The 57213-nt window shown below is 63.6% G+C and carries 51 protein-coding genes and 1 pseudogene (2 of these 52 running past the window's edge); 33 read left to right on the forward strand and 19 right to left on the reverse strand.

The window, feature by feature from the left end; translation table 11 throughout:
- Positions 1 to 170 carry the 5' portion of a L,D-transpeptidase family protein gene (locus QZ497_RS11280; protein ID WP_295474499.1) on the reverse strand. 1450 nt of this gene lie to the left of the window's left edge, so the window shows 170 of its 1620 coding nt (coding positions 1–170); it begins with the start codon at positions 168 to 170; its stop codon lies beyond the left edge, outside the window.
- Positions 171 to 335: 165 nt separating this feature from the next.
- Between QZ497_RS11280 and QZ497_RS11285 the strand changes: the two genes are divergently transcribed.
- Together QZ497_RS11285 and chrA are read left to right on the forward strand one after the other, a co-directional pair.
- Complete coding sequence (locus QZ497_RS11285; RefSeq protein WP_295474502.1) at positions 336 to 1049, forward strand: murein L,D-transpeptidase catalytic domain family protein; 714 nt, start codon at positions 336 to 338, stop codon at positions 1047 to 1049.
- 120 nt (positions 1050 to 1169) lie between these two features.
- On the forward strand, positions 1170 to 2363 hold the full coding sequence (chrA, locus tag QZ497_RS11290) for a chromate efflux transporter (RefSeq protein ID WP_295474504.1): 1194 nt from the start codon (positions 1170 to 1172) through the stop codon (positions 2361 to 2363).
- Here chrA and pap read toward each other — a convergent pair whose 3' ends face one another.
- Positions 2364 to 3863, reverse strand: a complete 1500-nt coding sequence (gene pap / locus QZ497_RS11295; RefSeq protein WP_295474507.1) for a polyphosphate:AMP phosphotransferase — start codon at positions 3861 to 3863, stop codon at positions 2364 to 2366.
- Positions 3864 to 3981: 118 nt separating this feature from the next.
- On the opposite strand from pap, the gene mnmC reads away from it, so the two are divergent.
- From mnmC to QZ497_RS11330, 7 genes are all read left to right on the forward strand, one after another.
- Entirely contained in the window at positions 3982 to 5967 is a 1986-nt protein-coding gene (mnmC, locus tag QZ497_RS11300) for a bifunctional tRNA (5-methylaminomethyl-2-thiouridine)(34)-methyltransferase MnmD/FAD-dependent 5-carboxymethylaminomethyl-2-thiouridine(34) oxidoreductase MnmC (RefSeq protein ID WP_295474510.1), read from the forward strand.
- Positions 5968 to 6070: 103 nt separating this feature from the next.
- Entirely contained in the window at positions 6071 to 6763 is a 693-nt protein-coding gene (locus QZ497_RS11305) for an MBL fold metallo-hydrolase (RefSeq protein ID WP_295474512.1), read from the forward strand.
- A 24-nt stretch (positions 6764 to 6787) separates the two neighbouring features.
- On the forward strand, positions 6788 to 7456 hold the full coding sequence (locus QZ497_RS11310; RefSeq protein ID WP_295474515.1) for an ABC transporter ATP-binding protein: 669 nt from the start codon (positions 6788 to 6790) through the stop codon (positions 7454 to 7456).
- Position 7457: 1 nt separating this feature from the next.
- On the forward strand, positions 7458 to 9926 hold the full coding sequence (locus QZ497_RS11315) for an FtsX-like permease family protein (RefSeq protein WP_295474517.1): 2469 nt from the start codon (positions 7458 to 7460) through the stop codon (positions 9924 to 9926).
- Positions 9927 to 9933: 7 nt separating this feature from the next.
- Entirely contained in the window at positions 9934 to 10983 is a 1050-nt protein-coding gene (locus QZ497_RS11320) for a lipocalin-like domain-containing protein (RefSeq protein ID WP_295474660.1), read from the forward strand.
- A 205-nt stretch (positions 10984 to 11188) separates the two neighbouring features.
- Positions 11189 to 11659, forward strand: a complete 471-nt coding sequence (locus QZ497_RS11325) for a hypothetical protein (RefSeq protein WP_295474520.1) — start codon at positions 11189 to 11191, stop codon at positions 11657 to 11659.
- 509 nt (positions 11660 to 12168) lie between these two features.
- The gene (locus tag QZ497_RS11330; protein ID WP_295474663.1) at positions 12169 to 12354 is read left to right on the forward strand and encodes a hypothetical protein; all 186 of its coding nucleotides are present in this window, start codon (positions 12169 to 12171) and stop codon (positions 12352 to 12354) included.
- A gap of 1354 nt (positions 12355 to 13708) precedes the next feature.
- On the opposite strand, the pseudogene QZ497_RS21865 reads toward QZ497_RS11330, so the two are convergent.
- Positions 13709 to 13993 (reverse strand): annotated as a pseudogene (locus tag QZ497_RS21865) (hypothetical protein); the annotation flags it as partial.
- Positions 13994 to 14378: 385 nt separating this feature from the next.
- On the opposite strand from QZ497_RS21865, the gene QZ497_RS11340 reads away from it, so the two are divergent.
- The 4 genes from QZ497_RS11340 (at position 14379) to QZ497_RS11355 (ending at position 19627) form a co-directional block, all read left to right on the forward strand.
- Positions 14379 to 16151, forward strand: coding sequence for an N-acetylglutaminylglutamine amidotransferase (locus QZ497_RS11340; protein WP_295474523.1), 1773 nt, complete (start codon positions 14379 to 14381; stop codon positions 16149 to 16151).
- Positions 16152 to 16154: 3 nt separating this feature from the next.
- Positions 16155 to 17903 carry an N-acetylglutaminylglutamine synthetase gene (gene ngg / locus QZ497_RS11345; RefSeq protein WP_295474526.1) on the forward strand — a complete coding sequence of 583 codons (1749 nt, stop codon included), beginning with the start codon at positions 16155 to 16157 and terminating at the stop codon, positions 17901 to 17903.
- 98 nt (positions 17904 to 18001) lie between these two features.
- Positions 18002 to 19192, forward strand: coding sequence for an osmoprotectant NAGGN system M42 family peptidase (locus QZ497_RS11350; RefSeq protein WP_295474528.1), 1191 nt, complete (start codon positions 18002 to 18004; stop codon positions 19190 to 19192).
- 207 nt (positions 19193 to 19399) lie between these two features.
- A complete protein-coding gene (locus QZ497_RS11355; protein WP_295474531.1) occupies positions 19400 to 19627 on the forward strand; it encodes a YheU family protein in 228 nt (75 codons plus the stop codon).
- Here QZ497_RS11355 and csrA read toward each other — a convergent pair.
- Both csrA and QZ497_RS11365 read right to left on the reverse strand, forming a co-directional pair.
- Complete coding sequence (gene csrA / locus QZ497_RS11360; protein ID WP_295474534.1) at positions 19597 to 19839, reverse strand: carbon storage regulator CsrA; 243 nt, start codon at positions 19837 to 19839, stop codon at positions 19597 to 19599. The genes QZ497_RS11355 and csrA overlap by 31 nt on opposite strands.
- A gap of 155 nt (positions 19840 to 19994) precedes the next feature.
- Complete coding sequence (locus QZ497_RS11365; protein WP_295474536.1) at positions 19995 to 20360, reverse strand: DUF2784 domain-containing protein; 366 nt, start codon at positions 20358 to 20360, stop codon at positions 19995 to 19997.
- A gap of 311 nt (positions 20361 to 20671) precedes the next feature.
- Here QZ497_RS11365 and QZ497_RS11370 point away from each other — a divergent pair, with 311 nt between their 5' ends.
- The gene (locus tag QZ497_RS11370; protein ID WP_295474540.1) at positions 20672 to 20830 is read left to right on the forward strand and encodes a DUF3309 family protein; all 159 of its coding nucleotides are present in this window, start codon (positions 20672 to 20674) and stop codon (positions 20828 to 20830) included.
- A 91-nt stretch (positions 20831 to 20921) separates the two neighbouring features.
- On the opposite strand, the gene QZ497_RS11375 is transcribed toward QZ497_RS11370, so the two are convergent.
- The 3 genes from QZ497_RS11375 to QZ497_RS11385 all read right to left on the reverse strand — a co-directional run bounded on the left by QZ497_RS11375 (position 20922) and on the right by QZ497_RS11385 (position 23965).
- Positions 20922 to 22580, reverse strand: a complete 1659-nt coding sequence (locus QZ497_RS11375; RefSeq protein ID WP_295474543.1) for a cation acetate symporter — start codon at positions 22578 to 22580, stop codon at positions 20922 to 20924.
- Positions 22577 to 22888, reverse strand: a complete 312-nt coding sequence (locus QZ497_RS11380) for a DUF485 domain-containing protein (RefSeq protein WP_295474544.1) — start codon at positions 22886 to 22888, stop codon at positions 22577 to 22579. The genes QZ497_RS11375 and QZ497_RS11380 overlap by 4 nt, the downstream gene beginning before the upstream one ends.
- A gap of 222 nt (positions 22889 to 23110) precedes the next feature.
- On the reverse strand, positions 23111 to 23965 hold the full coding sequence (locus QZ497_RS11385; RefSeq protein WP_295474547.1) for a glycine betaine ABC transporter substrate-binding protein: 855 nt from the start codon (positions 23963 to 23965) through the stop codon (positions 23111 to 23113).
- 1099 nt (positions 23966 to 25064) lie between these two features.
- On the opposite strand from QZ497_RS11385, the gene QZ497_RS11390 reads away from it, so the two are divergent.
- A complete protein-coding gene (locus tag QZ497_RS11390; RefSeq protein ID WP_295474550.1) occupies positions 25065 to 26363 on the forward strand; it encodes a serine/threonine protein kinase in 1299 nt (432 codons plus the stop codon).
- Positions 26356 to 27171, forward strand: coding sequence for a VacJ family lipoprotein (locus QZ497_RS11395; RefSeq protein ID WP_295474553.1), 816 nt, complete (start codon positions 26356 to 26358; stop codon positions 27169 to 27171). The genes QZ497_RS11390 and QZ497_RS11395 overlap by 8 nt, the downstream gene beginning before the upstream one ends.
- A gap of 119 nt (positions 27172 to 27290) precedes the next feature.
- Here the strand turns inward: QZ497_RS11395 and QZ497_RS11400 are convergent, their stop codons facing one another.
- On the reverse strand, positions 27291 to 27656 hold the full coding sequence (locus QZ497_RS11400) for a DUF805 domain-containing protein (RefSeq protein ID WP_295474555.1): 366 nt from the start codon (positions 27654 to 27656) through the stop codon (positions 27291 to 27293).
- A 247-nt stretch (positions 27657 to 27903) separates the two neighbouring features.
- Here QZ497_RS11400 and QZ497_RS11405 point away from each other — a divergent pair, with 247 nt between their 5' ends.
- Entirely contained in the window at positions 27904 to 28758 is an 855-nt protein-coding gene (locus QZ497_RS11405) for a pirin family protein (RefSeq protein WP_295474558.1), read from the forward strand.
- A 206-nt stretch (positions 28759 to 28964) separates the two neighbouring features.
- On the opposite strand, the gene QZ497_RS11410 is transcribed toward QZ497_RS11405, so the two are convergent.
- Both QZ497_RS11410 and QZ497_RS11415 read right to left on the reverse strand, forming a co-directional pair.
- Positions 28965 to 30140: a patatin-like phospholipase family protein gene (locus tag QZ497_RS11410; protein WP_295474561.1), complete on the reverse strand. Its 1176-nt coding sequence runs from the start codon at positions 30138 to 30140 to the stop codon at positions 28965 to 28967.
- A 27-nt stretch (positions 30141 to 30167) separates the two neighbouring features.
- Entirely contained in the window at positions 30168 to 31100 is a 933-nt protein-coding gene (locus tag QZ497_RS11415) for a lipid A biosynthesis lauroyl acyltransferase (protein WP_295474563.1), read from the reverse strand.
- A gap of 121 nt (positions 31101 to 31221) precedes the next feature.
- On the opposite strand from QZ497_RS11415, the gene minC reads away from it, so the two are divergent.
- The 5 genes from minC (at position 31222) to QZ497_RS11440 (ending at position 35341) form a co-directional block, all read left to right on the forward strand.
- Entirely contained in the window at positions 31222 to 31965 is a 744-nt protein-coding gene (gene minC / locus QZ497_RS11420) for a septum site-determining protein MinC (RefSeq protein ID WP_295474566.1), read from the forward strand.
- Between the two features lie 216 nt (positions 31966 to 32181).
- Positions 32182 to 32991, forward strand: coding sequence for a septum site-determining protein MinD (gene minD / locus QZ497_RS11425; protein ID WP_295474568.1), 810 nt, complete (start codon positions 32182 to 32184; stop codon positions 32989 to 32991).
- A 3-nt stretch (positions 32992 to 32994) separates the two neighbouring features.
- The gene (gene minE / locus QZ497_RS11430) at positions 32995 to 33255 is read left to right on the forward strand and encodes a cell division topological specificity factor MinE (RefSeq protein ID WP_295474571.1); all 261 of its coding nucleotides are present in this window, start codon (positions 32995 to 32997) and stop codon (positions 33253 to 33255) included.
- A 98-nt stretch (positions 33256 to 33353) separates the two neighbouring features.
- Positions 33354 to 33989, forward strand: a complete 636-nt coding sequence (locus tag QZ497_RS11435) for an RluA family pseudouridine synthase (RefSeq protein WP_295474574.1) — start codon at positions 33354 to 33356, stop codon at positions 33987 to 33989.
- A gap of 62 nt (positions 33990 to 34051) precedes the next feature.
- Positions 34052 to 35341 carry a M18 family aminopeptidase gene (locus QZ497_RS11440; protein WP_295474576.1) on the forward strand — a complete coding sequence of 430 codons (1290 nt, stop codon included), beginning with the start codon at positions 34052 to 34054 and terminating at the stop codon, positions 35339 to 35341.
- A 60-nt stretch (positions 35342 to 35401) separates the two neighbouring features.
- Here QZ497_RS11440 and QZ497_RS11445 read toward each other — a convergent pair whose 3' ends face one another.
- The gene (locus tag QZ497_RS11445; protein ID WP_295474579.1) at positions 35402 to 36121 is read right to left on the reverse strand and encodes a UTRA domain-containing protein; all 720 of its coding nucleotides are present in this window, start codon (positions 36119 to 36121) and stop codon (positions 35402 to 35404) included.
- A 332-nt stretch (positions 36122 to 36453) separates the two neighbouring features.
- On the opposite strand from QZ497_RS11445, the gene QZ497_RS11450 reads away from it, so the two are divergent.
- The 5 genes from QZ497_RS11450 to QZ497_RS11470 all read left to right on the forward strand — a co-directional run bounded on the left by QZ497_RS11450 (position 36454) and on the right by QZ497_RS11470 (position 40985).
- Entirely contained in the window at positions 36454 to 37518 is a 1065-nt protein-coding gene (locus QZ497_RS11450) for an ABC transporter substrate-binding protein (RefSeq protein WP_295474582.1), read from the forward strand.
- Positions 37519 to 37587: 69 nt separating this feature from the next.
- On the forward strand, positions 37588 to 38430 hold the full coding sequence (locus QZ497_RS11455) for an ABC transporter permease subunit (RefSeq protein ID WP_295474585.1): 843 nt from the start codon (positions 37588 to 37590) through the stop codon (positions 38428 to 38430).
- The gene (locus tag QZ497_RS11460; RefSeq protein WP_295474588.1) at positions 38417 to 39214 is read left to right on the forward strand and encodes an ABC transporter permease; all 798 of its coding nucleotides are present in this window, start codon (positions 38417 to 38419) and stop codon (positions 39212 to 39214) included. Before QZ497_RS11455 ends, QZ497_RS11460 begins: the two co-directional genes overlap by 14 nt.
- 1 nt (position 39215) lies before the next feature.
- A complete protein-coding gene (locus tag QZ497_RS11465) occupies positions 39216 to 40205 on the forward strand; it encodes an ABC transporter ATP-binding protein (protein ID WP_295474591.1) in 990 nt (329 codons plus the stop codon).
- A 126-nt stretch (positions 40206 to 40331) separates the two neighbouring features.
- Positions 40332 to 40985 (forward strand): HAD family phosphatase, encoded by a 654-nt coding sequence (locus QZ497_RS11470; RefSeq protein WP_295474594.1) that lies wholly within the window; start codon positions 40332 to 40334, stop codon positions 40983 to 40985.
- Between the two features lie 51 nt (positions 40986 to 41036).
- Here QZ497_RS11470 and QZ497_RS11475 read toward each other — a convergent pair whose 3' ends face one another.
- The gene (locus QZ497_RS11475; RefSeq protein ID WP_295474597.1) at positions 41037 to 42002 is read right to left on the reverse strand and encodes an NAD(P)H-quinone oxidoreductase; all 966 of its coding nucleotides are present in this window, start codon (positions 42000 to 42002) and stop codon (positions 41037 to 41039) included.
- Between the two features lie 135 nt (positions 42003 to 42137).
- On the opposite strand from QZ497_RS11475, the gene QZ497_RS11480 reads away from it, so the two are divergent.
- Together QZ497_RS11480 and QZ497_RS11485 are read left to right on the forward strand one after the other, a co-directional pair.
- Positions 42138 to 44219, forward strand: coding sequence for a carboxy terminal-processing peptidase (locus tag QZ497_RS11480; protein ID WP_295474599.1), 2082 nt, complete (start codon positions 42138 to 42140; stop codon positions 44217 to 44219).
- A gap of 122 nt (positions 44220 to 44341) precedes the next feature.
- Positions 44342 to 46135: a bifunctional diguanylate cyclase/phosphodiesterase gene (locus QZ497_RS11485; protein ID WP_295474602.1), complete on the forward strand. Its 1794-nt coding sequence runs from the start codon at positions 44342 to 44344 to the stop codon at positions 46133 to 46135.
- Here QZ497_RS11485 and feaR read toward each other — a convergent pair.
- The 3 genes from feaR to QZ497_RS11500 form a co-directional block, all read right to left on the reverse strand.
- Complete coding sequence (feaR, locus tag QZ497_RS11490) at positions 46119 to 47078, reverse strand: transcriptional regulator FeaR (protein WP_295474605.1); 960 nt, start codon at positions 47076 to 47078, stop codon at positions 46119 to 46121. The two genes, QZ497_RS11485 and feaR, sit on opposite strands and share 17 nt — an antisense overlap.
- A gap of 113 nt (positions 47079 to 47191) precedes the next feature.
- A complete protein-coding gene (locus tag QZ497_RS11495) occupies positions 47192 to 47770 on the reverse strand; it encodes a DUF3156 family protein (protein ID WP_295474607.1) in 579 nt (192 codons plus the stop codon).
- Positions 47751 to 49250, reverse strand: coding sequence for an APC family permease (locus QZ497_RS11500; RefSeq protein WP_295474610.1), 1500 nt, complete (start codon positions 49248 to 49250; stop codon positions 47751 to 47753). The genes QZ497_RS11495 and QZ497_RS11500 overlap by 20 nt, the downstream gene beginning before the upstream one ends.
- A 282-nt stretch (positions 49251 to 49532) precedes the next feature.
- Here QZ497_RS11500 and QZ497_RS11505 point away from each other — a divergent pair, with 282 nt between their 5' ends.
- The 4 genes from QZ497_RS11505 to QZ497_RS11520 all read left to right on the forward strand — a co-directional run bounded on the left by QZ497_RS11505 (position 49533) and on the right by QZ497_RS11520 (position 54366).
- Positions 49533 to 50861 carry a hypothetical protein gene (locus QZ497_RS11505; protein WP_295474613.1) on the forward strand — a complete coding sequence of 443 codons (1329 nt, stop codon included), beginning with the start codon at positions 49533 to 49535 and terminating at the stop codon, positions 50859 to 50861.
- Positions 50862 to 51072: 211 nt separating this feature from the next.
- Positions 51073 to 51993 (forward strand): SMP-30/gluconolactonase/LRE family protein, encoded by a 921-nt coding sequence (locus QZ497_RS11510; RefSeq protein ID WP_295474616.1) that lies wholly within the window; start codon positions 51073 to 51075, stop codon positions 51991 to 51993.
- Positions 51994 to 52036: 43 nt separating this feature from the next.
- On the forward strand, positions 52037 to 53383 hold the full coding sequence (locus QZ497_RS11515; protein WP_295474618.1) for an MFS transporter: 1347 nt from the start codon (positions 52037 to 52039) through the stop codon (positions 53381 to 53383).
- A 62-nt stretch (positions 53384 to 53445) separates the two neighbouring features.
- Complete coding sequence (locus QZ497_RS11520) at positions 53446 to 54366, forward strand: amidohydrolase family protein (RefSeq protein ID WP_295474621.1); 921 nt, start codon at positions 53446 to 53448, stop codon at positions 54364 to 54366.
- 279 nt (positions 54367 to 54645) lie between these two features.
- Here the strand turns inward: QZ497_RS11520 and QZ497_RS11525 are convergent, their stop codons facing one another.
- The 3 genes from QZ497_RS11525 to QZ497_RS11535 all read right to left on the reverse strand — a co-directional run.
- Positions 54646 to 55632 (reverse strand): methyl-accepting chemotaxis protein, encoded by a 987-nt coding sequence (locus QZ497_RS11525; RefSeq protein ID WP_295474666.1) that lies wholly within the window; start codon positions 55630 to 55632, stop codon positions 54646 to 54648.
- Positions 55633 to 55770: 138 nt separating this feature from the next.
- Positions 55771 to 56727 (reverse strand): p-hydroxyphenylacetate 3-hydroxylase reductase component, encoded by a 957-nt coding sequence (locus tag QZ497_RS11530; protein ID WP_295474624.1) that lies wholly within the window; start codon positions 56725 to 56727, stop codon positions 55771 to 55773.
- 91 nt (positions 56728 to 56818) lie between these two features.
- Positions 56819 to 57213, reverse strand: the 3' portion of a protein-coding gene (locus QZ497_RS11535; RefSeq protein WP_295474628.1) for a p-hydroxyphenylacetate 3-hydroxylase oxygenase component. 775 nt of this gene lie beyond the right edge of the window; the window shows 395 of its 1170 coding nt (coding positions 776–1170); its start codon lies off the right edge, out of view — the gene reads right to left on this strand; the stop codon is at positions 56819 to 56821.

The following is a 57213-nucleotide window of genomic DNA, read 5'->3' on the forward strand; positions in this document are numbered from 1 at the left end:
AGCCACTGCCGCTCGCCCTCGCCCGTCGGGAGCGGTGGGGTCAGGCAGTCGAGTGCCGGGCCGCTGAGAATCTGTTCCACCGGCGTGGGCACGGGGAAAGCCTGCTGCGCCACGGCGCAGGGTGCCACCAGGACCAGCGCAGCGACCTTCAAAAGGTTCGAAAATTCCAACGCACCACTCCCTGTTTACGACGAACGTAGCGCAGCCCGTCGGATTGGCCCGCAGGCCCCGAAGAACGGGCTGTTAGAATCGCGAATTTTCCGCGCCTGCGAAATGGTGCCCGACACACCTGCATGCCGCTCGCAGGGGCTGGCTGCTGTCATCGAGACCTGATCATGCTCAAGACAATCCGGGGGATCTGCCTCGCCCTCGCTTGCCTGGCGCTGCCCGCCCAGGCCGCGTTCGCCGCCCGACCGACCAGCGACCCACTGCTGCAAAAGCTGGGCAACCAGGCCCCGGGCCTGGAACGCCAGGTGCTGGCTTACGCCCTGGCGGCCATGCACTGCGCCATCAACAATGGCGCCGCACCCGCCGAACGCCTGGCGATCATCGACTTCTCGCTGGCCTCCAGCGAACGCCGCCTGTGGATCTTCGACCTGAAGAGCAAACGCCTGCTGCTCAACGACCTGGTCGCCCACGGCCAGCAATCCGGCGACAACTTCGCCACGCGCTTCTCCAACCTCGAAGGCAGCCATCAGTCGAGCATCGGTCTGTTCCGAACCGAAGAAAGCTATACCGGCAAGCATGGCTACTCCCTGCGCATGGATGGCCTTGAGCCAGGCTTCAACGACCAGGCACGCCAGCGCGCCATCGTCATTCACCCGGCCGACTACGTGAACCCTGCCTGGATCCAGACCCAGGGCCGCATCGGTCGCAGCCAGGGCTGCCCGGCGGTACGCCCGGAGGTCGCCCGCATGGTGGTGGACAGCCTCAAGGGCGGGCAGTTCATGTTTTCGTTCTACCCCGACAAGCGCTGGTTGCAGTCGTCGTTGTATATCAATTGCCAGCCACGCCAGGTCGCCGGATTGCTCAGCGCCAGCGATGGCTGAACGAGTCGCCTGTGGGCGCGAGCCTGCTCGCGAAGCGGCCAGCAAAGTCTGTGCATCTGCTGTAACGTGACGCGGCCTTCGCAAGCACATCCGCTCGCCCTCATCTCACAGTAGTTCGCCATGTCCCCTGCTCTCAGCCAGCTGCGTAACGGTGCCGCCATCTTCCTGGTTTTCCTGCGCCTGGGGCTGACCAGCTTCGGGGGGCCGGCGGCGCATCTGGGTTACTTTCGCGAAGCCTTCGTGGTGCGTCGGCAGTGGCTGAGCGAGCGCAGTTATGCCGACCTGGTCGCGCTGTGCCAGTTCCTGCCCGGCCCGGCCAGCAGTCAGGTGGGCATGGCCTTGGGCTTGTCACGCGGTGGTTACCTGGGCGCATTGGCGGCCTGGGCAGGTTTTACACTGCCCTCGGCCCTGTTACTGACTCTGCTGGCACTGGGCATCGCTCATTCACAGGGCTTGCCCGACAGTGCGTTGCACGGCCTGCAAGTGGTGGCGCTGGCGGTGATCGCCCAGGCGGTGTATGCCATGGCCCGCCTGCACTGTCGCAGCCCGGCGGCACTGGCGCTGATGCTCGCCGCCTGCGGCCTGACGCTGTGGCTGACCTGGCCCGGCGCGCAGGTGGCGGTCCTGCTGGTTGCCGGCCTGCTGGGTCTGCTGCTGTTTCGCCCGGCCACTGCCAGTGCCGCAGACCCACTACCCGTACCCGTGAGTCGACGTGCCGGCGTGGCCTGGTTGCTGCTGTTCGTCGCACTGCTGCTTGGCCTGCCGCTATTGCACGGGGCGTTTCCCGGGACTGGGCTGGCGGTGCTGGACGCCTTCTACCGGTCTGGCGCGTTGGTGTTTGGCGGTGGCCATGTGGTGCTGCCCTTGCTGCACAGCGAGGTAGTGGTCAACGGCTGGGTCGGCGAGCCGGTGTTCTTCGCCGGCTATGCCGCGGCGCAGGCGGTGCCCGGCCCACTGTTCAGCTTTGCTGCGTTTCTGGGCGCCTCGCTGAATACCGGGCTGGCCCCCTGGAGCGGTGCCGCCCTGGCCTTGCTGGCGATTTTCGCGCCGTCTTTTCTGCTGGTGGCCGGCGCCCTGCCGTTCTGGTCACGGCTGAGCGCATTGCCGGCGCTGCGCGCGGCCCTGACAGCGGTGAACGCCGCCGTGGTCGGCCTGTTGCTGGCGGCCCTGATTGCACCGCTGGCCGGCGGCGCAATCAGCGGTAGCCGCGACCTGCTGCTTGGCCTCGCCGCCCTGCTGGCGCTGACCTGGCCGCGCCTGCCGCCCTGGCTGGTGGTGGTGGCTGGCGCACTGGCCGGCCTGTGGGGCGGCTGATCATTTCTTCTTGCGATCGCGGGCGAAGGCCGCTTCCAGTGCCTCGTTGAGGGTGCGCAGCACCTTCACCCGCGCCCAGCGCTTGTCGTTGGCCTCCACCAGGGTCCAGGGTGCGATCGAGGTGCTGGTGCGGTCGACCATGTCGCCCACTGCGCGCCGGTACTGTGGCCACTTCTTGCGGTTGCGCCAGTCGTCCTCGGTGATCTTGTAGCGCTTGAACGGAATCTTCTCCCGGGCCTGGAAGCGTTCCAGCTGGGTCTGTTCATCGATGGCCAGCCAGAACTTGACCACCACCACACCGGCATTGGTCAGTTGCTCCTCGAAGTCGTTGATCTCGCCATAGGCACGCAGCCAGTCGGTGTCACTGCAAAAGCCCTCGACCCGCTCCACCAGCACCCGGCCATACCAGGAGCGGTCGAAAATGGTGAACTTGCCGCGCGCCGGGATCTGTCGCCAGAAGCGCCACAGGTAAGGCTGCGCCAGTTCGTCCTGGGTGGGTGCGGCGATCGGCACGATGTGGTACTGGCGCGGGTCCAGCGCGGCCGCCACGCGGCGGATCGCACCGCCCTTGCCGGCTGCGTCGTTGCCTTCGAACACCGCCACCAGGGCATGGCGTTTCATGTGCTTGTCACGCATGTTGCGCGACAGCCGTGCCTGTTCGGTGATCAGCTGGTGCTCGTAATCGTCCTTGTCCAGCTGCTGGCTGAGGTCGAGGCTGTCGAGCAGGGTCAGTTCGTCGTCATGGGTGCCGCGCGGCCCTACAGCCAGGCCCTGGGGTTCCACCGGCGGGGCCTGCAACGCCGCCTGCAGACCTTCGAGCAGCAGGCGCCCGACGGTCAGGCTGCGGTAGTTGGCGTCGGCGCCCTCGATCACGTGCCAAGGGGCATATTCACGGCTGCTACGCCGCAGCACCCGCTCACCGAAGCGCACGAACTTGTCGTAGGTCTTGGATTGCTGCCAGTCCAGCGGGCTGATCCGCCAGCTGTGCAAGGGGTCGTCGCGCAGGCTCTTGAGGCGCTGCTTCATTTGTTTGCGCGACAGGTGGAACCAGAACTTGAAGATCAGCGCGCCCTCGTCGCTGAGCATCTTCTCCAGGCGCTCGGCGGCGCTGATCGCCTGGTCCAGCTCAGCGTCCTTGAGCAGCCCGTGCACCCGGTCCTGCAGCATCTGGCTGTACCAGTTGCCGAAGAAAATGCCCATGCGCCCCTTGGCCGGCAATTGCCGCCAATAGCGCCACATCGGCGGGTGGTCGAGTTCTTCGTCGGTCTTCTGGTCGAAGGTGCGCACCTCGATCAACCGCGGGTCCATCCACTCGTTGAGCAGCTTGACGGTCTCGCCCTTGCCGGCCCCTTCGATACCATTGATCAGCACGATGACCGGTCGCCGGGCCTGCTCGTGCAGTTCGTACTGGGCATCGAGCAGCGCCTCGCGCAACGCCGGCACCTGGTCGTCGTAGGTCTGCTTGTCGATGGCATGGCCGATTTCGGCGGATTCGAACATCGGAATCTCCCTGATTGATAGCACCTTGCCCATTAAGACCATTACTTGACCGGATGGGTCAATGCGCATCACCGGCGCACAGGGTTAAAATGCCGCCCTCTTCACCGCCGAGCCTGCCATGACCAACCCGCTGCAACATGCCTCCATCACCTGGGACGAACAGGGCAACCCGCACTCCAGCGACTTTGACGACGTGTACTTCGCCACCGAACTGGGGCTGGAGGAAACCCGCCATGTATTTCTTACCCAGAATGACCTGGCCGTGCGCTTCGCCGCGCTGCCGGCAGGCGGGCGGCTGGTGATCGGCGAGACCGGCTTCGGCACCGGGATGAATTTCTTCTGCGCCTGGCAGCTGTTCGAAAAATGCGCGCCCGCCGATGCCCGGCTGCACTTCGTCAGCGTCGAAAAATACCCGCTGCAGCGCGACGACCTGGCGCGGGCGCTGCGCCTGTGGCCGGAGCTGGCCGCCTTTTCCACTGCGTTGCTCAAACAGTACGTAGCCATTCACCCCGGTTTTCAGCGCCTGGTCTTCGACGACGGTCGGGTGACCCTGACCCTGCTGATCGGCGATGCACTGGAGATGCTGCCGCAGCTGGATGCGCAGGTCGACGCCTGGTTCCTCGATGGCTTCGCGCCGGCCAAGAACCCCGACATGTGGAACGACAGACTGTTCGCCGAGCTGGCACGGCTCTCGGCCCCCGGCGCGACCCTGGGCACCTTCACCAGCACCGGCTGGGTGCGCCGCGCGCTGATCGCCGCCGGTTTCGGCATGCGCCGCATACCGGGCATCGGCAAAAAGTGGGAAGTGATGCGCGGCGTATTCAACGGCCTGCCTGCCGAGGCCCCCCAGGCCCCGCCTGCCAAGCCCTGGTTCGCCCGCCCGGCTGTGCTGTCCGCCGAGCGTCGGGCCCTGGTGATCGGCGCTGGCCTGGCCGGTAGCTGCACGGCGCGCAGCCTGGCCCAGCGCGGCTGGCAGGTCAGCTTGCTGGAACGCCACGAGGCGCTGGCCAGCGAGGCCTCCGGCAATCCCCAGGGCGTGCTGTACCTCAAGCTCTCGGCGCACGGTACGGCGCTGTCGCAAATGATCCTCAGCGGCTTCGGGCATACCCGGCGCCTGCTGGAAAACCTGCAACGCGGCAGCGCCTGGAGCGACTGTGGTGTGCTGCAACTGGCCTTCGACGCCAAGGAGCAACAGCGTCAGGCACAGCTGGCCACGGCCTTTTCCGCCGAGCTGCTGCACCCGGTGACGCGTGACGCCGCCGAGCACCTGGCCGGGGTCGGCCTGCCCTGCGGCGGGCTCTACTACCCCGAGGGCGGCTGGGTGCATCCACCGGCGCTGTGCCAGCAACAAGCCGAACACCCGAACATTCAGGTGCTTACGCACCATGAAGTGCTCGAACTGCGCCGCCACGACGACCAGTGGCAAGCCTGGGCCGGCGAGCGCCTGCTGGCCAGCGCGCCGGTGGTGGTGCTGGCCAACGCCGCCGACGTGCAGCGTTTCGCACAGAGCGCCGATTTGCCGCTCAAGCGGATTCGCGGGCAGATTACCCGCCTGCCCGCCAGCACCAGCAGCCAGGCGCTGGCCACCGTGGTCTGCGCCGAAGGCTACATGGCACCGGCGCGCGACGGCGAACATACCCTGGGGGCCAGCTTCGATTTCCATAACCTGGACATGACCCCCACCGCCGCCGAGCACCGTGGCAACCTGGACCTGCTGCAGGAAATCTCCCCGGACCTGGCCGAGCGCCTCGGCGCCGCCAAGCTCGACCCGCAACGTCTGCAGGGCCGCGCGGCGCTACGCTGTACCAGCCCGGACTACCTGCCCATCGTCGGGCCACTGGCCGACCGTGCCGCGTTCACGCAAGCGTATGCCGCGCTGGCCCGGGATGCCCGCCAGGTTCCTCAGGTGCCCTGCCCTTGGCTGGATGGCCTGTACGTCAACAGCGGGCATGGCTCGCGGGGGCTGATCACCACGCCCCTGGCCGCCGAACTGCTGGCTGCCTGGCTGGACGACGAACCCTTGCCGTTGCCACGCAGCGTCGCCGAAGCCTGCCACCCCAACCGCTTTGTGCTGCGCAGCCTGATTCGCGGGCCCAAGGGCTGATTGATGGTGATTCGGTAAAGGCGCTTTGCGGCCTGCGGCTTTGACCTCAAGCGCAATAGTCCCTAGGGTGGTGTCTGTATGTGCTGAAAAACCGGAGGTTCGCATGCTGTTTCGTCAACTGTTCGACAGCCAGACGTCCACCTACAGCTACCTGCTGGCCGACCGCGGCCAGGCGGTGCTGATCGACCCGGTGAAGGAGCACCTGGACACCTACCTGCAGCTGTTGTCGGATCTCGACCTGCAACTGGTCATGGCCCTCGACACGCACACCCACGCCGACCACATCACCGCCCTGGGCGACCTGCGCGAGGCCACCGGCTGCAACACCGGCCTGGGCCAGGAAAGCCAGACCCGCTGCGTGAGTTTCAATTTCCATGATGGGCAGAGCCTGGCCTTCGGCGGTCGGGAACTGAGAGTGCTGCACACCCCAGGCCACACCCACGACTCCTACTGCTTCCTGCTTGCCGCCCGGGGCCGCCAGCCGGCGTGGCTGTTCAGCGGCGACACGCTGCTGATTCGTGGCAGCGGGCGCACCGACTTCCAGAACGGCAGTGCCCGCCAACAGTGGAGCAGCCTGCAGCGCCTGCTCGACCTGGGCGACGACACCCTGGTGTTCCCGGCCCACGACTACAAAGGCTGGACCTGTTCGAGCATCGGTGAAGAACGTCGGCACAACCCACGCCTGCAAGTGGCCAACGCCGAGGAATACGCGGCACTGATGGACGGCCAGCACCTGCCGCCGCCACGCCTGCTGAACGTAGCCCTGGCCGCCAACCGTGCCTGCGGGCGCCTCTGACACCGCCCACCGCGAGACACGCCCATGCTGCAGGTCAGCGCACTGCGCAAACGCTACCCCACCGCCCAAGGCCCCTTGCAGGTGCTCGACGGCGTGGACCTGCACCTGCAAGCCGGGCAGAGCCTGGCACTCATGGGCGAATCCGGCAGCGGCAAGAGCACCCTGCTGCACCTGATCGCCGGCCTCGACCGCCCGGACAGCGGGCGCATCGAGGTGCAGGGCCGCCTGCTGCACACCCTCGACGAAGCAGCTCTGGCCGCCTGGCGCAGGACTGGAATCGGCCTGGTGTTCCAGCAGTTCAACCTGATCGGCAGCCTGTCGGTGGCCGACAACCTGGCGTTCCAGGCACGCCTGGCCGGGCGTCATGACCCGACCTGGCAAGCGCACCTGATACAGCGCCTGGGTCTGGGCGAGCTGTTGCAGCGCTACCCGGAGCAACTGTCAGGCGGTCAGCAACAACGCGTCGCCATCGGCCGCGCCCTGGCCTCGCGACCGGGCCTGCTGTTGGCCGACGAACCCACCGGCAACCTCGACGAAACCACCAGCGACGAGGTGCTGCAACTGCTCCTCGACCTGCTGGCCGACACCCAGACCAGCCTGCTGATGGTCACCCACAGTCCGCGCGTCGCCGCACGTCTGGACAATAGGGTGGTATTACACAAAGGACGCATTCGCAGCGCCGAGGCCGGCTGACATGGCCGTGCTGCGCTGGACCCTGTACGCCCTGCTCAGCCATTGGCGCCGCCACCCCGTGCAACTGGCCAGCGTGCTGGTCGGGCTGTGGCTGGCCACCAGTCTGCTCACCGGCGTGCAGGCCCTCAACGGCCAGGCCCGCGACAGCTACCAACGCGCCAGCCAGTGGCTGGGGGGCAGCCCGCAATACTGGCTGAGCAGCCCCTCAGGCGCGGTTCTGCCCGAGACCCTGTTCGTGCAATTGCGCCGCGCTGGCTGGCCGGTCTCGCCGCAACTGCAAGGGCGTATCAGCCTGAACGGTGAGCGCCTGCAACTGTTGGGCATCGAGCCGCTGAGCCTGCCCCGTGACCAGGCGGTGGCCGGGCAACGGCTGGACAACGCAGCGCTGCTGGATTTTCTGCGCCCGCCCTGGGTCACCTGGGTGGCGCCGGACACCCTGAGCAGCCTGGGGCTTCGCGAAGGCCAACAACCGCTCAGCGACACTGGCCAGGCGCTGCCGCCCCTGCGCGTCGTACCCAACATGCCGCCCGGCACCCTGCTCACCGACATCGGCCAGGCCCAGCGCCTGCTGGGCATGCCCGGCCAGCTCAGCCGCCTGTGGCTGGACACGGCCTTCGCCGCCCGCGCGCCGACCCTGCCCGCCGGGCTGGATGAACAACTGCGCCTGCAACACGGCGAGGCTGCCGACGATCTGGGGCGGCTCACCGAGAGCTTTCACCTCAACCTCAACGCCTTGGGCATTCTGGCCTTCGTGGTCGGCCTGTTCATCGTGCATGCCGCCATCGGCCTGGCCTTGGAGCAGCGTCGTGGCCTGTTGCGTAACCTGCGCGCCAGCGGCGTCAGCGCCCGCTCGCTGATCGTTGCCTTGGTGCTGGAGTTGCTGGGCATGGCGCTGCTGGCCGGTGGTGCCGGGGTGCTGAGCGGCTACATGCTCGCCGCACTGCTATTGCCAGACCTGACCGCCAGCCTGCGCGGCCTGTATGGCGCACAGGTGGCCAACCAGCTGCATCCGGGCGTGCTGTGGTGGCTGGGCAGCCTCGGCATGGCGTTGCTCGGCGCCCTGCTGGCCGGCGCCAGCAGCCTGCTGCGCGCCGCGCGCCTGCCGCTGTTGGCCTTGGCCCGCGCCCAGGCCTGGCGCGAGGCGCATGCCCGCTGGCTACGGCGCCAGGGGCAGGTGGCCGTGTTCGGCCTGGGGGTGGCCTTGCTGGCCAGCTGCGGTAGCGGCCTGGCCAGTGGCTTTCTAATGGTGACCGCCTTGCTGCTCGGTACTGCCCTGGGGCTGCCGGTGTTGCTCGACCGGGTGCTGAACATACTGCTGGCAGGCCGGCGCTCGGTGCTCGCGCAGTGGTTCCTGGCCGACTGTCGGCAACAGTTGCCGGCCTTGAGCCTGGCGCTGATGGCACTGCTCTTGGCCATGGCGGCAAGCGTCGGCACCGGCGGCATGACCGCCGGTTTCCGCCAGACCTTCGATGGCTGGCTGGAGCAACGCCTGAGCGCCGAGCTGTACGTCACCCCCGCCGACCCGGCCCAGGCCCGCGAGCTGCAAACCTGGCTGCAGCAGCAACCGACCGTCAGCGCAGTGCTGCCCGACTGGCAGGTCAGCCTGCGTCTGCAGGGTTGGCCTGCCGAACTGCACGGCATTCTCGACCACCCGTACTACCGCCAGCACTGGCAACTGCTGGCGGCCATGGACGGCGATCCTTGGCAGCGCCTGGCCGAGCAGCAGGGCATCATGCTCAGCGAACAACTGGCTCGTCGCCTGGGTGTGGGCCTGGGCGACCGCGTGGAGATTCCGCTGCCTGCCGGACACTGGTCGCCCCAGGTGGTGGGACTGTATGCCGACTACGGCAACGCGCGCGGCCACCTGCTCGCCAGCGCGATACAACTGGCGCGCCATTGGCCCGACCTGGCCCCGATGCGCTTCAACCTGCGCATGGCGCCCGAGGACATCCCAGCCTTGAGCCAGGCCCTGCAGCAGCGCTTCGGCCTCGACGCCAGCCGCATCATCGACCAGCACCAGCTCAAGCAATGGTCGACCCAGGTGTTCGAACGCACCTTCGCGGCCACCGCCGCCCTCAATGCCCTGACCCTTGGCGTGGCCGCCATCGCGCTGTTCATCAGCCTGCTCACCCAGAGCCAGGAACGCATCGGGCAATTGGCGCCGCTCTGGGCGCTGGGTGTCGAACGCCGCCAGCTGATGTGGCTCAACCTCGGCCAGACCTGGCTGCTGGCCGGGCTGACCTTGCTGGTCGCACTGCCACTGGGCGTGTTGCTGACCTGGTGCCTGAACGCCGTGATCCAGGTGCAGGCTTTTGGCTGGCGCCTGCCGACCCGGTTGTTTCCCTTGCAGTGGCTGAGCCTGGGTGCCCTGGCCCTCGGCGCCACGCTGCTGGCCTCGGCCTGGCCGCTGTGGCGCTTGCGGCGCAGCCAGCCGGCAGACCTGTTGAGGACCTTCGACCGTGAGCAATAGATGGCTGATGATCTGCCTGGCCCTGCTGCTCGGCGCCTGCGACGACAGTCAAACGCCCCCCGAGGGCTTCGCCGGCATGGGCAGCCGGGTCGAAGGCTATACCCCGGTCACGCCGGGGCGCCACTTCGCCTTCCCCGCCGACCACGCGCCACACCCTGGCTTTCGAATCGAGTGGTGGTACATCACCGCCAACCTGCAGGACGCCCAGAGCCAGCGCTTCGGCGTGCAGTGGACGCTGTTTCGCAACGCCCTGCAGCCCGGCGCCGAGGCCAGTGGCTGGCAGAGCAGCACCTTGTGGATGGGCCATGCGGCCGTGACCTCGGCCAACGTCCATCATGCCGCCCAGCGCCTGGCCCGCGGCGGCGTCGGCCAGGCCGGGGTGCAGCTGGCGCCCTTCGAAGCCTGGATCGACGACTGGTCGATGACCAGCCGGGCCAGCGAGCCGATGCGCGACCTGCACCTGCAAGCCAAAGACCAAGCCTTCGCCTACCAATTGCAACTGCGCAGCGAACGGCCCATGGTGCTGCAGGGCGACCAGGGCTACAGCCGCAAGTCCGAAGCCGGCCAGGCGTCCTACTACTACAGCCAGCCGTTCTTCACCGTCAGCGGTGAACTGCAGATCGACGGCCAGCGCCATACGGTCAACGGCCAGGCCTGGCTGGACCGCGAATGGAGCAGCCAGCCCCTGACCGCCGACCAGCAGGGCTGGGACTGGTTCTCCCTGCACCTGCAGGACGGCACGCGGCTGATGCTCTACCGCATCCGCCATCGCCAGGGCCCGGCCTACCTCACCGGCACTTGGATCGACCCGGACGGTACGGCGCAGCCGCTGGGTCCGGAAGCACTGCGCCTGCAGCCGCTTGAACAAAGCGAAGTCGCCGGCCGTAGCCTGCCGACCCGCTGGGCCATCGAGGTTCCCGGCAAAGGCTTGCGGGTGACAACGACGGCACTCAACGCCCAGGCCTGGATGGATCTGGACGTGCCGTATTGGGAGGGGCCGGTGCAGGTCAGTGGCAGCCAGAGTGGCGAGGGCTACCTGGAGATGACCGGGTACTGAGCGCCTGTCTTAGCATTTCATGCCACGACGCTTGCCGGCGTTGCCCGCAGTCCGGCAGCGGCCACAGCCTGCCGCCGCCCGGCAACGGCCTGCCTTGCCAAACACTCCTACCACCCGACAAGAGGCCCTGGGCTGTGGTTTGGCGGCAGCTGGTGCGTTTCTTGCTCCAGCGTTGCGCATCGACGCTGAACTCAGGAGCAAGAGCATGACAGGACTCACCTTCTCGCCGCTTTTCGGCGAATCACTGCGCAATGCACTACAGACCGGCACGGCCCAGGCGGCACGTATCAAGATCAACTCCCCCGGCGACCAGGTACGGGTCGACGGCGCCAGCACGGTCATCGACCCTAACGCCACGACGCCCGAGCTGCAGGCCCGTGAAGAACAGATCTACCAAGGCACCCAAAGCGCCTTGGCCGAAGCAACCGCTCGCTACCGCAGCAACCCCGACTGGGCGAAGTTCGACGACACCACCAATACCGTAGCGCTACCCGATGTCCAGAGCCTCAGCAAGAGTGGCGCTGCCCACGTCCAGCAGGGCCTGCAATACCTGCTGGATCTCGGCCGCCTGGACGGCAAGACCCTGATAGCCAGCAACGGCAGCGCGTCGACCAGTAACCTGGCCACTTACCGCGACTGGCTGATGGCGCATGCTGGCGTGGATGCCTACGCCTGACACCTATATAGCTCAGGTTGTGGTGGGAGCGGCTTTAGCCGCGAAAGCGCCAGGAAAATCACTACATCGGCTGCGAACATGTGGCAGCTTCGCGGCTGAAGCCGCTCCTACCCATAGCTGCCGCTCAAAAATGGCAGCAATCGACCAATATCTGCCGTTCACCAAGGCAGGTGGTGCAAGCAAAATCATGTGCACAGCGAACCATTCGCCGCGAGCTACTGGGAGACACCAAAGGGCAGGTCGTTCTAACTACGCAGCACCGACGCCGGCGAAAAAGTGTCCTCGATCGCCAAGCAGATCGGCGGCGGCCATCGCAATGTGCCAGGTTTCAACGTGCCGTATGGGCATGAGCTGACACTGTATGACGCCTCAAGCTACTAAAACAACATAACTAATGGGGGCGGCTGGAACACATTATTTCTGTTGATGACCCAGCACTAAAAGCGAGCAGTATATAGGCAGCTGACAATCAAGACGCTCAAGCGTAAAGGCTGGATGGAAAAATTGACATTCCCGTAGTTCGTCTAGGGGCGGACAGTCAGAAGGCAGCGTTTGGCATTCACGTTAAAGACCTCGCCGATAACATCGGCCGGCAGCTAGAGAAGACAGAAAAGAAGAAAAATCAATTGATGGAAATAGTTGCTTGGCTTCTCAAAAACCGCCCAGCCAGTCGGCGGTTTTTTTATTTCACTTAATTTTTTCTTGGAAATCATACTGTACGAGGCTAACTCGTCCGGCTAGCAGCATCACACACGGCAGCTCTTTATCGTAGTCGGGTCGAAGTAAACAGAGAAATGGTAAAATGGCGTCTGGGCACTCAGATCCAACACGGCCCGAAGGCGATCCCTACAAAATACATATCGCGGCCCATGTTCAGTTCTCACGGGGTGCCACCCATGCGACAACAATGCCTGCTCGTAATACGCAGCTAATTCGTCATTGGTTAAAACACGTTTATAAGAGCCCGATACGAGACCCGAACTGCCTTTAGTACTTTCGTTCTTAAATTCGGCTCCGACGCTTGCCGGTGGAGAGATTTCGCTGAAGCTGGAGCGCACTAAGGACATGGGGACATAACTGCCCCGAGGCGGGGGTTCAAGCCCTTTGACCCAGTAGATCAAACCGGTAAAGAACAACACAATGTACACAATCTTGAGGAACCATAGCGACTTCGACCACGGGTACTTCATTAGCTTACATCCTTATTATTTTGCCCCTAACTCAATTCCCTCAGCTAGGAAATATCTGAAGTGGACATCAGCTTCTGATGCCCCTTTGGCTTGAGGCTCAAAAACCTTCGTCAAAAAGTCGGGCTTGCCCCACTGTTAGCCCAGCGACTTACCTCTAAACCGAGCCGTCTCAGGCCATTCCTGCGCATTAAAGACGCACGCCTCCCATCTGTTGCCACCAGCATAGCATTGACCCAGTTACCGAGATTTGCTGACCCATACTTCTACCCTACGAACCATTATCGGTGCTGGATAATTACCGGTTGGGGCTGGCTCAACATGGCATGACACTTGCTCAGATCAGCGTCAACACCCTAGGGTAAGCCAATGCGGCGCCAACCGGATTGACCGCTTTTGGCCGTTAGGTGCCCTCAGCGAAGGCAGCTTTGGGTCGATAACGGCCATCCGCAGCGGGAGCTCTAATCCCCTGAGTTTCCCAACCTCAGCTCCCTCCTGAGCTATTACGTTGAGCCTAGTAACGCAAGCTGCGACATTTTTTTATAAGGGCATAAAGGGGTTGTGCGGGGATTAGAGCCGATTTTACTGGCCTCCTCGCTCCCAAATTCCCCAACACCCCCCTGCCCTGCCCTGCCCCATACCATTGGCCCAGTTTTTGGCCCTGCCCAATACTGGTCAGTTAGACGCTATTCGGCTTTTGTTGGAGCTTGCTCGCGAACAGGTCAGCAAAACCCATGTATTCGCTGTGAACGTGACGCAGCCATCGCGAGCAAGCTCGCCCCAACGGTCTAACCGAACAGTATTGGGCCCAGCCTCATTTGCATTTCACAGTCCATAGCTGATCAATGCACGTCGTATAGCATTGGCTTATCAGATCACGGCGCATCGCCCAGCCGGATCGGCCGGTACTGCAGCTGAACGCAGCGTCCCCCTGCCCCATCTCCCATTTATCTCGTCGAGCACGCCCATTCCCGCTGAGGTCCGCGAACGCTTCGTCGATGCTGTACACCTCGAGCGCCGGCACCAGTCTTTCAATAAGCGTCCTCACACGCTCGGACACGTCCCCATATAGCGCGTAGTTGCTGCTGAACGCCACGATGCCGTGACGCCTGAGCTTCTCCTTTATCTGGAAATAGGGTTCACCCAGGTCACCCCGGTCGGCGAGGGTGTTCAGGCCGTTTTTCTGCCAGTACCAGCCGGCGTACATCGAGTACTCCAGCAATACAGGCCTGGTCAGGTAGGAGTCGGCTGCCCAGCTCGCGCATGTAGAGCAGTTGGCGCAACACACCTCCGACTGGAGCAATTTAATGCGGAGACGCGAAGGCCCAGATCATTCGCTTAGACGTTTACCCATGGCATAAGTGAGAGCGCCCTGCTGACCGGAAAAACCCGACCAAATCCTTCAAAAACCAGCGTTATCTTCAAACTTCTTATAACCAGTTGTTCTAAAACTCTGCGCCGTCCTCCGGGTCAGTTCCTGAGTGGCTGCCTTCGGGCGCCCCTTCTCCCCAACGGAAAACCGGTAAGGAATTATGTGCGGAATAGCAGGTGAGCTTCGTTTCAACCATCAACCGGCGGATCTAGCCGCCATTGAACGTATCACCCACCACATGGCGCCGCGTGGCCCCGATGCCTGGGGCTTCCACAGCCAGGGGCCGGTCGCCCTCGGCCATCGGCGCCTGAAGATCATGGACCTGTCGGACGGGTCGGCGCAGCCGATGATCGACAACACCCTGGGCCTGTCGCTGGCCTTCAACGGTGCCATCTACAACTACCCCGAGCTGCGTGCCGAACTGGAAGCGCTGGGGTATGCCTTTCATTCCGGTGGTGACACCGAGGTGCTGCTCAAGGGCTACCACGCCTGGGGCAAGGACATGCTGCCCAAGCTTAACGGCATGTTCGCCTTCGCCGTGTGGGAACGCGACGCCAAGCGTCTGTTCATCGCTCGCGACCGTCTCGGCGTCAAGCCGCTGTACCTGTCGCGCACCGGCGAGCGGCTGCGCTTCTCATCAAGTCTGCCGGCACTGCTCAAGGGCGGTGACATCAGCCCGTTGCTCGATCCGGTGGCGTTGAATCACTACCTGAATTTCCATGCCGTAGTGCCTGCGCCACGCACGCTGCTGGCCGGTGTCGAGAAGCTGCCGCCGGCCAGCTGGATGCTGGTCGATGCCGATGGCAACACCGAACAGCAAGTGTGGTGGACCCTGCCCTACGGCCCGCATGACGACGAGCGCGAGCTGAGCTTCGAAGACTGGCGCCAGCGCGTACTGGACAGCACCCGCGAGGCGGTGGGCATTCGTCAGCGCGCGGCGGTGGACGTTGGTGTGCTGCTGTCGGGCGGCGTGGACTCCAGCCTGCTGGTCGGCCTGCTGCGTGAAGTGGGTGTCGAAGACTTGTCGACTTTCTCCATCGGCTTCCAGGACGCCGGCGGCGAGCGCGGCGACGAGTTCCAGTACTCGGACCTGATCGCCCGCCACTACGGCACGCGCCATCATCAATTGCGCATTCAGGAAAGCGAGATCATCGAGCAACTGCCGGCGGCCTTCCGCGCCATGAGCGAACCGATGGTCAGCCACGACTGCATTGCCTTCTACCTGCTGTCGCGGGAAGTCGCCAAGCACTGCAAGGTGGTGCAGAGCGGCCAGGGCGCCGACGAGCTGTTCGCCGGTTACCACTGGTACCCGCAGGTCGATGGCGCCAGCGACCCGGTCGCCGCCTATCGCCAGGCTTTCGTCGACCGTAGCTATGACGAGTATGCGCGCACCGTGCAGCCAAAATGGCTGGTGGACCACGACGCTGCGGGCGACTTCGTACGCGAGCACTTCACCCAACCCGGTGCCGAGGCGGCAGTGGACAAGGCGCTGCGCCTGGACAGCACGGTGATGCTGGTCGACGACCCGGTCAAGCGGGTCGACAACATGACCATGGCCTGGGGCCTGGAAGCCCGTACGCCGTTCCTGGATTACCGCCTGGTGGAACTATCGGCCCGGGTGCCAGCACGCTTCAAGCTGCCCAACGGCGGCAAGCACGTGCTCAAGGAAGCGGCGCGCATGGTCATCCCGGCCGAGGTGATCGACCGCAAGAAGGGCTATTTCCCGGTACCGGGTCTCAAGCACCTGGAAGGCAACACCCTGAACTGGGTGCGTGACCTGCTGCTCGACCCGAGCCAGGACCGCGGCCTGTTCAACCCGGCGGCCATCGACGGCCTGCTGACCAACCCCAAGGACCAGCTCACCCCGTTGCGCGGCTCCAAGCTGTGGCAGCTGGCAGCCCTGAACCTGTGGCTGAGCGAACAAGGACTCTGATCGATGAAACCCCACTCTACGGCCTACAGCCAGCGACTGTTGCGTCGTCAGTCCCCCTCCTACGAACGCCTGCAGGCGCGCTTCGCCGAAGACGGCGCGCAGCCTGACGGCGGCCCGCTGGCCCTGCACTGTGGCTGGGGGCGGCTGTTGATCGGCCATACCTACCCGGAACCTGCGGTGCTGGCCGAGGAACTGCTCAACGAGAAACCCGGCGAGCGTGACATTGCTCTTTACGTGGCCGCGCCCCAGCAAGTGCTGGCGCAGGCGCCGCAGCAGCTGTTCCTCGACCCGTCCGATACCCTGCGCCTGTGGTTCAGCGACTATCGTCCGGCGCACCGGGTGTTTCGCGGTTTTCGCATTCGTCGGGCGCAGAGTGAGGCCGACTGGCAGGCGATCAACAACCTGTACCTGGCGCGCGGCATGCTGCCCGTCGACCCCGAGCTGCTGACGCCACGGCATCTGGGCGGGCCGGTGTACTGGCTGGCCGAGGACGAAAGCAGCAATGCGGTGATCGGCAGCGTCATGGGCCTCAACCACCTGAAGGCCTTCAACGACCCGGAAAAAGGCAGCAGCCTGTGGTGCCTGGCGGTGGACCCGAACTGCTCGCGGCCCGGTGTCGGCGAAGTGCTGGTGCGGCATCTGATCGAGCACTTCATGAGCCGCGGCCTGAGCTACCTGGACCTGTCGGTACTGCACGACAACCATCAGGCGAAGGCGCTGTACGCCAAGCTCGGCTTTCGTACCCTGTCGACCTTCGCCATCAAGTGCAAGAACGGCATCAACGAGTCGCTGTTCCTCGGCCCCGGCCCGCAGGCGGAGTTCAACCCCTATGCGCGGATCATCGTCGAAGAGGCGCACCGCCGGGGCATCGACGTGCAGGTGGATGACGCCGACGCCGGCCTGTTCACCCTGAGCTATGGCGGGCGCCGCGTGCGCTGCCGCGAATCGCTCAGCGACCTGACCAGCGCGGTGAGCATGACCCTGTGCCAGGACAAGAGCCTCACCCACCGCACCCTCAAGGCCGCCGGCCTGTGCCTGCCGGCCCAACAACGTGCCGGCAGCGCCGATGACAACCTGGCCTTTCTCGAAGAGCACGGCCGCGTGGTGGTCAAGCCGCTGGACGGCGAACAGGGTCAGGGCGTCGCCGTGGACCTGCGCAGCCTCGACGAAGTACAGCAGGCCATCGAGCACGCTCGGCAGTTCGACAGCCGGGTCATCCTGGAAAGCTTTCACGAAGGCCTCGATCTGCGCATCGTGGTGATCGGTTTCGAGGTGGTGGCTGCGGCAATCCGCCGGCCCGCCGAGGTGATCGGCGATGGGCGACATACCATCAAGCAACTGATCGAAGCGCAGAGTCGCCGTCGCGCCGCCGCCACCGGTGGAGAAAGCCGCATTCCCATGGATCAGGAAACCGAACGCACGGTGCGCGATGCCGGCTACAGCTACGACGACGTGTTGCCCATGGACCAGCGCCTGGCCGTACGCCGCACCGCCAACCTGCACACCGGCGGCTGCCTGGAAGACGTCACCGCCATTCTTGACCCGGTGCTCAGCGATGCCGCCGTGCGTGCCGCACGGGCGCTGGACATTCCGGTGGTGGGCCTGGACCTGATGGTGCCGGCCGCCGACCAGCCTGAATACGTGTTCATCGAGGCCAACGAACGGGTAGGCCTGGCCAATCATGAACCGCAACCCACCGCAGAACGCTTTGTCGATCTACTCTTTCCACATAGCCTGCCCGCCCATAACTAGGGCAGTTGCACACCAGCCGCCACAGGCAGCAAGCCGCTTCACACCGGCTTGCTACCTGTGGCCTGACCGTTGCGGCTGCTTTGAAGGAGCCCTCCATCATGTCTGATGCGACCATCCCTGATCCGGATCTGAATTACCTGCAGAAAGTCCTGCTGGAAATGCTCGCGATACCCAGCCCTACCGGCTTCACCGACACCATCGTGCGCTACGTGGCCGAGCGCCTGGAAGAACTGGACATTCCCTTCGAACTGACCCGTCGCGGCACCATCCGCGCCACCCTGCGTGGGCGCAAGAACAGCCCGGACCGTGCGGTCTCGGCGCACCTGGACACCATCGGTGCCTGTGTGCGTGAAGTGAAAGACAACGGTCGCCTGGCCCTGGCGCCGGTGGGTTGCTGGTCGAGCCGCTTTGCCGAAGGCAGCCGGGTCAGCGTCTTCACCGATACCGGGGTCATCCGTGGCAGCGTGTTGCCGCTGATGGCTTCCGGGCACGCCTTCAATACCGCCGTCGACCAGATGCCGGTCAGTTGGGAGCACGTCGAGCTGCGCCTGGACGCCTATTGCGCCACCCGCGCCGACTGCGAGTCGCTGGGCGTGGGCATCGGCGACTACGTGGCCTTCGACCCGTTGCCGGAGTTCACCGAAAGCGGCCACATCAGTGCTCGCCACCTGGACGACAAGGCCGGCGTCGCCGCCCTGCTCGCCGCGCTCAAGGCGGTGGTGGACAGCGGCATGGAGCCGGTCATCGACTGCCACCCGCTGTTCACCATCACCGAAGAGACCGGCACCGGCGCCGCCGGGGCGCTGCCCTGGGACGTCAGCGAATTCGTCGGCATCGACATCGCCCCGGTCGCGCCAGGCCAGCACTCCAGCGAACATGCAGTGAGCGTGGCGATGCTCGACTCCGGCGGGCCTTACGACTATCACCTGTCGCGGCACCTGTTGAAACTGGGCGTGGACAACGAACTGCCGGTGCGCCGCGATGTGTTCCGCTACTACTTCAGCGATGCGCACTCGGCGATCACTTCGGGGCATGACATCCGCACTGCCCTGCTGGCTTTCGGTTGCGACGCCACCCACGGTTACGAGCGCACCCACATCGACAGCCTGGCGGCCCTGAGCAAGCTGCTCAGCGCCTACATCCTCAGCCCGCCGGTGTTCGACAGCGATGCGCAGCCGTCCAAGGCCTCGCTGGAAAGCTTCAGCCACCAGCTGGAGCACGACACCCAGATGGAGCCGGAAACCCGCGTACCGCCGGTGGACAGCCTGATCGGCCAAGGACGCGAGTAGTCACCCTCGTGGCTTTAGCGCTTTGATCGGTTAGACCGCGCAGGAGCGGCTGCGGCCGTGAAGCGACCGTATGTTCACCGCCGACGCAGTGAACTGGCTGGCGCTTTCGCGGCTGAAGCCGCTCCCACTGAGCCACGATGCCCATCCGCCTGATGCACCGCCCGGTGCCGTGCATTATGATTCCCGGCCCTGCAGTGAGAGCCGTCCATGCTGATCCCCTACGAGCAACTCGAACCCGAAACCCTCACCCGCCTGATCGAAGACTTCGTGACCCGCGACGGCACCGACAACGGTGACGAAACCCCCTTGCAGACCCGCGTGCTGCGTGTACGCCACGCGCTGACCAAAGGCCAGGCGGTGATCTTCTTCGATGTCGAGAGCCAGCAGTGCCAGTTGATGGCGCGTCACGAAGTCCCCAAGGAACTCTTCGACTGACAAGCGCCCTCACGCCGAGCCGCTTGTCCCTGCTCGGCCGGCCGGGCCAGGGTCTGGGCAATGCGCTTGAACACCTCGGCGCGGTGGATCTTCACATGTCTGGGCGCCTCGAAGCCGAAGCGCACTTGGTTGCCGCTCACGCCCAGGATCTGCACGGTGATTTCATCACCGATGGAAAAGGTTTCACCCACGTCCCGTGTTAATACCAACATGTTCTGCACTCACTCGTTCGACGGAACATGCAGGTTGCCGCGAGTGGCAAAGTGCTTCAATGCGACAACTTCAAATCAGTTGCGCCTGACAGAGTTGCCAGATACCACTGAAAGAACATTCCTACTTTCTTGTATCGAATGTCAGAAAAGTCACCTTAACTTACGCGACGACGCCATAGTACCCAGCCATACGCCAGACCATTAATGACCACGACGACTATCCCCAGCCCTGTCTGCACACTCGGCGTCAGCCCTGCCGGATAGATCAGCGCAATCAGATAATGCTCAACGAAGCCACCGCTGTACCCCTGCTGTCCGGCCTGTTGGCGAAAGTGGTTTTCCAGTGGCGTAAGGGGGCAGTAAAGGTGCAGGAACTCCACCAGCGCGCCCCAGGCCACGGCAGGCAGATGCAACAGCGCCAGCCATCGCCAACGCAGCACCAGCAGGCCGCCGAGCAACACGAAGATGATGAACAGCAGATGCACCACGACCAGCGCATCGGCGATCAGGCGCACGCCCATGATTCCTCCTGCAAGCGCTTGTAAACATGGATGCGAACAAGATTACAGCCGGTGCGCTAAAACCTGCGTAGTTTATTCAAGCGATTGCCACTGATAGAGCGCGATACCCGCGCGCAGAAAAAGTTTCAACTTTCAGACCAGTTACATCGCCATTAACCGAACACAGAAAAAGTGGCGGCAAACGCCGTATTGTTTCAGAACCTTTCATAAACGCCGAGAGTCGGATCTTTCAAGAGGCCTGAAACTTCAATCCCAGCGGTTTGAATCTTCACGGCAGTCTTGGCTTCCCCAATCGTTAGAAGGAACTCGTCATGGGCATCAGTACTATTCTCATCATCCTCCTCATCCTGCTGCTGATCGGTGGCTTGCCGGTCTTCCCACACTCGCGCAGCTGGGGTTACGGACCGTCGGGCGTGATCGGCACCATCCTGGTCATCCTGTTGGTGCTGGTGCTGCTGGGCAGGATATGACTGCACGGCCCGGCCACCACCGGGCCGACGCTGAAGTGAAAAAAAAAGAAGCAGCCCGAGGGCTGCTTCTTGCTGTGCGCCGGATGGCGGATCAGTGAGAGACCGCACCGCTGGCACCCAGGCCAGTCTGCGAGCGGACGAACTGCGGCACGAACAGTGCGCGCTCGTCTTCGGCCGCCTGAGACTTGTCGGTGATCGAGAAGAACCAGATGCCGACGAAGGCGATGGCGATGGAGAACAGCGCCGGGTACTCGTAGGGGTAGATCGGTTTCGGGTTATGCAGGATCTGCACCCAGATGGTCGGACCGAGCACCATCAGCACCACGGCGCTGATCAGGCCCATCCAGCCGCCGATCATGGCGCCACGGGTGGTGAGGTTCTTCCAGTACATCGAGAGCAGCAGCACGGGGAAGTTGCAGCTCGCGGCGATGGAGAACGCCAGGCCGACCATGAACGCGATGTTCTGGCTCTCGAAGGCGATACCCAGCAGGATGGCGACCACGGCCAGGGCAATGGTGGTCATCTTCGACACACGGATCTCGTCCTTTTCGTTGGCCTTGCCCTTCTTGATCACGCTGGCATACAGGTCATGGGACACCGCCGAAGCACCAGCCAGGGTCAGGCCGGCAACCACCGCGAGGATGGTGGCGAAGGCCACCGCCGAGATGAAGCCCAGGAACAGGCTGCCGCCCACGGCATTGGCCAAGTGTACCGCAGCCATGTTGTTGCCGCCGATCAGCGCGCCGGCTGCATCCTTGAACGAGGGGTTGGTGCTGACCAGCAGGATCGCGCCAAAACCGATGATGAAGGTCAGGATGTAGAAGTAGCCGATGAAACCGGTGGCGAAGAATACCGACTTGCGGGCTTCCTTGGCGTCACTCACGGTGAAGAAACGCATCAGGATGTGCGGCAGGCCAGCGGTACCGAACATCAGCGCCAGGCCCAGGGAGAACGCCGAGATCGGATCTTTCACCAGGCCGCCAGGGCTCATGATCGCCTCACCCTTGGGGTGAACCGCCACGGCTTGGGCAAACAGCTGGTTGAAGTCGAAGTTGACGTGCTTCATGACCATCAGCGCCATGAACGAGGCACCGGACAGCAGCATCACCGCCTTGATGATCTGCACCCAGGTGGTGGCCAGCATGCCGCCGAACAGCACGTACAGGCACATCAGGATGCCGACCAGGATCACCGCGACGGTGTAGTCCAGGCCGAACAGCAGCTGGATCAGCTTGCCGGCACCGACCATCTGGGCGATCAGGTAGAAGGCCACCACCACCAGCGAACCGCAGGCGGACAGGGTGCGGATTTCCTTCTGCTTGAGGCGGTACGAGGCTACGTCGGCGAAGGTGTACTTGCCCAGGTTACGCAGGCGCTCGGCGATCAGGAAAAGGATGATCGGCCAGCCCACCAGAAAGCCGATCGAGTAGATCAGGCCATCGTAGCCAGAGGTGTAGACCAGCGCGGAAATGCCCAGGAAGGACGCGGCAGACATGTAGTCGCCCGCGATTGCCAGGCCGTTCTGGAAGCCGGTGATCTTGCCGCCAGCGGCATAGTAGTCCGAGGCGGAGTTATTTTTCTTGGAAGCCCAGTAGGTGATGTAGAGAGTGAACAGCACGAAGGCCACGAACATGACGATCGCGGCAACGTTGAGTGGTTGTTTCTGTACCGCGCCAGTGAGGGCATCAGCTGCCATCAGGGCCGGGGCGAACGCTGCGAGGCCGAGGGCCGCGAAGAGACGACGGATCATTGCTGAATCTCCTTGAGTACGGCGTTGTTCAGCTCGTCGAATTCACTGTTGGCGCGGCGCACGTAGACACCCGTGAGGATGAATGCAGTGACGATCAGGCCGACCCCGATCGGCATGCCCCAGGTGACGGTGGAAGTGGCGCTGAGCTTGGCACCCAACAGATGGGGACCGTAGGCGATCAGCAGGATGAAAGCGACATAGAGCCCGAGCATGATCGCCGAGAGGATCCAGGCGAACCGCTCGCGCTTGGCCACCAGCTCCTTGAAGCGCGCGTTGTTCTGTATCGATTGGTAGATGCTGTCGTTCATTGTTTTTGTCCTCGCAGCATAAGAGAGATGACACAGCTTCACTTTAGTCGGCTCTTGAGACGACTCCAGACGACCTTAGTATTAGAACGACATTAATTTTCCGACGCTGCTGTACACCCTGCAGCGCAACAGACTTCAGAAACGAAAAAGCCACCCGACGCACTGCGCCGGGTGGCTTTGCCAGACGCGGCCCGCAGGCCGCGAATCAACTCAGGATGAAGCTTACTTGCCGGTCCAGGCCGCCACGCGAGCCGGGTTCTTCTCGACCCACTCCTTGGCGGCGGCTTCAGGCTTGGCGCCTTCCTGGATGGCCAGCATCACGGTGCCGATCTCGTCTTTGGATTCCCACTGGAATTTCTTCAGGAACGCGACCACATCCGGGGCTTTCTTCTCCAGGCTCAGGCTGCCGACGTTGTCGACGGTTTCGGCGGCGCCGTAGACGCCTTTAGGGTCTTCCAGGAAGCGCAGTTTCCACTTGGCGAACATCCAGTGCGGCACCCAACCGGTAACGGCGATGGATTCATTGCGTTTTTCCGCACGGGTCAGCTCGGCGATCATGCCGGCACCGGAACTGGCCTGCAGCTTGTAGCCGTCCAGGCCGTAGTCCTTGATGGCCTGCTCGGTCTTGAGCATCACACCGGCGCCAGCGTCGATACCGGTGATCTTGTTCTTGAAGGACTCGTCGGTCTTGAGGTCTTCGATGCTCTTGGCCTTGACGTATTCAGGCACGATCAGGCCGATCTTGGCGTCTTTGAAGTTCGGGCCGTAGTCCACGACCTGCTCCTTGTACTTGGCCATGTACTCACCATGAGTGCCCGGCAGCCAGGCCGAGAGCATCATGTCGAGTTTGTCGGAAGCCACGGCCTGCCACATGATCCCGGCCGCAACGGACTGCAGCTTGACGTCGTAACCGAGCTTCTGCTTGAGCACTTCGGCTGCCACGAAGGTGGTGGCGACGCTGTCGGACCAGCCTTCGACGTAGCCAATGGTCAGGGTCTTGGTTTCAGCACTGGCCAGTGTGGAGCTGGCAGCCAGTACCAGAGCGGCACCGGCCGCCAGGAGTTTGCGCATCTTCATCGTTACTTCCCCGGTCGAGTTCTTGCGCCGACGAGCGTCGGGCATCGTTACGTTGTTTTTCTCAGGCTGACCCATCCCGCCCACAAGGGGCAATGCGCGCCCTCCACGTTTCGTTAACGCTTGCGACTGCGACCGACCGCGCCATGCACAGCCGGCCCATTGATAATCGGCTTCACGGGTGAAGCGGCATGATCTGCCAACGACCCCCAGGCAGCGTTAAACGACATCACACGGCCATCAACGACAGCATAGAAGTAAATGCGACATGAGCATGAGCCGTTTCACTTCACACGCCCCCTTCCTGGTACGGCAGCCGCCCCAGCCGCCGACGTTCCCACCCTCAGGATAGAAACAAAATGTGTTACCCGACGCGGACCCGACAGCTCCGCAGGCGGGTAACACGGGAACACATCGACGCGCAAAACGCCTTCGACGGCGCCCCACAAAACCATAAGTCATTGATATTCAATGCTTTTTAAAAGTTGGCACGACAACTGCTCTATCTCTGGCACAACAAGAACAAAAACAAGCGACAAACCAATAAAAACAAGACGTAACGGCTCTGACATAACAAGAACAACACGGACAGAGGCGCAGCCAACTGATTTTTTTGGAGTCGATTCAGCTCCACCGGGCCTTTTGCGGAAGGCCACGCAACCAGGCAAGAACAATAAAACTACCTTGAGGTAGCACGGCACTGGTTGGATCGTACTGTTGTGCAGGCAGGCGATTGAAGCGAGTCAGCGCTCAAAAAAATACGTTTGCTCTTGACCCCGTATGGGGGTCGCACATGAAGCGGTGAAGGGCGGTTGACAAAAACAACAACAGACCGCCCTATAAAAACAAAAAGAGCATGCAAAGCCATTCAAAAGGGAGCCTCAGGGCTCCCTTTATGCTATCCGCCTACACCTTCCTGCCCTCCCCCGCCGCTGATCCGCCTTCACACGCAAAAGCGCACATTCCTACAGGTCATTCCCTTGGAAAGGTGTATCGTTTCACCCTTTTAACAAGGCTCGCTTGCAGGTACGGCACTTTGGCACCATACCGATGGTCATAGCCTGCGACTCTCATCTGTACCTCTTTCCCAAGGGATCTAGTCATGCTCCGTCTCCTGCGCCTCGCTGCAGTCCTGGGTGGCCTCTGCCTGAGTGCAGCCGCCCTGGCGAAAAACGTCGACCCCGCCACTTATGGCTACCCGCTGACTAACCCTTTCGAAGCGACCATCGCCACGACGCCACCCGACCTGCGCCCCGACCTGCCGTCCGATGACGACATCGACCAGGACGACTACTACCTCAATCTGCACCCGGAGCGCGAGTTCACCCTGCCAGACAACTTCTGGGCCGTGAAGAAACTGCGTTATCGCCTGGCCCGCCAGGACCATGCGGCGCCGCTGATCTTCCTCATCGCCGGCACCGGCGCGGCGTACAACAGCACGCTCAACGAATACCTGAAGAAGCTTTACTACGGCGCCGGTTACCACGTGGTACAGCTGTCGTCGCCAACCAGCTACGACTTCATGAGTTCCGCCTCGCGCTATGCCACCCCCGGCATTTCCGAAGAAGATGCCGAAGACCTGTACCGGGTGATGCAGGCCGTGCGCGCGCAGCACACCGACCTGCCGATCACCGACTTCTACCTCACCGGCTACAGCCTGGGCGCGCTGAACGCCGCGTTCGTCAGCCACCTGGACGAAACCCGGCGCAGCTTCAACTTCAAGAAAGTGCTGCTGCTCAACCCGCCGGTCAACCTGTACACCTCGGTGAGCAACCTCGACAAGCTGGTACAGACCCAGGTCAAGGGCATCAACAACACCACCACCTTCTATGAGCTGGTGCTGGCCAAGCTGACCCGCTACTTCCAGCAGAAAGGCTACATCGACCTCAACGATGCGCTGCTCTACGACTTCCAGATGTCCAAGGAGCACCTGTCCAACGAACAGATGGCCATGCTCATCGGCACCTCGTTCCGCTTCTCGTCGGCCGATATCGCCTTCACTTCGGACCTGATCAACCGCCGCGGTCTGATCACCCCACCGAAGTTCCCGATCACCGAAGGCACCAGCCTCACGCCGTTCCTCAAGCGGGCCATGCAGTGCGACTTCGACTGCTACATGACCGAACAGCTGATTCCCATGTGGCGTGCCCGCACCGACGGTGGCAGCCTGCTGCAGCTGGTCGACCAGGTGAGCCTGTATTCGCTCAAAGACTACCTGCACAACAGCAGCAAGATCGCTGTCATGCACAACGCCGACGACCTGATCCTCGGCTCGGGCGACCTGGGTTTCCTGCGCCAGACCTTCGGCGATCGCCTGACCGTGTACCCATACGGCGGTCATTGCGGCAACCTCAACTACCGCGTCAACAGCGACGCCATGCTGGAGTTCTTCCGTGGCTAAACGTCCTTTAGTGCTGGCCGCCTTGCTGGCCGCCGGTACCGCCCACGCGGCGGATACCACCGAAATTTCCCACGCCACCAAAGACCAGGCCACGGTGGTACGCAACTACGACGCTGACGGCTTCACCCAGCCGCTCAAGTCGCTGAAGTTCAACCCAGGCCTGGACCAGCGCGAGTTCGAACGCGCCTCGACCAACGCCCTGGAGGTCTACGACCCCTTCGAGTCGTGGAACCGCCGCGTCTATCACTTCAACTATCGCTTCGACGAGTGGGTGTTCCTGCCGGTGGTCAACGGCTACCGCTACATCACCCCCGGCTTCGTACGCAGCGGGGTGAGCAACTTCTTCAGCAACCTGGGCGACGTGCCCAACCTGCTCAATAGCCTGTTGCAGCTCAAGGGTCAGCGTTCGTTGCAGACCACCGGGCGCCTGCTGCTCAACACCACCATCGGCGTTGCCGGTCTGTGGGACCCGGCGACGCTCATGGGCCTGCCCAAGCAGAGCGAAGACTTCGGCCAGACCCTGGGCTTCTACGGCGTACCAGCCGGCCCTTATGTGGTACTGCCACTGTTCGGCCCGTCCAATCTGCGTGACACCGGCGGACTGGTGTTCGACATCGCGGCCGAGTCGCAGATCAACTTCCTCAACGTCGCGCAGGTCAGCAGCGACCACCCGGAAATCCTCATTCTGCGGGGTATCGACAAGCGCTACGTGACCAGCTTCCGCTACGGGCAGATGGACTCGCCATTCGAGTACGAGAAGGTGCGCTATGTGTACACCGAATCGCGCAAGCTGATGATTTCCGAGTAAGGCTCGGGCTGACGAAAAACGGCCAGTCCGGAGCACCGGATTGGCCGTTTTTCGTTTCATATACCGTTGGAATCCAGGGCCTAACCTTGGTAAAGGCACCCCACCGGCAGCGACATTGCTCAGATGCGTGCAGGGGGCGGACCGAAGCGGTTGTCGCCAGGTGTGCCAGCCTGCAGCATCAGCCAAAGGGATATGAAAGGCCCCACCAGGGGTACGTAATTGATCAGAAACCACCAGCCACTGAGGTCTGTGTCATGCAAGCGGCGTATGGTGAAACTCAGATTGGTCAGGAAGATCAGCATCGAGAAGATGCCTGTACAGGGGCCAATCCCCCAGTCGGGATCAATAAGATTGAAATGGAAGTCCATCCACACCAGCACGCCAACGATCAGCAGCATATGGATAAGGTAATACACCGCCTCTCGGCGACTGGCGCGCCCCTCAAAGTTCAAAGTGTTCTTGTAGATATGCAGCAGGACCTTCATCAACGCTCCCGGCGGGTAGACCCCGTCAATTTCAGAAGCACGCCACTATAAAGTCCTGTTCCGAGCTGACTGCCAGCCACCGCAGCCAGCGCGGTGGGAAACGTCCTTTCTCTTCGTACTCCTGCATTCTCATGGTCGTAAGCCATCCAAATCATCGAACCAGTCGATTCTTTGCATGGGTAATTCGGGACCATTGATCGATTTAAAGCATTTATCATGGCGCCATCTGATATTCGAGGAGCCGCCCATGAGCGCGTACCGCAAAGTCCATTCGATCCATGTCGGCCAGCCCGCCTCCGATGGTGCTGGCGTCAAGCTGACCCGCGTATTCGGCGGGCCGGGCGTCGAGCAGTTCGATCCTTTCCTGATGCTCGACGAGTTCGGCTCCGACCGTCCCGACGACTACATCGCCGGCTTTCCACCCCACCCGCATCGCGGCTTCGAAACCGTGACCTACATGCTCGAAGGACGCATGCGCCATGAAGACCACATGGGTAACGTCGGCCTGCTGCAGGGCGGCGGCGTGCAGTGGATGACCGCAGCGCGGGGCATCATCCACAGCGAAATGCCGGAACAGGAAGAAGGCGTGATGCGCGGCTTCCAGCTGTGGTTGAACCTGCCGGGCAAGAACAAGCTGATGGATGCCAGCTACCGCGACATTCAGCCCGAGGACATTCCTCGTCTGACCACACCGGACGGCATCGAGGTGGTGACCATCGCCGGGCACTTCGACGATGGCCAGGTCCAGCAGAACGGCGCCGTGCAACGGCCCGACACCGAACCGCACTACTTCGACCTGCACCTGCCGGCCGGCACCGGCATCAGCCCGAAACTGCCCCAGGGGCATCGGGTGCTGCTGTATGTCTACGAAGGCAGCATCGCAGTCGCGGGCTGCGCGCAGACCGTGGCCGCCAACCGCCTGGTGCGCCTGGGTGAAGCAGGCGAGCTGCGCATCGACAGCGCCGAGGGTGCGCGGGTGCTGGTGATCGCCGGTAAACCGCTGGGCGAGCCGATCGTGCAGTACGGCCCGTTCGTGATGAACAGCCGCGAGGAAATCGAACAGGCCCTGCAGGACTTTCGCAACGATCGCCTGACCGCCTGAGGCACTGCGCGGCTGAAGCCGCGCCTACCCGGTGGGACCGGCTTGATCCGCAATACTGTTCGATCAAGCGCTTTGCGGCTTTGTGGGAGCGAGCTTGCTCGCGAAAAGCTGGCAGTGTCGCTGAGCTTGCGGTGAACGTGACGCCGCCTTCGCGAGCAAGCTCGCTCCCACGGTCTGACCTGTATTGGCCTCAGCCAGCAATGCCGCTAGGCGATGCGCAGGAAACGCTTCAGTTCTTCGCTCTGCATCTTGGCATCGTGCCGTCCCAGCTCGATCAGCTCGCTGCAGTACCCCGCCTCGAACAGCAGGTAGCTCAATACGCTGGCGCCACTGGTCTTGGTCGCCCCCGGCCCGCGCAGGAAGGTGCGCAGCGCTGGCGGCAGTTCGTGGCGGTGCCGTGCGGCGATTTCGTCCAGCGGACGGCTGGGCGAAATCACCAGCACCTCTACCGGCGCCATGCCCGGCTGGCGACGCATTTGCTCGTCGGGCAGCAAGGCGCTGAGGCCGTTGAGACGCTCGAGCAGCTCGATGTCGCTTTCCAGGCTGTCGATGAACGTGCTGTTGAGCATATGGCCGCTGATCTGCGCCAGGGTCGGCTGGTGGCCGCTGGTGATTCGCGGCCCCTGGTTGGCCTGCACGCCCCGCGGATTGCCGCTGACACCGATGACCAGCACGCGGTTGGCGCCCAGGTGCAGGGCTGGACTGATCGGCGCCGACTGACGCACCGCACCGTCGCCGAAATACTCCTGCTCGACCCTCACCGGCGCAAACAGCAGCGGAATGGCCGAGCTGGCCAGCAGGTGGTCGACGGTCAACCGCGTCGGCAGGCCGATGCGCCGATGGCGCAGCCAGGAGTCGATGGTGCCGCGCCCCTGATAAAAGGTCACTGCCTGTCCCGACTCGTAGCCAAAGGCAGTCACCGCGACGGCTCGCAGGTGACAGCCTTCGACCGCCTGCTCGATGCCGGAGAGGTCCAGGCGCTCGGTCAACAGGTCGCGCAATGGCTCGCTGTTGAGCAGCGCCACCGGACGCTGCGAGCCCAGGCCCAGCAAACTCTTGCCCACGAAGCGACTGGCCTGGCGAATCACCCCCGGCCAGTCGCTGCGCAGTACCTGATGGCTGCGAAAGTTCTGCCAGAACAGCGTCAGCTGGTGCACCGCCACACGAAAGCGCATGGCCTCGCTGGCCAGCTTGACGGCATTGATGGCACCGGCCGAGGTGCCGACGATCACCGGAAAGGGATTGGCCGCCCCGTAGGGCAGCAGCTCGGCGATACCGGCCAGCACGCCGACCTGGTAGGCGGCACGCGCGCCGCCGCCGGAAAGGATCAGGCCGGTCACGGCCTGGTCATCGGGGGGTGTCACTACAGCGGGTTCCAACATCGAACGAACCTCAGTGATCGCCTTTTCTTATTGTCTTTTCGCGTACAGCCTGGGCTCGCCTTCCGGTCTGCTCTTGAAGCGACGGTGTGCCCAGAGGTACTGCTCGGGGCATTCGGTAATGGCCCTTTCTACCCATTGATTGATGCGCAAGCAATCGTCTTCGTCGCTTTGGCCGGGAAAATTGTCCAGCGGCGGATGCAGCACCAACCGGTAGCCGCTGCCATCGGCCAGGCGTTGCTGAGTGAAAGGCACGACCCGGGCACGGCCAAGCTTGGCGAACTTGCTGGTAGCCGTCACGGTGGCGGCCTGGATGCCGAACAGCGGCACGAACACGCTTTGCTTGGCGCCGTAGTCCTGGTCCGGCGCGTACCAGATGGCGCGGCCATTGCGCAGCAGTTTGAGCATGCCGCGCACGTCCTCGCGCTCCACAGCCAGCGAGTCGAGGTTGTGCCGCTCGCGACCACGCCGCTGGATGAAGTCGAACAATGGGTTCTTGTGCTCGCGGTACATGCCATCGATGGTGTGCTGCTGGCCCAGCAGCGCGGCGCCGATTTCCAGAGTGGTGAAGTGCAGCGCCATGAGGATCACCCCCTCGCCCTGCTGCTGCGCCTCACGCAGGTGTTCCAGCCCCTCGATATGCGCCAGCCTGGCCAGGCGCTTGCGCGGCCACCACCAGCTCATGGCCATCTCGAAGAAAGCGATGCCGGTGGAGGCGAAGTTTTCCTTGAGCAGGCGCTTGCGTTCAGCGGCCGACAGCTGCGGGAAGCACAGTTCCAGGTTGCGTGCGGCGATGTATTTGCGATCAGTGGCGAAACCGTACATCACCCGGCCCAGCAGGCGGCCGATGACCAGCAGCACGCGAAACGGCAACTGCACGACCAGCCACAGCAGGCCAAGGCCCAGCCACAGGGCCCAGAAGCGCGGATGAAGGAAATAGGGGCGAAAACGCGGGCGATCCATTTAGGCTTCCGTCAGAACGATGGCCGCGCATTCTACATCGGTTCGCCATGGCTTGCGGCTGACGAACGTTCTCGTTATAAGTCTCGGCACTTTTAGCGACAAGCCGTTGTCTATCCCGACCATGAGTCAGACCGAACAGCAAAACCTCGACCCCGTGTTCCAGCTCAAGGGCAGCATGCTTGCCATCACCGTGATGGAACTGGCGCGTACCGACCTTGAGGCCCTGGACAGACAACTGGCGGCCAAGGTCGCCCTGGCCCCCAATTTCTTCAGCAACACGCCGCTGATCCTGGCCCTGGACAAGATCGCCCCGCAGGACGGCACCGTCGACCTGCCCGGCCTGATGCGCATCTGCCGCCAGCATGGCCTGCGAACCCTGGCGATTCGCGCCAGCCGTATCGAGGACATCGCCGCCGCCATCGCCATCGATCTGCCGGTACTGCCGCCCTCCGGCGCCCGTGAACGACCGCTGGATCCGGTCGAGGCCCCCGCCCCTGCGCCCAAGCCCGTGGAAAAACCGGCCGAACCCCTGGTCAAGCCGACCCGGGTGATCACCTCGCCGGTGCGCGGTGGCCAGCAGATCTACGCCCAGGGCGGTGACCTGGTCGTCGTCGCCCCGGTGAGCCCCGGTGCGGAACTTCTGGCCGATGGCAACATCCATGTCTACGGTCCTTTGCGAGGCCGGGCGCTGGCAGGCATCAAGGGTGATGCCAAGGCACGGATCTTCTGCCAGCAGATGGGCGCCGAACTGGTGTCCATCGCCGGCCAGTACAAGGTTTCCGAAGACCTGCGGCGCGATCCGCTGTGGGGTACTGGCGTGCAGATCAGCCTGTCCGGGGATGTGTTGAACATCATTCGTCTTTAACGGATACTGCCGCCATTTATCAAAGCATCTCTGACTCGTCGCGAAAACGTAGCAAAGGTTGTAGGAAATCCAGAGAACTTTGTGTTTTAACCCGTGCTGTCCAGATAGCCGCCTTAAAGCCGAAAATTCCGTGATTTCCAGCATTGTTCGACTACCGCCGCTTCAAGGGACGCTCTTCTTGGACTGAAAGTCCGTTTGCTCTAGGGGTGAAACACCTTGGCCAAGATTCTCGTAGTTACATCCGGCAAGGGTGGTGTGGGCAAGACCACCACCAGCGCCGCCATCGGTACCGGCCTCGCACTGCGCGGCCACAAGACGGTAATCGTCGACTTCGACGTCGGTCTGCGTAACCTGGACCTGATCATGGGCTGTGAACGCCGCGTGGTATACGACTTCGTCAACGTCGTGAACAACGAGGCCAATCTGCAGCAGGCGCTGATCAAGGACAAGAAGATCGAAAACCTGTACGTGCTGGCCGCCAGCCAGACCCGTGACAAGGAAGCCCTGACCAAGGAAGGCGTGGAACGCGTGCTCGACGAGCTGCGCCAGTCGTTCGAATACATCGTCTGCGACTCCCCGGCCGGCATCGAGACCGGTGCGCACCTGGCGATGTACTTCGCCGACGAAGCCATCGTGGTCACCAACCCCGAGGTGTCTTCGGTTCGCGACTCCGACCGCATGCTGGGCATCCTGGCCAGCAAATCGCGCCGCGCCGAGAACGGCGAAGACCCGATCAAGGAACACCTGCTGCTGACCCGCTACAACCCGGAGCGCGTGAGCAAGGGCGAAATGCTCGGCGTCGACGACGTCAAGGAAATTCTCGCCGTCACCCTGCTGGGCGTGATCCCGGAATCCCAGGCGGTGCTCAAGGCTTCCAACCAGGGCGTACCGGTGATCCTCGACGAACAGAGCGATGCCGGCCAGGCCTATAGCGATGCCGTGGACCGCCTGCTGGGCAAGGACCGGGAACACCGTTTCCTGGATGTACAGAAGAAGGGATTCTTTGAACGTCTGTTCGGGGGTTGACGCATGAATATTTTCGACTTCTTTCGCGACCGCAAGAAAGCCAACAGCGCTTCGGTAGCGAAAGAGCGTCTGCAGATCATCGTAGCGCACGAGCGCGGCCAACGCGGCAACACGGCCCCCGACTACCTCCCTGCCCTGCAGAAGGAGCTGGTGGAAGTGATCCGTAAATACGTCAGCATTGAGTCCGACCAGGTGCAGGTCGCTCTGGAAAACCAGGGCAGCTGCTCGATCCTGGAACTCAACGTAACCCTGCCTGATCGCTGATCCGGCAAACGCCAGCGGCGCAATCGGAGCTTCCCGCCAGGGAGGCCTCCGGTTGCGCCGCTCGCGTTTTTCATCGTGCACCGAGGCCGTCTACCCGCATGCCGCTGTCGAACATCCGCATTCTTCACCAGGACGCCGCCTTCCTGGTGGTCGATAAACCTGCCTTTCTGCTGTCCGTGCCCGGCCGCGCCGAGGACAACAAGGACTGCCTGATCACCCGCCTGCAGGATAACGGCTACCCCGAGGCACGCATCGTCCACCGTCTGGACTGGGAAACCTCCGGCATCATCCTGCTGGCCCGCGACGCCGACAGCCACCGCGAGCTGTCCCGGCAGTTCCACGACCGCGAGACCGAGAAGGCCTACACCGCACTGTGCTGGGGCCAGCCAGAACTGGACAGCGGCAGTATCGACCTGCCACTGCGCTACGACCCGCCGACCAAGCCACGCCACGTCGTCGACCACGAACAGGGCAAGCACGCCCTGACCTTCTGGAAGATCCTCGAACGTCATGCCGATCACTGCCGCGTGGAACTGACCCCCATCACCGGTCGTTCGCACCAGCTGCGCGTGCACATGTTGTCCATCGGCCACCCACTGCTGGGCGACGGCCTGTATGCGCATGCCGAGGCGCTGGCCGCTTCCCCGAGACTGTGCCTGCATGCCAGCACGCTGAGCTTCAGCCACCCGGTCAGCGGCGAGCGTCTGCGCTTCGAATGCCCGGCACCGTTCTGATCCTGCGCGGCCAAAGCCGCCCCGATGCGATAAACTCGCGGCACTGCTGTCTGGAGTGATTTATGCGTGAAGAGTTGAACAAGGGCCTGATCGACTTCCTCAAGGCCTCGCCCACCCCGTTCCATGCCACCGCCACCCTCGTACAACATCTGGAAGCCGCCGGTTTCCAGCGCCTCGACGAACGCGACACCTGGGCCGTCGAAGCCGGTGGCCGGTATTTCGTGACCCGCAACGACTCGTCCATCGTGGCCTTTCGCATGGGTCGCCACTCGCCACTGATCAGCGGCATCCGCATGGTCGGCGCACACACCGACAGCCCCTGCCTGCGCGTCAAGCCGCAGCCTGAACTGCAGCGCCAGGGTTTCTGGCAACTGGGCGTGGAAGTCTACGGCGGCGCCCTGCTGGCGCCCTGGTTCGACCGCGACCTGTCGCTGGCCGGGCGGGTGACGTTCCGCCGTGACGGCAAGGTCGAGAGCCAGCTGATCAACTTCCGTGCGCCGATCGCGGTGATCCCCAACCTGGCGATCCACCTCAACCGCAGCGCCAACGAAGGCTGGCACATCAACCCGCAGACCGAACTGCCGCCGATCCTGGCCCAGGTGGCCGGTGATGAACGTGCGGACTTCCGTGCGCTGCTCACCGACCAACTGGCCCGCGAGCACGACCTCAACGCCGACGTGGTGCTGGATTACGAGCTGAGCTTCTACGATACCCAGAGCGCCGCCGTGATCGGCCTCAACCAGGACTTCATCGCCGGGGCGCGCCTGGACAACCTGCTGTCGTGCTACGCCGGCCTGCAGGCCCTGCTCAACAGCGACAGCGAGCAGACCTGCCTGCTGGTATGCACCGACCACGAGGAAATCGGCTCGGCCTCGGCCTGCGGCGCCGACGGCCCGATGCTCGAACAGATCGTCCAGCGCCTGGTCGGCGACCACGAAGACTACGTGCGCACCATCCAGCGTTCGCTGCTGGTCTCGGCCGACAACGCGCATGGCGTACACCCCAACTACGCCGACAAGCACGATGGCAACCACGGGCCCAAGCTCAACGCCGGGCCGGTGATCAAGGTCAACAGCAACCAGCGCTACGCCACCAACAGCGAAACCGCCGGTTTCTTCCGCCACTTGTGCATGGCCGAAGAAGTCCCGGTGCAGAGCTTCGTGGTGCGCAGCGACATGGGTTGTGGCTCGACCATCGGCCCCATCACGGCCAGCCATCTGGGTATCCGCACCGTGGACATCGGCCTGCCGACCTTCGCCATGCACTCGATCCGCGAGCTGGCCGGCAGCCACGACCTGGCGCACCTGGTCAAGGTCCTCGGGGCGTTCTACGCCAGCACCGAATTGCCCTGAGCACTCCTGCAGGACCGGCTTGAGCCGCAAGGAAATCCCGGCTCAAGCCGCTTCCACCGCTCAGCGGTCGCGCATCACCGCACTGACATGAATCGCGTCGTGCCGCCAGTACTCCAGGTCGCAATCGATCAGCCGCCCCTCGCGGTCATGATTGACCCGCGCGATGCACAAGCCAGGCGTGCCCAGTGACACCTTCAAGGCCGCAGCGGCTTCGGCATGCAGGGCAGTCGGCAACAGGTCGAACGTCACCTGCCCGTAGTGCACCCCGTAGCGCTCGGCGTACAGCTCGGTGAGTGACTGGTCGAGATCGCAGTCGAGAATGCCGGGAAAATACTCTGGCTTGAGGTAATGCTCGACATACAGCACGGGCCGCCGGTCGATGCGGCGCGCTCGGCAGATCTGGATCACGCTGGACAGCGCCGGCAGTTGCAGGCGCTGGCAGATCGACGCCGAGGCCGGCTGCAGGCGCGCCGAGAGCATCTGGGTCTGTGGCTCGCGCCCCTGGGCGGCGACCATCGCGTGGAAGTGGCTGCGGCTGTTGAGGTCATAAGCCAGCCGGGGTGGCGAAACGAACCAGCCGCGCCGCTCTTCGCGGTAGATCAGGCCTTGGGCTTCGAGCTGCACCAGGGCTTCACGCAAAGTAATGCGCGTCGTGCCGAACACTTCGCTGAGCTGACGCTCGGCCGGCAGCTTTTCACCCGGCGGCAACAGGCCACGCTGGATCTGCTCCTGCAAGGCGTGGCAAATGGTGGTCACCGCTCGTGGTTCATCATCGCGCATAAGCTACCTTTCTGGTCTATACCAGCCCCAGACAAGGGCACGCGCGCCTCTCTGGAACCTGCCTGTGAGCCTATGTCCTGGACATGACTGTCCTGTGACATTCGCCTGGCCAAGCTTGCCAAGACTAGTCCATGACACGGCGCAACACCTTGTCCAGCAAGGCCCGGGCGGTAGTCTACGCTTAGTTCGCAGCGCCATCTGAGCGAACAACAAACGCGCCAGTCCCAGCGCCCGACACGAAAATGTCATGCAAAGCGCCTAATTTGGCTCAGGTATTGCTGATCTAGACCACGACCAACACCTCTTGCCGCAAGTGCACCAAGGAGCTTCGAATGAAACACCTTTTGTTGGCATCACTGCTGGGTTCGGCCATTGCCTTGAGCAACGCGGCCTTTGCGAACACCGACATCAAAGCCCTGGAAGACGCCGCCAAGGCCGAAGGCGCCGTGAACAGCGTCGGCATGCCCGACGACTGGGCAAACTGGAAAGGCACCTGGACCGACCTGACCGCCAAGTACGGCCTCAAGCACACCGACACCGACATGAGTTCGGCCCAGGAAGTGGCCAAGTTCGACGCCGAGAAAGACAACGCCAGCGCCGACATCGGTGACGTCGGGGCGGCCTTCGGCCCGATCGCCGCCGCCAAGGGCGTGACCCAGCCCTACAAGCCGAGCACCTGGGAACAGGTTCCGGACTGGGCCAAGGACAAGGACGGTCACTGGGCGCTGGCCTATACCGGCACCATCGCCTTCATCGTCAACAAGAAGCTGCTGCACGGCTCGGACATCCCGAAAAGCTGGGCCGACCTGAAGACCGGCAAATACAAGGTTTCCATCGGTGACGTGAGCACCGCCGCCCAGGCCGCCAACGGCGTGCTGGCTGCCTCGTTCGCTTTCAAGGGTGACGAGACCAACATCGAGCCGGGCCTGCAGCTGTTCACCGAGCTGGCCAAACAGAAGCGCCTGTCGCTGGCCAACCCGACCATCCAGACCATCGAGAAGGGTGAAGTGGAAGTCGGTGTGGTCTGGGACTTCAACGGCCTGAGCTACAAGGCCAAGATGGCCAACCCCGATGACTTCGTGGTGCTGATCCCCTCCGACGGCTCGGTGATCTCTGGCTACACCACCATCATCAACAAGTACGCCAAGCACCCCAACGCCGCCAAGCTGACCCGCGAATACATCTTCAGCGACGCCGGGCAGATCAACCTGGCCAAGGGCAACGCGCGGCCGATTCGTGCCGAGCACATCACCCTGCCGGACGACGTGAAGGCCAAGCTGCTGCCCAACGAACAGTACAAGCACGTCACGCCGATCAAGGACGCGCAGGCCTGGGAGAAGACTTCCAAGGCGCTGCCTCAGAAGTGGAACGAGCAGGTCATCATCGAGATGAACTGACACCCGGCTGGCGGGCGTGGCGCACACCGCGTCCGCCAGCGCTACACCTCATGGCCCGGAGCAACGGATTTGAAGCAGTTCTCCCGCGGGCAATGGCTGGCACTGACATGCCTGTTACCGTTCGCCCTGTTCTTCATCGTATTCCAGATCGCCCCGCTGGCCTGGGTGGCGATCCACAGCCTGCAGTCCGACAACGGTTGGGGCCTGGAGAATTTCAGCAAGGCCTTCAACTCGCGCTTCTATCGCCAGGCCATGCAGTTCAGCCTGGAAATCAGCTTCTGGTCGAGCCTGTTCGGCATCGTCATCGCGGTGATCGGCACCTGGTCGCTGCGCCAGGTCGACTCGCGGCTGCGTGACTTCGTCACCGCCTTCGCCAACATGACCAGCAACTTCTCCGGCGTACCGCTGGCCTTCGCCTTCATCATCCTGCTGGGCTTCAACGGCGCGCTGACGCTGATTCTCAAGCAGAGCGGGATCATCGGTGACTTCAACCTGTACTCCAAGACCGGGCTGATCATCGTCTACACCTATTTCCAGATTCCCCTGGGCGTGCTGCTGCTCTACCCGGCCTTCGACGCCCTGCGCCAGGACTGGTCCGAATCTGCCGCGCTGCTCGGCGCCGGCCCCTGGCAGTTCTGGTGGCACATCGGTCTGCCGGTGCTGACCCCGGCGCTGCTGGGCACCTTCGTGATCCTGCTGGCCAACGCCCTCGGTGCCTACGCCACGGTGTACGCCCTGACCGTCGGCAACTTCAACGTGCTGCCGATCCGCATCGCCGCCATGGTCTCCGGCGATATCACCCTGGACCCGAACATGGCCAGCGCCCTGGCGATGATTCTCGTCGGCCTGATGACCCTGGTCACCCTGGTACACCAGTGGCTGCTGAAGAGGAGCTACCATGTCGCGCGCTGAACGACGCCCCGCCAGCCTCTACCACCGCACGGTGGTCTGGCTGCTGTTCCTGATCCTGCTGCTGCCGCTGGCCGGCACCTTCCTGTACTCGATCGCCACCAGCTGGTCGGCGACCATCCTGCCCAGCGGCCTGACCTTCAAGTGGTACCTGGCGCTGTGGAGCGACGCGCGCTTTCTCAACGCCTTCGCCCAGTCGCTGCTGGTCTGCGTCGGTGCGCTGCTGCTTTCGGTGGTACTGATCCTGCCGCTGCTGTTCGTGGTGCATTACCACTTCCCGCGGCTCGACGGGTTGATGAACATCCTCATCCTGCTGCCCTTCGCGGTGCCGCCGGTGGTGTCCTCGGTGGGCCTGCTGCAGCTCTATGGTTCAGGCAGCATGGCCATGGTCGGCACGCCGTGGATCCTGATCGGCTGCTACTTCACCATCGCCTTGCCCTTCATGTACCGCGCCATCACCAACAACCTGCAGGCGATCAATCTGATCGACCTGATGGACGCCGCGCGCCTGCTCGGCGCCAGCACCTGGCAGGCGGCCTTCATGGTGGTGCTGCCCAACCTGCGCAAGGGCCTGATGGTCGCCGTGCTGCTGTCGTTCTCCTTCCTGTTCGGCGAGTTCGTGTTCGCCAACCTGCTGGTCGGCACCCGCTACGAGACCCTGCAGGTGTACCTGAACAACATGCGCGACAGCAGCGGCCACTTCAACAGTGCCCTGGTGATTTCCTACTTCCTCTTCGTGCTGGTACTGACCTGGGTCGCCAACCGACTGAACAAGGACAAGGACTGAAATGAGCTTCATCAGTATCGAGAACCTGCAAAAGAGCTACACCGGCACGCCCGTGGTCAGCGACATCCACTGCCGCATCGACAAGGGCGAGTTCATCACGCTGCTCGGTCCTTCCGGCTGCGGCAAGTCGACCCTGTTGCGCTGCATCGCCGGGCTGACTCCGGTGGACAGCGGGCGCATCCTGCTCGACGGCCAGGACCTGGTGCCGCTCAACCCGCAGAAGCGCAACATCGGCATGGTGTTCCAGAGCTACGCGCTGTTTCCCAACATGACCGTGGAGCAGAACGTGGCCTTCGGCCTGCGCATGCAGAAGGTCAGCCGCGAGGAAAGCGCCCAGCGTGTCGCCGAGATGCTGCGCCTGGTAGAACTGCAGGATTTCGCCGGGCGCTACCCGCACCAGCTGTCCGGTGGCCAGTGCCAGCGCGTGGCCCTGGCCCGCTCGCTGGTCACCCGCCCGCGCCTGCTGCTGCTCGACGAGCCGCTGTCGGCCCTGGACGCACGCATCCGCAAGCACTTGCGCGAGCAGATTCGTGCCATCCAGCGCGAACTGAACCTGACCACGATCTTCGTCACCCATGACCAGGAAGAAGCCCTGACCCTGTCCGACCGTATCGTGCTGATGAACCAGGGCCGTATCGTGCAGAGCGGTGACGCCGAGTCGCTGTACACCGCGCCGGTGGACGCCTTTGCCGCCGGTTTCATCGGCAACTACAACCTGCTCGACGCCGCTGTCGCCAGCCGCCTGCTGCAACGCCCTGTAGCCGGGCGCGTGGCGATCCGCCCGGAGGCCATCGAGCTGCACGCCGACGGCCCGCTGGCCGGGGAAATCCTCAGCCACAGCCTGCTGGGCAACGTGATCCGCTACCGGGTCCGCAGCAACGAGGTGGATCTGGTGGTCGACGTACTCAATCGCTCGGCGGCTGACTTGAAGGCCGACGGCCAGAAGGTCGGGCTGAGCATCGACCCGGCCGCCATTTGCACACTTTCCTGACCGGCGTGCGGGCCACGACTGCCCCTGTGCCAACGCCACTCTGCCGAACCTGAAGCAGGGTTATCGCGACCGAGGGCGCCGCGACGGGTTACAGTGCCGCCCTCACGCTGACAAAGGACCGCAACAATGCCCGTAGCCATTTTCGACCTGGACGAAACCCTCATCGACGGCGACTGCTCGACGCTGTGGTGCGAGCACATGGGCCGCCTGGGCTGGGTCGACCCCGAGTCGTTCATGCGCCGCAACAACGAGATGATGGACGCCTACAAGGCCGGCGAGCTGGCCATGGAAGACTATATGGCGTTCAGCCTGGAGCCCATGGCCGGGCGTACCCCCGAAGAAGTCGAGCATCTGGTCGGCCCCTGGGTCGAGGACGTCATCGAGCCGATCATCTTCAGCGACGCCTGCAAGGCCATCGCCGAACACCGTACCCAGGGTGACCGTATCCTGGTGATCTCCGCCTCCAGCGTGCACCTGGTGGCGCCCATCGCCGAGCGCCTGGGCATCGACGAAGTGCTGGCCATCGACCTGGACGTCCAGCATGGCGTGTACAGCGGCGCCACCACAGGCACCCTGACCTACCAGCAGGGCAAGGTCACACGGCTGATGCAATGGCTGGACGCCGAAGGGGAAAACCTCGAAGGCGCGAGTTTCTATTCCGACTCGCGCAACGACCTGCCGCTGTTGCAGACCGTCGACCACCCGCACGTGGTCAATCCCGACCCGGTGCTGCTGGAACACGCACGCCAGGCCGGCTGGCCGATCCATCACTGGAAGTGACAACGGCCCGAACGCAGCGGGCCCGGCAGCGGTTGCCGGGCCCGCTGCGCCTCATTGCAGTTGCGGGTCGATGACCAGCACGACCTTGCCTGACACCTGGTTGCTCTCCAGCGTGGCATAGGCCTCGCTGGCCTGTTCGGCCGGGAAGGTGCGCGACAGTTGCGGGCTGAGGCGACCCTCGACGAACAGCGGCCAGACCTGCTGGGCCAGGTCGCTGATGAGGGTGGCCTTGAACTGCTCGTCACGGCTGCGCAGGGTCGACCCCAACAGGTGAATGCGCTTGCCCAGCACCTGGGCCAGGTCGATCTCGGCCTTGCGCCCGGCCATCACGCCGATCAGCACCCAGCGGCTGTCCTGGCCCAGCAGCTTGAGGTTGAGCGCGGCGTATTCGTTGCCGCCCACCGGGTCGAGCACTGCATCGAACGGCGCGAAGGCTTCCAGGCCGGCGAGGTTGTCACCGCGCACCACACCCCCCTGAGCGCCCAGCTCGACGCAATAGGCCAGGCGTTCGGCGGAACCGACACTGACCCATACCGGGTTGCCGAAGGCCTTGCACAGCTGAATGGCCGCTGAACCAACTCCACTTGCCCCGGCGTGCAGCAGAACCTTCTCGCCGGGCTTGATGGCGGCCAGTTCGAAGAGGTTCAACCAGGCCGTGGCATACACCTCCGGCAGGCAGGCGGCCTCGGCCAGGCTCAGGTTTTCCGGGGCTGGCAGCACATGGCGACCGTCGACCACGACTTCCTCGGCCATGCCACCCCCGGCCAGCAAGGCGCAGACCCGGTCGCCGACCTGCCAACTGCTGCCGGGACCTACCTCGGCGATCACCCCGGAGCACTCCAGGCCAAGGAATTCGCTGGCTCCAGGCGGTGGTGGATAGTGGCCCTTGATCTGCAGCAGGTCGGCACGGTTGAGCCCCGCCGCCGCGACCTTGATGCGGACTTGACCGACGTCCAGGGTCGGACTTGGTGTCTGGACCCATTCCAACTGTCCGTTAACGCCTTGCAATGCCTTCACGGTGCCTCCATAGTGAGTCAGGACTGAGCCCGCCGCCTTTGCGCGGGCTTGTGCATTATGCGACCGGGTCCATGGAACCGGCGATTTCTAAGACGGCCTAATATGCGTTATCAATTGTCTCCGCGTCGAATCAGCATGAAGCATTTCTTCCCGAGCACCGCCCTCGCCCTGCTCATTGGCCTCGGCACCCTGTCGACGTCCGCCAGCACCTTTGCCGCCAACGCCTGGGACAAGCTTCAGCCCGACCGCGACGAAGTGATCGCCAGCCTCAACGTGGTGGAACTGCTCAAGCGCCACCACTACAGCAAGCCGCCGCTGGACGACAAGCGCTCGGTGATCATCTACAACAGCTACCTCAAGCTGCTCGACCCGTCGCGCAGTTACTTCCTGGCTAGTGACATCGCCGAATTCGATAAGTGGCAGACGCAGTTCGACGACTTCCTCAAAAGCGGCGACCTCAACGCCGGCTTCACCATCTACAAGCGCTTCCTCGACCGCAGCAAATCGCGCCTGGAGTTCGCCCTGGCGGAGCTGAACAAGGGCGTCGACAAGATGGACTTCGCCACCAAGGAAACCCTGCTGGTCGACCGCAAGGACGCCCCCTGGCCGAAGAACGAAGCCGAGATGGACGACCTGTGGCGCAAGCGGGTCAAGGACGAGGTGCTGCGCCTGAAGATCGCGGGCAAGGACCCGGCCAAGATCCAGGAAACCCTCACCAAGCGTTACAAGAACCAGCTGGCGCGCCTGAGCCAGACCCGCGCCGAGGACATCTTCCAGGCCTACCTGAACTCCTTCGCGATGTCCTACGATCCGCACACCAACTACCTGTCGCCTGATAGCGCGGAAAACTTCGACATCAACATGAGCCTGTCGCTGGAAGGCATCGGTGCGGTGCTGCAGAGCGACAACGACAACGTCAAGATCGTGCGCCTGGTGCCAGCCGGCCCGGCCGCCAAGACCAAGCAGGTGTCCACCGCCGACAAGATCATCGGCGTGGCCCAGGGCGACAAGGAAATGGTCGACGTGATCGGCTGGCGCCTGGACGAAGTGGTCAAGCTGATCCGCGGGCCGAAAGGCTCGGTGGTGCGCCTGGAAATCATCCCGGCCAGCAATGCGCCGAACGACCAGACCAGCAAGGTGGTGTCGATCACCCGCGAGGCCGTCAAGCTGGAAGAACAGGCCGCCAAGAAATCCATTCTGCACCTGAACCAGGATGGCCGTGACTACAAGCTCGGCGTGATCGAGATTCCGGCGTTCTACCTCGACTTCAAGGCTTATCGCGCGGGCGACCCCGAGTACAAGAGCACCACCCGTGACGTGAAGAAACTGCTTACCGAGCTGCAGGCCGAGAAGGTCGACGGCCTGGTGCTGGACCTGCGCAACAACGGCGGTGGTTCGCTCCAGGAGGCCACCGAGCTGACCAGCCTGTTCATCGACAAGGGCCCGACCGTGCTGGTACGCAACGCCGACGGCAAGGTCGACGTGCTCGAAGACGAAGCCAAGGGGGCCTTCTACAAAGGCCCGATGGCGGTACTGGTCAACCGTCTCTCGGCCTCGGCCTCGGAGATCTTCGCCGGCGCCATGCAGGACTACCACCGGGCGCTGATCATCGGTGGCCAGACCTTCGGCAAGGGTACCGTGCAGACCATCCAGCCGCTCAACCATGGCGAACTGAAGCTGACCCTGGCCAAGTTCTATCGGGTTTCCGGGCAGAGCACCCAGCATCAGGGCGTGGTGCCGGACATCACCTACCCGTCGCTGATCGACACCAAGGAAATCGGCGAGAGCGCGCTGCCTGAAGCCATGCCGTGGGACAGCATCCGCCCGGCCGTGCGTCCGGCAGTCGACCCGTTCAAGCCGTTCCTCGCGCAGTTGCAGGCGCGCCACGACCAGCGCAAAGTCAAGGACGCGGAGTTCGTGTTCATCGAAGACCGTCTGGCCCTGGCGCGCAAGCTGATGAGCGAGAAGACCGTAAGCCTCAACGAAGCCGATCGTCGCGCCGAGCATACCTCCATCGAGAACCAGCAACTGGCGCTGGAAAACACCCGGCGCAAAGCCAAGGGCGAGGAACCGCTCAAGGAACTGAAGAAGGAAGACGAAGACGCGCTGCCGACCGACGACGAGAAGGCCAAGCCCGAGGATGACGCCTACCTGGCCGAGACCGGGCGTATTCTCATCGACTATCTGGGTCTCAGCGCCTCTGTGGCAAAAAAGTGAACAACCGACGGAACTAATGGCAAATTGCCAATCCGTCATCAAGCAGTCATGATTCTGTAGTCAAATAAAGGTCTGCCCCCTGTAAGGGGGTCAGACCTTTTATTTTTGTAGCAGAGACCACCATGACCGTGACCGAGCAATTGAGCGCGCTGAGTTCCATCCTGGCTCGTGGTGAGTTGCACAGTCTGTTTCAGCCCATCGTCATGCTCTCCGAGCGGCGCATCCTCGGTTACGAGGCCCTGACCCGCGGCCCGTCAAACAGTACCCTGCATTCACCGATCAGCCTGTTCGCCGTAGCCCGCCAAGGCGGCCGACTGAGCGAGCTGGAGCTGGCCTGCCGTGAGAATGCCTGCCGCCGCTTCAGCCAGCAGGCCCTGCCGGGCAAGCTGTTCCTCAACGTTTCGCCCGAATCGCTGCTGGAGGCCTCACACCCGCCAGGGCGCACCCTGGACATGCTGCAGCGCTACGGCATCGCGCCCCAGGACGTGGTCATCGAACTCACCGAGCAGACCCCCACCGATGACTTCAGCCTGCTCTACAAGGCCCTGCATCACTATCGCGACATGGGTTTCTCCATCGCCCTGGACGACCTGGGGGCCGGCTACTCCAGCCTGCGCCTGTGGTCGGAACTGCGCCCGGACTACGTGAAGATCGACCGTCATTTCATCGACGGCATCCACCAGGATGCGGTCAAGCGCGAGTTCGTCGGCTCCATGTTGCAGATGGCCAAGGCCTCGCGGGCCACGGTGATCGCCGAGGGTATCGAACTGGCTGAAGAACTGAGTGTGCTGGTCGACATGGGCGTGGACCTGGTGCAGGGCTATCTGCTGGCCCGCCCGCAGGAAAACCCGGTGCAGGACGCCCGCCTGATGCTGCCGAAGGCGGAAGGTCCCAGCCCCTCGCTGAATGAGGATAACGCCGACCTCAGCGCCCTGCTCAACCGGCAGGCGGCGGTCAGCCATGACACGCCGACGGCGCGGGTGCTCGAAGCCTTTCGCCAACAGGCCAACCTCAACTCCGTCGCGGTACTGGACGAACACCAGCGCCCGTGCGGCATCGTGCACCGTCATTCGCTTTCTGAAGCCCTGCTCAAGCCTTTCGCCACCGAGCTGTTCGCGCGCAAACCGATCAGCCGGCTGATGAGCGAAGACTTCCTGGCCGTGGAGCAGAACCAATCGCTGCAACAGGTCAGCCGGCTGCTGACCAGCCGTGCCCGCCAGCGCATCGAAGAAGACTTCATCATCACCTGCAATGGCAGCTACGTGGGACTGGGCCGGTTGATCGACGTGCTCAAGCTGATTACCGAGATGAAGATCCAGCAGGCCCGTTACGCCAACCCGCTGACCCTGCTACCCGGCAACGTACCGATCCAGCAGTGCCTGGCACGCCTGCTGCAACAGGGCCGGGAGTCGGTGATCTGCTACGTGGACATCGACAGCTTCAAACCTTTCAACGACATCTACGGCTATGCGCGTGGCGACGAGGTGTTGTTGTGCCTGGCACAGTGCCTGAACGACCGCATCGACCCGAGCCGCGATTTCGTCGGGCATATCGGTGGCGATGACTTCCTGATGGTGCTGGGACCGGACGACTGGCAAAAACGCCTGCAGACGCTGCTCGACGATTTCCAGAACCAGTGCCGACGTTTCTACCGCGCCGAGCACCTGGAGGCGGGTTGTTTCATCGCCCTCAATCGCCAGGGTCTGCGCCAGGAGTTTCCCCTGCTGTCGCTGTCCATCGGGGTCGTGCACCTGCGCCAGGAGGCCTGCGGCCGCATCGACGCCAACCAGCTGGCCGACCTCGCCTCCCAGGCCAAGCACTACGCCAAAGAGGTGATCGGCGCCAGCCTGCATTGCATCGACACCCTGCCAGACACCGCGCCGTTGCGCCCGCACCTGTTCAGGCAGTGCCCGTAGTCTGCACCAGGCTCAGGCTGCGGAAATCCTTGGGCGACTGCTCGAACTGCTTCTTGAACGAACGGCTGAAATGCGCCGAATCGGTGAACCCCCACTTGTAGGCGATGGTGGTGATGGATTCGTTGCGCAGGAAGGGGTTGGCCAGGTCCTCGGCACTGCGTTTGAGGCGGGCACGCTGGATATAGCGGCATACGCTGTCGCCTTCCTCTTCGAACAGCCGGTACAGGTGGCGCACCGAAATATTCAACCGCGCCGCCAGGGCCGCCGGGGTCAGGCCAGGCTGGCCCAGGGACTCGTCGATGAGTTTCTGCACGCAGCCGCGCAGGTTGGCATTGCCCAGCACCGCCGCATCGACACAGGCTGCCTCAGCCTGTTCGAGGGCCGACGGCAGCAACGAGACCAGGGCATTCTGCAGGCCGTACGGGTCGTCTTCGGGGTTCTCGTCATCACCGGCGTGCTTGCACATCTGATCCATCAGCACGTGCAGCATGCGCCCGCAGGTACGCGTGGCGGAGATCCTGCCGAATGCCGGGCGGCCCTTGAGCCCCTTGTAGACGTCACGACGCGGCAGTGACAGCGAGGCATGCTCGATCAGCCCGAACGGCGTGATCTGGCAGTGCCCGGCAGAGTCCATGAGCAACAGCTCACCGGGCGCCAGGCGGATGCTGGTGCCGTGCTGGGTGATCTGCGAGTAGCCGGAGCGCTGGCTGACCAGAAAGCATTCGGCATCGTTGTCCAGGTCGGCGCTGCCAGCCTGGCGGGTAATGTTGCCGGCATTGGTGCGCAGGCTGGCCAGCTCCAGCCCGGAACGCTTCCAGGTGTGGATCTGGCCGATGAACAGAGAGCGATTGAAGGCCAGCTCGGTGTCGAAACGACCACAGATGGCATGCAGTGTGGTCGTCCATTGTTCGAGGCCCTGGCGGGCGAGCTGATCAGATTGCATACCTACCTCCACGAGAATCTTGTTGTTATGCGCGCATTGATAACATGTTAACAATATGCGCACAACGGTCACTGGGATTCATCGGATGAAGGCAGGATGCGTGCCAGGCGCGCTCAGATCTCGCCGAGGATGCGCCGCCAGGCTTGCAGTGCTGCGAACAGGCAGGCCTTCTGCTCGGCGCCCAGGGCGATGTAGCGGCGAAACGCCGGAAGGCGATTGACCACTTCGCTGCCGCCCATGTGCTCCAGGCGCAGGCACCACAGGCCGTCGGTCACTTCCAAGCGCAGGTGCTTGAAGTCCAGCGGCATCAGCGCCTCGCGCAACGGCGCATCGTGCAACAGTGCCGCCTGCAGGTCAGCCAGCGCCTGGCCGTCACCGCCACGCGCACGGCAGTGCAGGCCGGTGCGCCGAATCGCGCCGCCATGGTGCACCGCATAGCGCCCCGTGCACCGCGAGCGGCCCTGCACCTGCAGCACGAATTCGCTCATCACCAAGTGCATGAACAGCTGCGACTCGGTGCGCTCGCGCACTTCAAACACCAGCTCGCCCAGCGTCAGCCGTGCACGCTGCGCGTCGAGCAGGTGCCAACCCGCCACGCCAAGGTTACGCCGCAGGTGCTCGAGGGTCACTCCAGGCCGGTAGCCGCTGGGGTTGCGCTCGGCGCTCAGACGATCAAACAGTCTTGAAAGCATCGCTGCCATCCTCCTTCGCGTGCACACCGGGCTCGCTGGCGAACTCCTTGGCCAGCACGTCTTCGACCCGCGCCGGCCTGAACGGATGGACACGCTGGACGACCAGGGTCCAGAACAACGCATAGGCGGCCGTGGCGGCCAGCATCACGCCGAACGGCACGTAGATGTCCGCCGGGTTCATGCCAGGCGGGGTAATGAACCACATGCCCAGCAGGATGCCGACACTGGAAACGATCTGCGGCAGCGGGAACAGCGGCGACCGATAGGCGCGTGGCAAGTCGGGGCGACGGATACGCAGGCTGACCACCGAGAGGGTCACCAGCAGATAGGCAGTGCTCCAGGCACACACGGCGGCCAGCACCAGGTGGATGATGTTGTCGGTGTTACCCCCCAGGTACCAGGCATGCAGGCACGGGATCAGCATGGCCACCAGAATGCAGAGTATCGGTGTCTTGAAGCGCGGGCTGAGGTAGGTGAACACCTTCGGCAATGCGCCATCCACCGCCATGCCATAGATGATCCGCGGTACGCCCGCCATCAGGGTATTGATGGTCGCCGCGCCGGCGAACAGGAAGCCGATACCCAGCCACACCGGGCCGATATCGCCCATCACCTGCTGGGCGAATTGCGGGATCGCCATCGGTGTATCCAGCAGATGCACACCCGTGGCGGCGTCCAGCACCACGTTCTCGACCTGGCGCTTCATCGCCGCGCCGTAGATGAACATGCAACTGGCCACGCCCAACAGGCCGAGGATCATCGCCTTGGGCATGACTTTGGCCGAGCGGCGCAGGTCCGGTGCCAGCGGGGTGACGAACTCGCAACCGACGAACATGAACATCGCCATGCCGACCAGGGACAGGACGGTCACCAGATCGGTGCCCACCAGCGACGCACCGAACCAGCCGTCGAGCTGCACCGCCGGCGCAGCGATCAGGCCCAGCACACCGAAGGTCATCAACGTCACCCACATGCCGAAGGTGAGGATGATCTCCGCCTTGCCGAAGGCACTGACCCCGAACATGTTGAGCACGCCCAGCACCACCACGAAGCCGACGCCCAGCAGCCAGGAACCGCCGGCCGATTCGGCCAGGGTATTGAGGTGTTCGAAGTTCACCAGGGCCATGACCCCGGCCAGGATGGTTTCCGCCGTGCCCGCGAACACATGGACGATCAGGTAGGCCGCCAGGGTGCCCATGATCGCGAAGAAACGCCCCAGGCCACAGTTGATGTAGTCGTACACCGAGCCGGTGGTCGGCAGGATCGAAGCCGCCTCGGCGAACGTGGTGGCCTGGGCCAGCATCATGATCACCGCGAGGATCATCGCCAGGGCGAAGGCGCTGCCGCCGATGCCGAAGCCCATGGTGGCGGTGAGGATCACTGGGCTGGCCATGATCAGGCCGATGGTACTGGCCAGCGCGGTGGGAAAACCGACCGTGCCGCGGTTGAGGTGCGCGTCGAGCTGCTGATGAAGTGACATGTCTGGCCCCTGGAGTGGTCGTTGGCGTGAGCGGCAACCCCTGGCAGGCAAGTCGCGGGCCGTTGCCGCGGATGCCACAGGTCTGGCCGCTTGATGCCATTCACTTTGCGCCCGCCCTCACCCGACGTCTTGACCCTGGCTGACGGACGTCTTGTTGCAGCCTGCCAGTCGCGCCTGACTGGCCAGCAGGGACAAGAGACTGGCAGCCGCTGCAAAGACTCAGGTCCGCCGGGTACCCCTAACTGTGCGGGCAGCCAACCACAGACGAAGGGGACGACACCCATGGAGCGCTTCAACCGACGCAATACTCTGCCCACCCTGCTCGGCCTTGGCCTGAGCACCCTGCTGGGTGCCAGCCAGGCTCAGGCCGTGGCGCTTTACAGCGACGACGACACCACCCTGACCGGCAACTTCCTCGCCGTATATGGGCACTTCAACAGCCGCAAGAACTATGACGGCACGTCCGGCGGCTCGACCTGGCGCGAGGGCTTCATCAAGTACGGTCTGAGCGGCACCCAGGGGCTGGGCTCGTTCGGCAGCCTGTACGGCACCGCCAACCTGGTCAGCTCGGCGACCTGGGGTGACGGCGACGCCGCCGGTTTCACCGACGGCAGTGAACGTACGAGCAAATTCGACGAAGCCTTCGCCGGCTGGAAGTCCGGCGAACTGTTCCCGTTACTGGGCAAGGATGGCGTCGATCTGTCATGGGGCCGCCAGGTGATCACCCTGGGCGACGGCTTCATCATCAACGACGACGGCATCAACATGGGCAAGGGGGTGGCCGATGGCGACCTGAACCGCGGCGGTGCGTACTACCTGGCAGCCCGGCACGCCTTCGACAAGACCGCAGTGCTGCGCCTGGGCGGCAAGGACGGCCTGCACGGCAGCCTGCTGTGGTTCAAGTCCGACAATCGTGCCCAGGCCAAGACAGAAATGGCCGCTGGCACCCTGGAATACAGCGCCGCACCCGGCACCCTGGGGCTGACCTGGATCCACGGCCTGGGCGTGGATGACCGCTACGCCAGCGACTTCCAGCGCCAGCGCGATGGCATGGACATCTACAGCCTGCGCGGTGCAGGCAATGCCGGTATCGACAACGCGCATTTCTCCTTCGAATACGCCTGGCAGGACAAGGACGCGGGCGCCGAGAAAGCCTGGTACCTGGAAGGCGGCTACACCTTCGCGAACCTGCCCTGGAGTCCGGACCTCACCTACCGCTACAGCCGCTACTCCGAAGGCTGGGACGCCCTGTTCAACGGTCAGAACCGCGGGTTCGGCACCTGGTTCCAGGGTGAGGTGGCCGCCAACTATGCCGGCCCCTTCAACAGCAACACCCGGATCCACCACCTGGCACTGAAAGCCAAGCCCCTGGAAAACCTGACCCTCGGCGCGCTGTTCTTCGACTACCGCACCCTGCATACGGGCCAGGCGCTCAACCTCGACGGCCGGGAAACCGACCTGTACGCCGAGTGGGCAATCAATGAGCACCTGATCATCACGCCGCTGGTGGCCCTGTACAAACCCCGCAAGGGCCAGGACAACGGCGGCAGCCAGTTCGGTGGCAACGGCACCAACGTCTACAGCCAGCTGATCGTCGCCGTGCCGTTCTGAGTGTCTCCGGCCAGCAGGCCTGAACCCACCGCCAGGCGAAAACGCCCTCTTACTTCAGAACAAGGTTTCAATAAAAACCCGATAAAAATTCAAGAAAGAGTGTAAATCGCAAAAAACGAGCGACCTCAGGGTCGCTTTTTTGTTTTTGATGCTTTATTTTGAAATTGCGTTTCATTAAATCCAATAACAACCTGCGCAACAGGAGGCCCGCATGAGCTTCTTTCCGGCCCCGGCCGTCGTCGAGACCCAGGTCTTCACCCGTCTGCCCGATCAATTCCGCAACGCGCGCCGCACCGCCTGGGCGGACGCCAATCGCCAGGGGCGTGCAATCGACTCGTTCCTGGAAGGGCCATCCTTCGATCGGCATGGCAATCTCTACGTGACCGACATCCCCTACGGTCGCATCTTCCGCATCTCGCCCCAGGGCGAATGGACCCTGGTCTGCGAATACGACGGTTGGCCCAATGGCCTGAAGATCCATCGCGATGGCCGGATCTTCATCACCGACTACAAACGCGGAATCATGGTCCTCGACCCGCACAGCGGGCACATCGAACCTCTGCTGGAATCGGCCGGCTCCGAAGGCTTCAAGGGCGTCAACGACCTGGTGTTCGCGCCCAACGGCGACCTCTACTTCACCGACCAGGGCCAGACCGGCCTGCAGGATGCCAGCGGGCGGGTCTACAAGCTGAGCCACGACGGCCAGCTGTCGTGCCTGATCAACACCATCCCCAGCCCCAACGGCATCGTCTATGACCCACATCTGAACCACCTGCTGATCGCCGTCACCCGCGCACAGCAGATCTGGCGCATCCCCCTGGGCAACGGCTCGATCATCGGCAAGGTCGGGGTGTTCGCCCAACTGCACGGCGGCCTGGGCGGCCCCGACGGCCTGGCTCTCGACCAGGACAGCAACCTGTATATCGCGCATACCGGGTTCGGTTCGGTATGGAAGCTGTCGAAGGTCGCCGAGCCGCTGCAACGCATCGTTTCCTGCCAGGGCATCAGCAACACCAACCTGGCGTTCGGCGGCGCAGACAACCGCAACCTCTACATCACCGAATCGGAATCCGGCTCGATCCTCCAGGTGACCACCAGCACAGCGGGCCTGGCGATGTACTCACACAGCTGACAGCCCCAAAAAAACCGTCCAAGAACAATAAAAGAGTGACGTCATGACTCAGGACACTACCGCTCCGCTCCTCCCCTTGTCCGACGCCGAGGGTGAAAAACTGCTGCGCCGCGTCATGCTGCGCATCATGCCGTTCATCTTCCTGTGCTACGTGGTCAGCTACCTGGACCGCACCAACGTCGGCTTCGCCGCCATCAGCATGAACAAGGACCTGGGCCTGACCGCCACGATGTTCGGCTGGGCCGCCGGGCTGTTCTTCTTCGGCTATTTCATTTTCGAGATTCCCAGCAACCTGCTCATGCAGCGCTTCGGCGCGCGGATCTGGATCGCCCGGATCATGGTGACCTGGGGCCTGATCTCGATGGCCACCGCCTTCGCCACCGGGCCGGTCAGCTTCAGCATCCTGCGCTTCCTGCTCGGCGTCGCCGAGGCGGGTTTCACCCCTGGCGTCTACCTGTTCTTCACCTACTGGTTCCCCGGCAAATGGCGGGCCAAGGCCATCGCCGCGTTCCTGCTGGGCATTCCCACGGCCAACATCATCGGCTCGCCGCTGTCGGGCTGGCTGATGGAAATGCACGGCATCATGGGCCTGAAGAACTGGCAGTTCCTGTTGGTGGTGGAAGCGCTGCCCGCCGTGCTGCTGGGCATCGCCTGCCTGTTCGTGCTGGTCGACACGCCGGCCAAGGCGCGCTGGATGAACGAGCGCGAGAAAGCCTGGCTCAACGACCGCCTGAAGCAGGAACAGCAAGCCATCGGCTCGTCCCACGGCCATACCCTGCGCAGCGCGCTGACCAACCCCAAGGTCTTCACCCTGGCGGTCATCAATTTCTGCTGCATCGTCGGCTCGGTCGGCATCGGCCTGTGGATGCCACAGATCATCAAGAGCCTGGGCATGAGCAACAGTAGCGTCGGCCTGGTCACCGCCCTGCCCTACATCCTCGGTGCCCTGTCGATGACCCTCTGGGCACGCCTGGCCAACCGCAGTGAACACCGCCTGCCCTACGTGGTCAGCGCCCTGAGCTTCGCCGCCGTCGCGCTGGTGGGTGCGGCACTGGCAGACAACTCGGTGCTGAAGGTCGCCTGCCTGGCAATGACCGTGTCCGGCATTCTGGCGTTCCAGGCCACCTTCTGGGCCATTCCCTCGACCATCCTCACCGGCCGCGCGGCGGCAGGCGGCCTGGCGCTGATCGTCTCGATCGGCAACCTGGGCGGCTTCGCCGGGCCGTTCCTGATCGGCCTGATCAAGGACGCCACGCAGTCGTTCTCCGTGCCCTTCTATGCGGTGGCGTCGATCCTCATGCTCGGGGTCTGCCTGATGCTCTGGCTGGGTGATCCGGCGCGCCGCCAGCAACCGGGCCTCGCGCAGACCGCCGAGGAAAAAGGCGCCTGATCGATCGCATCGCCGGCCCGCAACGGGCCGGCATTTCATGACAACAACAACGAGATTCGCGCATGAGCATGACCCGACGCCAGTTCCTCCAGGCCAGTGCCGCCACCGGCGCCCTGCTGTCGATGGACGCACTGGCCAGCTACCGTTATTCCTCAGGCGACAACGCCGCCCGGCTGGTGCCTCCGCCCGGCAGCGTAGACTGCCACATGCACCTCTACGACGACCGCTACCCGGCGGCCCCGGACGCCAAGCTGCTGCCGCCCAATGCCTCGCTGGCCGACTATCGACAGGTCCAGGAGCGCCTGCACCTGCGGCGCATGGTCATCGTCACGCCGTCGACCTATGGCACCGACAACCGCCTGCTGCTCGACGGGCTGCGCCAGGCCCAGGGCGAGGCCCGGGGAGTCGCCGTGGTGGATGGCAGCATCACAGACGCGCAACTGAACGAACTGCACGAGGCCGGCGTGCGTGGCATCCGCTTCAACCTCAGCTACGGAGGTGCCAGCCTCGACGACCTGGAGCGTCTGGCGGCGCGGGTCAACGAGCGTGGCTGGAACGTTCAGGTGGTCGCGCCCGGCAACCAGTTGCTGGAGCTGGAAACCCGCCTGGCGAACCTGCCTGCCAGGCTGGTCATCGACCATATGGGCCACGTCCCCCAGCCCGAAGGGGTGACCTCGCCGGCCTTCGCCACGCTGACTCGCCTGCTGGACAACCAGCGCACCTGGGTGAAGCTGTCCGGCCCCTACCTACGCTCGAAACAGGGTGCACCGGGATACCAGGACGTCGGCGCAGTCGCCCGCGAACTGGTGCGCATCAACCCGGAGCGGCTGGTGTGGGGCAGCGACTGGCCGCATCCGACGGTGAACCAGAACAAACCCGACGACGCCGCGATCCTCGACCTGCTGGCCGAGTGGGCACCCTCCAGCGAGGCTCGCACGCGAATTCTGCGGGACAACCCGGTCAGCCTTTACGACTTCGGCTAAGCCACTGCCTCATCTATGACCGTAAAAACCCGTAGGCGCCGCTTCAGCGGCGAAAGCACCAGGAAATTCACTGCATCTGTCGTGAACATGCGCTCGCTTCGCGGCTGAAGCCGCTCCTACCCGGCCTAACTGACCAGTATTGGCTTTAGCCGCAATACTGGCCCGGTGGGAGCGGCTTTAGCCGCGAAAGCGCCAGGAAATCCACTGCATCTGCTGTGACCATGCGCTCGCTTCGCGGCTGAAGCCGCTCCAATCTGGTCAAACTGAACAGCCTTGCGCCTAGCTGCGGTTGTCCTGAACCAGCATGGTCTGGATCTGCTGGGTGGCATGCCGCGTGCTCTGGGCCAGCTTCTTGACCTCGTCGGCCACCACCGCGAAGCCGCGCCCGACCTCACCCGCCCGTGCCGCCTCGATGGCGGCATTGAGGGCCAGCAGGTTGGTCTGCTCGGCGATGCCCTTGATCACCCCCACCACGGTGGAAATCTGCCCGTAGGTCGCTTCGTTCTGTTCGAGCATCTGCGCATGGCTGGCCTTCGCCGAGCGCTCGTCACTGATGTCCCGCACCGCCCCCATCACCCGCAGCAGTACCCCGTGAGCATCACGCTGGGCACGGCCACGCTCGCGACACCAGATGTAGCCACGGGTCTTGTGGCGCATGCGGAACTCGAACATGTACTCGCCGCTGCCACCGGGCAGGACAATTTCGCGCTCGAAGATGGCCATGACCTGCGGCAGGTCATCGGGGTGAGAGATGTTCACCTGGGCATCCCAGCCATCGGGCAGCTCCTGGCGCGTATAGCCCATCAGGCTGCGAAATGCATCGGAAATGCGCATGTCGCTGGCCGGATCGTCGATGCGCCCATTGGCCACGCGAATGTCCCAGAAGCCTTCGGTCAGGGTCGAATGCAGCAGTTCCCAGGAGGCATTCTCGTCCTGCTGGGCGCTCAGGGCCTGTTGCAACTGGCCGTTATGGGTCTGCAAGGCCGGCAATTGCTCCTGCAGATTCAGATGTTCGGCACGCAAGGCCTGCAGGGCCTCCCCCCGGGCATCCAGGTCGGCCTGCAGCGCGGCCCGCGCGGCTTCAGCCTGCTGTAGCTGCCGGGTCAGCGCCTCGCGCTGAAGCGCCAGGCGCTGCAAGTCAATGAGCAGTTGCGGGTGGTCACGCCACAGCGCGGCATCCGCCGCCAGCGCTGATTCGCCACCGGCCAGCCGCTGCAATACCTGGCTGAGTTCGTCGCCCCATCGTTTCTTGTTGTTGAACAGCATCTGCGCACCCCGGACGTGAAGAACACCAATACCGATCTGATCGCGGATCAGCCGACGCTGCATGTGCATGACTGCCAGATGGCTTGTATGCCTCTGCCAACGTCACCCATCCGCCACGCAGATTCGGGGCGCCACGTTTCAACGGCCGCGGATGACGGCCTGCAAAACGGCCTTGAAGGTTGCAATCTGCTCGTCGTTGAAGGCGCCGAACACCTTGTCCTGCTGCTCGCGTGCAATGCGCCACAAGGCTTCGGTTTCCTCCACGCCCCTGGGCGTCAGGCACACGCGCTCGTCGCGATCACAGACCAGTCCCTTGCGGCGCAGGTTGGCCACCGCCTCGTCGATCTCCAGCGCCGGCATGGCCACCTCGCGTTGCAGCTCGACCAGCCCCAGGCCGGCGTCGTTTTCCAGCACCATCAGCATGCGCGCCTCGCTGGTGCGCAGGCCGGTAGACAACTGGCGTGGCTGGTAACCAGCCTGGTAGGCGCGCAGTGCCTGGGTCATCAGGTAGTACAGGTTGTGCTGCAGACGCCCCTGGAAGTGGCTGCTCGGCGGCTGGCCTTCTTCACGCCGGGTCATGCGGGTGTGCGGCAGGACCATCGAATAGGCGCCCTGGTGGTACAGCAACGGGGCACGGCCGAAGTCATCGAAGGCCACCACCTTGCCGATCAGGATCCAGTGGTCGCCGCCGTCGAGCTGCTGGAATTTCTCGCAGTCGAAGCGCGCCGCGCAGTCCAGCAGCAGCGGCGAGCCGCCCACGCCAGCCTCATGGTCAATGCCGGCGAAACGGTCATCACGGGGCTTGGCGAAGTTGTTCGACAGGTCGATCTGGTCGGCTGCCAGGACGTTCACGGCGAAATGGCTGGCCTGGTCGAAGACCTCATGGCTGCCGGAGCGTTTGTCCAGGCTCCAGAGGATCAGCGGCGGGTCCAGGGACACCGAGTTGAAACTGTTGGCCGTGACGCCGACCTTCTGCCCGCCGGCATCGATGGCGGTGATCACCGTGACGCCGGTGGCGAAGTTGCCCAAGGCACGGCGGAAGGCCCGTGGATCGAACGTGCTGGCGGCAGCGGCAGGGGCGATGGATGCAGACATGCAAGACTCCCAGGCAACCGCACAGGGCTGCCCTGAAAAGAAGGATGGTGGATAGCGAGAGCAAACGCGAAGCGGTGCGCGGCCGAGCCGTTCAGACCATGCTCGGATCGGGCTCCAGGCCCATCAGCTCACGACCGAGAATCTGCGCACAGACGTCGTAGTCGGTGTAGGCATGGGCGCCGGTCATGTGCACGTCGCGGAACAGCCGCTGCATTTCGTTGGCTTCGAACCAGGCGGTGCCGCCCGCTGCCTCGAACAGACGGTCCACCGCCTGGATGCACATCTTCACCACATAACCCTGGTTGGTGCGCCAAAAGGCCAGGGTCTGCCGCGAGGGGTATTCGTGCCGCTCGCCATGCTCGGCATGCTCCTGCCAGGTCTTCTCCAGGAACGCGCGGGCCGCAGCCACCTGGTGGGTGGACTCGGCCAGGCGCATCAAGGCCGGGGTTGCGGTGCCGACACTGGCGCCGGTATAGGCGCGGACAC

The sequence above is a fragment of the uncultured Pseudomonas sp. genome, from assembly GCF_913777995.1.
Lineage (GTDB): Bacteria > Pseudomonadota > Gammaproteobacteria > Pseudomonadales > Pseudomonadaceae > Aquipseudomonas.

Bases quoted from the DNA above. Each gene is read 5' to 3' on its own strand.
- QZ497_RS11380 (WP_295474544.1), bottom strand. From the start codon at position 22,888: ATGAACGACAGCATCTACCAATCGATACAGAACAACGCGCGCTTCAAG.
- QZ497_RS11400 (WP_295474555.1), bottom strand. From the start codon at position 27,656: ATGAAGGTCCTGCTGCATATCTACAAGAACACTTTGAACTTTGAGGGG.
- QZ497_RS11315 (WP_295474517.1), top strand. From the start codon at position 7,458: ATGGCCGTGCTGCGCTGGACCCTGTACGCCCTGCTCAGCCATTGGCGC.
- QZ497_RS11525 (WP_295474666.1), bottom strand. From the start codon at position 55,632: ATGCTGTTCAACAACAAGAAACGATGGGGCGACGAACTCAGCCAGGTA.
- QZ497_RS11480 (WP_295474599.1), top strand. From the start codon at position 42,138: ATGAAGCATTTCTTCCCGAGCACCGCCCTCGCCCTGCTCATTGGCCTC.
- QZ497_RS11510 (WP_295474616.1), top strand. From the start codon at position 51,073: ATGAGCTTCTTTCCGGCCCCGGCCGTCGTCGAGACCCAGGTCTTCACC.
- QZ497_RS11325 (WP_295474520.1), top strand. From the start codon at position 11,189: ATGACAGGACTCACCTTCTCGCCGCTTTTCGGCGAATCACTGCGCAAT.
- QZ497_RS11435 (WP_295474574.1), top strand. From the start codon at position 33,354: ATGCCGCTGTCGAACATCCGCATTCTTCACCAGGACGCCGCCTTCCTG.
- QZ497_RS11460 (WP_295474588.1), top strand. From the start codon at position 38,417: ATGTCGCGCGCTGAACGACGCCCCGCCAGCCTCTACCACCGCACGGTG.
- feaR (WP_295474605.1), bottom strand. From the start codon at position 47,078: ATGCAATCTGATCAGCTCGCCCGCCAGGGCCTCGAACAATGGACGACC.
- QZ497_RS11445 (WP_295474579.1), bottom strand. From the start codon at position 36,121: ATGCGCGATGATGAACCACGAGCGGTGACCACCATTTGCCACGCCTTG.
- QZ497_RS11515 (WP_295474618.1), top strand. From the start codon at position 52,037: ATGACTCAGGACACTACCGCTCCGCTCCTCCCCTTGTCCGACGCCGAG.
- QZ497_RS11530 (WP_295474624.1), bottom strand. From the start codon at position 56,727: ATGTCTGCATCCATCGCCCCTGCCGCTGCCGCCAGCACGTTCGATCCA.
- QZ497_RS11305 (WP_295474512.1), top strand. From the start codon at position 6,071: ATGCTGTTTCGTCAACTGTTCGACAGCCAGACGTCCACCTACAGCTAC.
- pap (WP_295474507.1), bottom strand. From the start codon at position 3,863: ATGTTCGAATCCGCCGAAATCGGCCATGCCATCGACAAGCAGACCTAC.
- QZ497_RS11485 (WP_295474602.1), top strand. From the start codon at position 44,342: ATGACCGTGACCGAGCAATTGAGCGCGCTGAGTTCCATCCTGGCTCGT.
- QZ497_RS11500 (WP_295474610.1), bottom strand. From the start codon at position 49,250: ATGTCACTTCATCAGCAGCTCGACGCGCACCTCAACCGCGGCACGGTC.
- QZ497_RS11495 (WP_295474607.1), bottom strand. From the start codon at position 47,770: ATGCTTTCAAGACTGTTTGATCGTCTGAGCGCCGAGCGCAACCCCAGC.
- QZ497_RS11355 (WP_295474531.1), top strand. From the start codon at position 19,400: ATGCTGATCCCCTACGAGCAACTCGAACCCGAAACCCTCACCCGCCTG.
- QZ497_RS11440 (WP_295474576.1), top strand. From the start codon at position 34,052: ATGCGTGAAGAGTTGAACAAGGGCCTGATCGACTTCCTCAAGGCCTCG.
- QZ497_RS11350 (WP_295474528.1), top strand. From the start codon at position 18,002: ATGTCTGATGCGACCATCCCTGATCCGGATCTGAATTACCTGCAGAAA.
- QZ497_RS11470 (WP_295474594.1), top strand. From the start codon at position 40,332: ATGCCCGTAGCCATTTTCGACCTGGACGAAACCCTCATCGACGGCGAC.
- minC (WP_295474566.1), top strand. From the start codon at position 31,222: ATGAGTCAGACCGAACAGCAAAACCTCGACCCCGTGTTCCAGCTCAAG.
- mnmC (WP_295474510.1), top strand. From the start codon at position 3,982: ATGACCAACCCGCTGCAACATGCCTCCATCACCTGGGACGAACAGGGC.
- QZ497_RS11390 (WP_295474550.1), top strand. From the start codon at position 25,065: ATGCTCCGTCTCCTGCGCCTCGCTGCAGTCCTGGGTGGCCTCTGCCTG.
- QZ497_RS11465 (WP_295474591.1), top strand. From the start codon at position 39,216: ATGAGCTTCATCAGTATCGAGAACCTGCAAAAGAGCTACACCGGCACG.
- QZ497_RS11340 (WP_295474523.1), top strand. From the start codon at position 14,379: ATGTGCGGAATAGCAGGTGAGCTTCGTTTCAACCATCAACCGGCGGAT.
- QZ497_RS11410 (WP_295474561.1), bottom strand. From the start codon at position 30,140: ATGTTGGAACCCGCTGTAGTGACACCCCCCGATGACCAGGCCGTGACC.
- QZ497_RS11365 (WP_295474536.1), bottom strand. From the start codon at position 20,360: ATGGGCGTGCGCCTGATCGCCGATGCGCTGGTCGTGGTGCATCTGCTG.
- minE (WP_295474571.1), top strand. From the start codon at position 32,995: ATGAATATTTTCGACTTCTTTCGCGACCGCAAGAAAGCCAACAGCGCT.
- QZ497_RS11370 (WP_295474540.1), top strand. From the start codon at position 20,672: ATGGGCATCAGTACTATTCTCATCATCCTCCTCATCCTGCTGCTGATC.
- QZ497_RS11385 (WP_295474547.1), bottom strand. From the start codon at position 23,965: ATGAAGATGCGCAAACTCCTGGCGGCCGGTGCCGCTCTGGTACTGGCT.
- chrA (WP_295474504.1), top strand. From the start codon at position 1,170: ATGTCCCCTGCTCTCAGCCAGCTGCGTAACGGTGCCGCCATCTTCCTG.
- QZ497_RS11450 (WP_295474582.1), top strand. From the start codon at position 36,454: ATGAAACACCTTTTGTTGGCATCACTGCTGGGTTCGGCCATTGCCTTG.
- QZ497_RS11310 (WP_295474515.1), top strand. From the start codon at position 6,788: ATGCTGCAGGTCAGCGCACTGCGCAAACGCTACCCCACCGCCCAAGGC.
- QZ497_RS11520 (WP_295474621.1), top strand. From the start codon at position 53,446: ATGAGCATGACCCGACGCCAGTTCCTCCAGGCCAGTGCCGCCACCGGC.
- QZ497_RS11375 (WP_295474543.1), bottom strand. From the start codon at position 22,580: ATGATCCGTCGTCTCTTCGCGGCCCTCGGCCTCGCAGCGTTCGCCCCG.
- QZ497_RS11285 (WP_295474502.1), top strand. From the start codon at position 336: ATGCTCAAGACAATCCGGGGGATCTGCCTCGCCCTCGCTTGCCTGGCG.
- QZ497_RS11505 (WP_295474613.1), top strand. From the start codon at position 49,533: ATGGAGCGCTTCAACCGACGCAATACTCTGCCCACCCTGCTCGGCCTT.
- ngg (WP_295474526.1), top strand. From the start codon at position 16,155: ATGAAACCCCACTCTACGGCCTACAGCCAGCGACTGTTGCGTCGTCAG.
- QZ497_RS11320 (WP_295474660.1), top strand. From the start codon at position 9,934: ATGATCTGCCTGGCCCTGCTGCTCGGCGCCTGCGACGACAGTCAAACG.
- QZ497_RS11405 (WP_295474558.1), top strand. From the start codon at position 27,904: ATGAGCGCGTACCGCAAAGTCCATTCGATCCATGTCGGCCAGCCCGCC.
- QZ497_RS11415 (WP_295474563.1), bottom strand. From the start codon at position 31,100: ATGGATCGCCCGCGTTTTCGCCCCTATTTCCTTCATCCGCGCTTCTGG.
- csrA (WP_295474534.1), bottom strand. From the start codon at position 19,839: ATGTTGGTATTAACACGGGACGTGGGTGAAACCTTTTCCATCGGTGAT.